Origin of the sequence: Microcoleus sp. PH2017_35_SFW_U_B (assembly GCF_020737865.1) — a bacterium.
Lineage (GTDB): Bacteria > Cyanobacteriota > Cyanobacteriia > Cyanobacteriales > Microcoleaceae > Microcoleus.
This window is the reverse complement of record NZ_JAEQDE010000053.1, coordinates 1-57,325: the sequence shown is the minus strand read 5'-3', so window position 1 is coordinate 57,325 and position 57,325 is coordinate 1. Positions and strand designations below refer to the sequence as shown.

The following is a 57,325-nucleotide window of genomic DNA, read 5'->3' as shown; positions in this document are numbered from 1 at the left end:
GATCGACTTCGCCTTGGGAAGAAGACGAAATTGCTCTCGTAGAGGCGATCGCCACCCAACTCGGAGCAGCCTTAATTCAAGCCGAAACCTACGCTCACTTAGAAGAACTCAACCAACAATTAGAAGCATTAGACCGCACTCGCAGCAATCTAATTGCCATCACAGGCCACGAACTCCGCACCCCACTTTCTACCATTCAAGTGTGTCTAGAAAGTTTGAACTCCGAGCCAGATATGCCCCAAGAATTGCGGCAAATCATGTTAGAAACAGCCCTCGGAGATGCCGATCGAATGCGGAAACTCGTCCAGGATTTCTTAACACTTTCTCACTTAGAAAGCGGGCGAGTTAAATGGAATGTAGAATCGCTGACGCTGCAAGAATGCGTTGACTTGGCCCTCAGCAGCGTGCGATCGCGCGGCGGAGTCGATCGACAGTTACCACAAATTATCGCCGAAGTGTCCGCAGAATTGCCCTTAGTGCAAGCAGACGGCGAATGGTTAGTGGAGGTACTGTCCAAACTCCTAGACAACGCCTGCAAATTCACCACACCCCAGGGAAGCGTCACCATAAGAGCGAAATGCAACGGTTCTCGCATGGTGGAAGTGCTTGTAGCCGATACAGGGCGGGGAATAGAGGCGAATAGTTTGAAAGTAGTGTTCGATCGATTTTATCAAGAAGAAGGAGCATTGCGGCGCAGCGCCGGCGGCACCGGTTTGGGATTAGCAATTTGCAAACAAATTGTTGCCGGCTGGGGCGGTAAAATTTGGGTAGATTCCCCAGGAAAAGACCGAGGAAGTGAATTTCACTTTACCATTCCAATTGTTTAGAAGACCGGGCGGTTTCAACCGCCGTCCGATGTTCAACCTGCGGAGGCAGGTTTCGTTTGTGTAGACGCGGTTTCAACCGCCGTCTGATCCCATGACGAATGACGAATGACGAATGACGAATGACGAATGACGAATAACGAATAACGAATGACGAATAACGAATAACGAATAACCAATAACGAATAACCAATAACCAATAACGAATAACCAATAACCAATAACCAATAACCAATAACCAATAACCAATAACCAATAACCAATAACCAATGCCCCATGCCCCATGCCCCATGCCCCATGCCCCATGCCCCATGCCCAATAACTCCCCTAAATCGGAAGACCAATCACAAACTCTGTTCCGCCTCCTACCGAAGACAAACATTCCAAAGTTCCCCCATGTATTTCAGTGACTATCTGATGGCAAATAGACAGTCCCAATCCCGTACCTTTACCTTCTGCTTTAGTTGTAAAAAATGGCGCAAACATTTTTTCTCTGACAGATTCCGGCATTCCCATTCCATTGTCAGCAATCTGAATCACAATTGTATCGATGATTTCCAGTTTTTGCTGGCAAACACCCACGGTAGAAATCATAATTATATTGGGATTTTGTTCAATTTCTGCGTAGGTTTTGCCCGCGTTAAATTCTTCCACAGCATCGATCGCATTAGCAATCAAATTCATAAATACTTGATTTATTTGCCCGGGATGGCATTTTAATGTTGGCAACTCACCGTAATGTTTAATGATTTTAATTGCCGGTCTGTTGTGCTTAGCCTTGAGGCGGTGAGATAAAATCATTAAAGTAGTTTCAATGCCTTCGTGGATGTCAACTGCTCTTTTTTCCTGACTGTCGCTACGGGAATAGTTCCGCAGAGATTGCATAATGTCGCGGATGCGATCGATTCCCATCTTCATGGACGCCGTAGTTTTGGGCAAGTCGGCTAATAGATATTGTAAATCGATCGATGCAATTTCCTGTTCAATTTCTGCTCCCGGTTCGGGAAAGTTTTCCTGATAAATATTCACCAAGTTAATTAAATCACCAATATATTCTTGAACGTGGTGCAAGTTCCCAGAAATAAAGCCAATAGGATTGTTCACTTCGTGGGCTACTCCAGCTACCAGTTGTCCGAGTTGAGAGATTTTTTCAGTTTGAACTAATTGTGCTTGAGTTTGTTGCAGTTCGATCAATATGGCTTCTAAATTTTCAGCTTTCTCTCTCAGTTGAGCTTCTGATGTTTGTAAAGCTTGTTCCGCTACTTTGCGCTGGCTGATATCGCGAATGATTGACAAAGCGTGGGGTTTCCCTCTGTATTCAAAAAACTTTGCTCTTACCTCAATATCGAATTCTGTACCGTCTTTTCGCAGCACGACAGCTTCACAATAAAATTCTTGGTGCAAGCTAACGGTTGTCATAAACTCATCGAATAAATGTAGGCACTTTGGGTGCAGGAGATCTAAAGGACTTAATCTCAAGAATTCCTCCATAGAATAACCGTACATTTCGCACATTACCGGGTTTGCTGCCGCAAATTTTCTAGTCTCCAAATCTATTAAGATAAGTCCGTCTGCTACACTTTCAAAAATACTGCGGTACTCCTCTTCTTTTTGAGCGAGTTCGGCTTGAGATTGTTGCAAGTTTTGTAGGGATTCAGTTAACTGGCGGGATTTATCTTGTTCGCTAGCGTAGGAACGCGCATTTGCAATAGCAATTGCTGCTTGTGCGGTCAACATTTCCAAAAGTGTCAAACCTTCGTCAGTGAAGGCTCCAGCGACCAAGTTATTTTCTAGATAAACTATACCGATTGACTTTCCTTGATAGACAATTGGCGCGCACAAAACTGACTTCGGTTGCTGATGCTGAATGTATGTATCGAATTGGTAAAGTGTTTCTTTAGTTGCATCGATTAGTACCAGAGGTTCCTGAGTTCTTGCTACATAATTGACGATAGAAAGAGGGAATTTGTAGTTATTTTTGACTGGGTGGAATTCTTCAAATATTGCATAATTATGCGGGTCGCTATCCGACACTTCAACGAACAAGTATCCGTCTCGTTCCAAAAGAATACACCCGGTTTGAGCGCCTGCATTTTCTAAAATAATATGCAGCAGTTTTTTTAACAATTTTTCTAAGACGATTTCGCTAGAAATAGCCTGAGAAGCTTTGATTACTGTTTTCAAATCAAAAATATTGGCATCAGTGGCGGTAGTCGCAGTTGTATTTATAGCGATCCGATCGTCGCTGATTTTGTTAAACCAATCTGGATGAGATTGTTCTAGTTGATGAACTTTGGCGGTTGCACCCCACTCGACATAGCAAAAACGGGCATCATTGAGATAAATTTTGGCGAGATTGGCACGATTTTGTGTTATATAAAATCTGGCAGCTAATTCATTGGCTAGGGCAGCATTTTGGACGAAGCCATTTTTGAGGGCGGAGGCGATCGCCCAATCATAATGTTGTGCTGCTGTATGGCTGTCTCCTGACAACCTCGCGATTTCTGCCTGAATTAATGAATATTTGTGCAGATAATTTGCAGGACAGTGTTCTGCCAAATCTCGAAAATTCTCCAGACTAATAGTGAGCTGTTTTCGGTATAGTTTGTACTCGGTATCATTGGCGTTTGTGCAACCAGCAGCTAGGGCGATCGCGTGATGGAACCGAAAAACCGGGTTGACAAAATGACCGGCACCGCCTTTCAAAAATTCCGCGCCGAAGAGAGCATATTCTAAGGCACGATCGACTTCGCCAAACCAATTAGCATGGGTGAGCTTGTAAAGATAGATGACAAAAGCAGTGGTAAGATCGGCTGAGGATTTGGCAAATTCTAAAAGCTGGTGTTCGTCGATGAAGGTTTCCGGCTCTGGGTAGGTTTCTGGTGAGCTAGTCAGTTGGGCGATCGCATTTTTGGTCAGCAAGTGATAAGCTAGCATATTGCGATCGACCTTTGAAAGCGCTGGAATAAATTGATCGGCAATTTCTGTAGCTTTGCTCAAAGACTCGTTGCCAAAAAAGCAGACCCATAGATAATTAATCGAAGCATATCCCGACCATTGATAAGCACCTGTTTCTAAACCGCTATTGAAAGCTTTGAGCATAAAAGGCTTGCATTCATCGATATATTTCATATAATGTAAAGTTAAAGCCCCCCACATATGAAAAATACAAGTACCTAACTCTTTATTGTCACAGCCTTCGTAGAGATTGAGCGAGAGTTCTCCGGCGGCGCAGCCCGCCTTGATTTCGCGATATTTATTGACCAAAGTAAAGGCGTACAAAGTGTAACCAAAGGCGGAAAATGGTGAATTCCCGTACAGAATGCTTGTTTGTACAAACTTCATCGCGCAGAGATATTGAGCGTTGGGACTGGTAAAATAGGCGATCGGGAAAAGTTCTTTCAAAATTCGATGAGCTGCTAGTTGTAGCGAATCGGTAAGTTTGGGTAAATCTGCTAATATATCGATCGATCGCCCGATCATCCTCTTCGTCTCTGCTAATTCTCGGGCTAGAAATTCATCATCCGGGTAAGGTTCAATCTCAACCCCCAAAGAATTTAACGTTTCAATCCCTAACTGATAAGCGGCAGATAAGTCATTCTTCATCCGCAGACAAGTTATTTGCAATTCTGCGATCGCACACTGTTCTAACAAAGTATGAGTTTTGGTCAGAATCCGGTCAAAAATTGCTAAAGCTGCATCATTGTTACTATTTAAATATTCTGCTTCACCCAGCTCTAAATTTAGCGCAAAACTCAAGCTATAATTATCTTGCCAACTTGAGACAGGCAAACAGTCGCACCCAGCTTGGAAAAAAGTAAGCGCATCTTCAAAAGCCGAAGCAGCTTTAGCAGTTTTACCTGCTTGTAAATTTAATTGTGCTAATTCATAAAGTTCTTCAGGATTAGCAATGAATTCGCGAGCAAAGTTCAAATGATTAACAATATCAAAAATCTGTTCTTGACGTTCAGCTTCATTGCTCCCCTCCAACAACAAACGTCCCAGCTTCCAGTGAACTGATTGTTTTTGGGACTCAGGAATCATCACATAAGCGGCTTGTTGAACCCGATCGTGCAAAAAATTGTAGCGCACTTTGCCAATTATTGGAGCCAACTTTTCTAATTCCCATTGCTCAAATACTTGTGGTACTAGATAGGCGTCATCTACAGGCAAAATCAACCCTAATTCTAGCGCTTCCCACAAATATTGTGCTGTTTTAGTCAAAGATTGTTCGCTCACTACTGATAATATATCCAGATTAAATTCGTTGTTTATACAAGCAGCTAATTGTAAAATTGTCTGACTTTGTTCAGATAAATATTGAATTTTATGAGCCATTAAATCAACTACATTTTCGGAAATATTTTGCTGTTTGATTTCTTGGGTGTCCCATTCCCATTCTGCAAGTTCTATATTAAATATCAGAAAATTTTCTTGAGACAGTGACTTCAATAACTGCTTTAAAAAGAAAGGATTTCCCTGAGTTTTTTCGAGCAGCAATTGTGCCAAGGATGCGACTTTTCTAGGAGAACAGTTTAAAGTGTCAGAAACTAATCGATTTACTTCATAAATTGCCAAGGGTTCCAGGTGAATATTGGCGATCGCAATTCCTGCGGCCCTCATTGCCTCATTTGCCAACATAAAGGGATGGCTCGGACTTACTTCGCTATTTCGATAAGCAAGAATAAGCAGGAAGTAAGGATTTTCTTCGGTGCAGTTGTGTTGATACAAATTAACGCTTCCAGCATCCATCCACTGACAGTCATCGAGAAACATTACCAAAGGATGTTCGGCTGTTGCAATTGCTTGGACAAACTTCTTCATCACTCCGTTGAAGCGGTTTTGAGATTCAATAGCACCGAGTTCGGGTACGGGAGGTTGTTCGCCCAAAATCAATTGTAACTCCGGGATAGCATCGATCGCAATTCGAGCATTTTTCTGCAAAGCGTTGAGTAGTCTTTGTCGCCATGCTACTAGCTGAGTTGGGCTTTCCATCAAAATTTGCTGCACGAAGTTACCCATAGCTTGAGTGAAACAAGCGTAGGGAACATTCCGCTTAAACTGGTCGCATTTACCAGATATAAAATAGCCACGTTGCCGCGTTATATCACGGACAATCTCATGAACTAATGCAGATTTGCCGATGCCGGAATAGCCACTGACTAGGACAATTTCACCGCTGCCTTTGCAGACACGATCGAACACTTCTAATAATTGTGCTATTTCTGTGTTTCGTCCGTAGAGTTTCTGAGGAATTGACAACTGACTCAGGGCATCTAGTTGTCCGGGAATAAAGTTAGAAATTGTCCCTGAATTCTTTATTTGATTTTGGCAGCGTTCTAAATCTGCTAATAATCCTGTGGCAGTTTGATATCTAAGTTCGGCATTTTTTGCCATGAGTTTTGCCACAATTTGGGTCAAAACTATGGGAATTTGTGGGTTGAGTTGTTGCAGGGGAACTGGTGGTTTGGCTATGTGACAGTGTACCATTTCTAACGGGTCACTGCTGGTAAATGGTAATTGTCCTGTCAGTAATTCGTAAAAGGTGACGCCGAGAGAGTAGAAATCGCTGCGGTAGTCGATGGAACGGTTCATGCGCCGGGTTTGTTCGGGGGACATATATGCCAGGGTTCCTTCTAGGCGATCGGAATTTTTTGAGTGTGTTTGTTCTTTTCTCAACCGCGAAGCGATGCTAAAATCAGCAAGTTTTACTTGCTTTGTTTGGGGATTTATGATAATATTATCCGGTTTAATGTCTTTATGTATGATTTGATTTTGATGCAGCAATACTAAAGCTTTTGCCAAGGATACGGCTATGTTTAAAAAATCGGCAATCGATAATTGGTAATGCGTGGCATTCGCCTCTAGATTGTCGGTTTCGGGCTCGGCTAATTCTGGTTGATGTTCTAAGTTTTCGATCCAATATTTCAGGGATACCCCTCCGATATCTTCTAATACTAACACTAAGCAAAAAGGATGGATTTCGAGTCGATAGACTTTGATGACATACTCTGAGTCGATATGTTTTGTGATTTGATATTCGTGTTTTAAACTGGCGCTCTGTTCTAGGGTCGGGCAGTCGGTGTTTAAGACTTTGAGAATGACTAATTGTTTTTCTGCTGTCGATATGGCTCGATAAATAACTGTGTTAGTTCCTTGGTGAATCAGCTCTTGTAAGTTGTAACCAGAAATTCCTGAAGCTGGCAGCATAGTAGATATTTCCCAGTTGATTTTATAATCAATGCCTAATTAGAGCATGGCACATACGAAACCCCGATGAATGGCGGGCGATCGCTACTTTACAAAGCCGCAGGTTGCAGCGATGTATCGAACGATCGCACAATTTTAAAATTACTTACGTATTTAGCAGGTGTTTGTTTTAATAGGTCTAGCGACCTAGAAATTGCAACTCTTAATTTTTTTATGGTGGAAGTGTTACAGCCTTTAAATGAAATCATACAGCATCCCACCATCATTGTAAATGACTTTATTAAATTTTAATAATAAAAGTTAGGGCGTAGATAAATAGCTGCTCGCGGGGCGTTGGGGAAAGCAATTGCAGGATTGGGAGATTTCTGGATATAACAAAGAATCACAGAAACACTTGGTTTTTACACTTGCACAATCAATATGATTGTAGGTACACATTGTGGACATTACCGAGGACTTTAATATCATTTGAGCGTACAAGCTGTGGATATTACTTAGCTATAAACTATTTTTGTAGGCAGTTAGTAATGTAGATCAAAAAAACTTGCGTAAAAACTCGGTTTTTAAAGAAAATATTGGTTCGCTGGCTGGAATAAAGTTAAGAAGTTTTCAAAGCAGAACTCGCCTCCGCTGCTATACCCCAATACCGTTTACTTAAGACCGCCCTGGGGGTAAAACCTATGAAAAATAGATACGGAGATTGCTTCGTTCCTATCGAAGGACCATCTTAAGTAAACCGTATTGTGCTATACCTCCTCTCACCCCGCGAGATAGCTTTTACAGGTGATGCGACCCGGCGGTGTTGGGCCTTAGGATCGAAAGTATCAAAGCAGATTCAGGACGTGCTTGCGTCTTAAACCCGGCTTTTAGGCAAAATAAAGGGTTGGGCGGCAGAGCACTACCGGGATATTGGGAGCGTTAAGTCGGAAGGGCCACAAGTCTGGAGAGGGCTTGCAGTCGATCGAATCTGTTGAGACACGGGCGGGCGTCAGTGTTGATTCGTGAAAAGTTGAGGATGCCCATATTTCGCCCGGAAAAACTTTTTTGCGATCGGAATACTCAAACCTAGAGGAAAATCAATATGTCATTTACAACCAAGATGAAATCTACCCAACAAGCTATTACTAAGCCACAACTGCAATTAGGTTCTCAAGGTCAAGCGGTATTGGAACTCGAACAAATGTTAACCAAGTTGCGGGTTTACCGGCAGCCTGTAAAAGGAATTTTTAACTCATCAGTTGAATTTGCTGTGAAACTGTTTCAGTATCGGGTTTTCTTGTCGCCGGACGGCATTGTCGGGCCGCTGACTTGGCAGGCCCTTTATACTGAAGCTCCTGTGAATATGCCGGTACTTAAATTCGGCAGTTCTGGGGAAGCAGTCACTACTGTTCAAGAAGTTCTGACCATTTCCCAGCACTATCGGGGCTCTATTGACGGTCAATTTGCCACTTTGACTGATCGGGCTGTTAGCGCATTTCAAAAAAGCTTTGGGATCGAGGCCGACGGGATTGTCAACCAAGAAACTTGGACTGCTTTGAGTCAAATTCCGCGCGGCTATGACCCTAATTGGTTCTTGACTTAGGGTTAGGTGCTGCTCGGTAATATATGGGCAGATTTGTGCGATCGCGTGTGAGGAATTGGGCAATGTGCGATGCTTTGGGTGCCCGACCAGTACCCGAAGCATTACATTTTTTTGAGATATTTTTTCGGGATTTGTGCAGAGAGAGTTCTGTTTTATAACTTTGGTAAAAATTACCAATTATCAATTATTAATGACTAATTCCTAATTATCAGAAAAGATCGATCGCCCAAAAACTGTTAACTTTCCTTACAATTTCGATAACAGGGTACAGTGGCGATGATAGGATGCCGTAAAAATCCTTTGGATATATCTATGGCAGAAGAACTGACTGGACAACCCCCCATCTTCGGCGGCAGCACCGGCGGCTTGCTGACCAAGGCGCTAGTTGAAGAGAAGTATGCTATCACTTGGACTAGCCCCAAGGAACAAGTGTTTGAAATGCCTACAGGTGGCGCTGCGATTATGCGTCAAGGCGACAACTTGCTGTATCTGCCCCGGAAGGAGCAGTGTATCGCTTTGGGCGGCCAGCAACTGCGGGCGAAATTCAAAATCTCGAACTACAAAATCTACCGCGTTTTTCCTGACGGTTCTACTGAGTACCTGCATCCCAAGGATGGCGTGTTCCCTGAGAAGGTGAACGAAGGTCGTGTTGCTAATGGTAGTGTCCCTCGCAATATTGGCAGCAATCCCAATCCGATCAAGGTGAAGTTCACAGGTAAGAAGACCTACGATCCTTAAGCGATCGATCTATTGCTGAGCAAAACATAAGTAATATTGCTTATTTGGGACTCAGTTAAGACTGATCCCCCTAGCCCCCCTGATAGTCGGTGGGGACATGAGCATTCTCTTTCGTCTCCTTCTTAAAAGGGGGGACAAGAGCATTCTCTTTCCTCCCCCGACTATCCGGGGGATTGAGGGGGATCTGGCCTCGGAGAAAAGCGAGATTTATCAAGGGTTTTAGGGTTAAGTTGACAGGAATGGGCAGCGCCCAGCTTCTACTGCAAATATCAAATCTAATTAATAGTTAATCCTTAAATTAAAAATGAATGTCGCAATCAGGCGATCGCAGATTTCTGATATCGATGTTTGCGCTCGCATTAATTATGAAGCTTTTAAAGATATTTCCGATCGCCACTGCTTCCCTCACACAGATTTTCTAACGGTAGAGTTGGCGGCCGAAATTACTCGGTTTTGGATCGAAAGTCCGTCATATTTTGGCGTTGTAGCCGAGAATGACGGTGCGGTTGTCGGCTGCGGTTTTATGGATGAACGCAACCCGATTCGCGGTATTGGGCCAGTCAGTGTCGATCGGGCTTTTCAAGGCCGCGGCGCAGGGCGACAAATCATGAAAGCCTTGCTGGAACGGGGACAGGATGCTGTAGGCATCCGTTTGGTGCAAGAATCTTTCAACATGGCCTCGCTGTCGCTGTACGCTTCTCTGGGTTTTGAGGTGAAGGAACCTTTCGTGTTAATGGAGGGGAAGTTTCGCAGCGTGCCGCAGTATGGGTTTGAGGTGCGGCCGATGGCTGGCGAGAATGTGGGCGAATGCGCGGCTTTGTGCGAAAAAGTCTGTGGGTGCGATCGAACTTCCGAGATTGAATACGCCCTAAATAATTATTGTCCGTTAGTTGCGTACCAGCAAGGTCGGATTGTGGCTTATACTTGTGCGATATCTGCTTTGGGTCACAGCGTCGCCGAAACCGAGGCAGATATGCAGGTTTTGCTCTTGGGGGCTGCTGCGTACAGTTCCGAAGATGTGCTAGCTTTTCACTTGCCGCTGAGGTATGGAAGTCTGTTTCGCTGGTGTTTGCAACAAGGGCTGCGCGCCGTCAAGCCGATGGCGGTGATGGCTGTTGGCGAGTACCAATCGCCGGAGGGCTGTTGGTTTCCGTCTTTTGTTTATTGATTGTAATTAAAGTTAGTATAGCAACCGCCATTCAAGGTATTGACATAAAGCACCTCATGAAGAGACCCCTGAGATCCCCAAGCGATCGCTCTCCAATTTGATTCCTGTCAACTGTCAACTGTCAACTGTCAACTGTCAACTGTCAACTGCTATATATGATATTTCCCGATTTCTCACAATTTTCGGAACTGGCGAAACAAGGCAATTTTGTACCCGTATATCAAGAATGGGTGGCTGATTTGGATACGCCTGTGTCTGCGTGGTATCGGGTTTGCGCCGGTCAACCTTACAGTTTTCTGCTGGAGTCGGTGGAAGGTGGGGAAAAACTCGGGCGTTATAGTTTGTTAGGGTGCGATCCGCTGTGGATTTTGGAGGCTAGGGGCGATCGCACAACTCAAGTTTACCGCGACGGTTCCGAAAAAGTATTTACGGGCGATCCGTTTGAGGCTTTAACCGAGTGTTTGCAGCCTTACAAACCAGTGAAATTGCCGCAGTTACCGCCGGGAATTGGCGGATTGTTTGGTTTTTGGGGTTACGAGTTAATTAAGTGGATTGAACCGCGAGTTCCAGTGCATCCGGCGGGCGAGAATGATTTGCCGGATGGGTTGTGGATGCAGGTGGATAATTTGCTGATTTTCGACCAGGTGAAACGGAAAATTTGGGCCGTCGCCTATGCGGATTTGCGCGAGACAGGCGTTGATTTGGCCGAGGCCTATGGGGCAGCGTGCGATCGGGTTTCTCAGTTAGTTGATAAACTGAAATCGCCACTTTCACAACAATCTACTCTCCTAGAATGGACTCCGCCGAGTTACGGGCAAGATGCAAGTTCCACAACTGAAAATACAGAATTAGCTTACAGCAGCAATACCACCCGCGACAAGTATTGTGAAAATGTATTGAAAGCCAAGGATTATATCAAAGCGGGAGATATTTTTCAGGTAGTGATTTCGCAGCGGCTGGAAGCAGAATACACGGGCGATCCTTTTGCACTTTACCGCTCTTTGCGCCTGATCAATCCTTCTCCGTACATGGCATATTTCAATTTTGGAGATTGGCAGATTATCGGTTCCAGTCCAGAAGTGATGGTGAAGGCAGAAAATACGGCTGACGGCAAAAAGATTGCAACTTTGCGGCCGATTGCCGGTACGCGCCGCCGGGGTCAAACTCCTCAACAAGACGATGCTTTGGCTGCTGAATTACTGCAAGATCCGAAGGAAATTGCGGAACACGTGATGTTAGTTGATTTGGGCAGAAACGATTTAGGCAGAGTTTGCCGCAGCGGTACTGTAAAAGTTGACGAATTAATGAAAATTGAGCGTTATTCTCATGTGATGCACATTGTGAGCAATGTAATCGGAGAATTGGCTGAAGATAAGACAGCTTGGGATTTGTTGAAAGCTGGTTTTCCTGCTGGTACGGTTAGCGGTGCTCCGAAGATTCGGGCGATGGAAATTGTGCACGAGTTGGAAGGTTGCCGTCGCGGCCCGTATTCTGGGGTTTACGGGTTTTATGATTTTGAGGGACAGTTGAATAGTGCGATTACAATTCGCACTATGGTTGTTCAATCGCAGGGCGGTGACAAACATTCGGTTTCTGTGCAAGCCGGTGCTGGTTTGGTGGCCGATTCTAACCCGGATATGGAGTATGAAGAAACTCTCAATAAAGCCCGGGGTATGTTGCAGGCTATTCGCTGTTTGAAGTAGCGAGTCTGGGTCAAAAATCTTGTCGATGTCGATAAGAGTCGGCGATTGAAATCGCGTCTACACAAACAATGTCCGCCTCCGCGGACAAAGAGAAGATAACGTAATTTTAACCGTCTGGTATTCAACCCGCGGAGGCGGGTTTTGTCTGTATAGACGCGATTTCAATCGCCCGGTCTTCTAATCTTAAAAGAGGGAAAGCGGAGGCGGGTTTTGTCTGTATAGACGCGATTTCAATCGCCCGGTCTTCTAATCTTAAAGGAGGGAAATATGAATTTTTATATCGTTGACGTGTTTGCCGAGTCAAAATATGCTGGCAATCAACTAGCTGTCTTTTGTGGCGCGGGAGTTGCGGAACTCTCAGAGGCCGAAATGCTGCTGATAGCGAAGGAAATCAATTATTCGGAAACCACGTTTATTCCATCAAACCAGCCGGAAAACGGCGGCTATGACGTGCGTATCTTCACGCCCAAGAAGGAATTACCGTTTGCCGGTCATCCGACGCTGGGGACGGCGTTTGTGCTACAACAACAGATAATTGGCCAAAAGGTCGATCGAGTAATTCTCAATTTAGCCGTGGGTCAAATTCCAGTCACCTTTAATTATCGCAACGAATCCGCAGATATTTTGTGGATGCGACAAAACCCACCAACATTCGGTCAAGTTTTGCCAACCGAAACTCTCGCCAGCGTCCTAAATTTACAACCCGATGAGATTGAGACAAACTTCCCAATTCAAGAAGTTTCTACCGGAGTACCGTTTATAATTGTCCCGTTAAAAACCCTCGCAGCCGTCAAAAAAGCTCAAGTCAACTTAGATAAATATTTTGAATTAATTAATACCACAGAAGCCAAAGAAATTTTGATATTCTGCCCAGAAACTTACAGCGACATTAATGATTTAAACGTCCGAGTTTTCGCCCATTCCTTAGGAATTCCCGAAGATCCGGCGACGGGGAGTGCCAATGGCTGTTTGGCTGGATATTTGGTAGAATATACTTATTGCGGGGAATCAAAGATTGATGTGAGAGTCGAACAGGGTTATGAAATTGGTAGACCTTCGTTGCTGTTGTTGAAAGCTCAAAAAAATCAGGAAGAAATAGAAGTTTTGGTGGGAGGTAAAGTGGTGATGGTGGCGAAAGGAGAATTTGTTTAAAACATTCAAATATAGCTTCCTATATAGGTTCGTAGTGAGGACTTTAGTCCTTATTTGTTGCGGACTAAAGTCCTCACTACAAACCTATTTTATTATAAACCCGCCCCGGTCTTCACTCTAGAAAACTTAATATTCCGCTCAAATTGTGAGATAGTACACATATAGAAGGATTGACTCACATGATGGTAAGTTCACTCATCGAATCCAGGGAAATTCAAGTTATTGAATCTCCCAGAATTTCCCTAGAAGAATGGATGGAAAACCCGCCTGACAGCACAGAATGGATCGATGGAGAATTAGTAGAAAAAAACGGCATGACAGCAAAAACTGGTCGGATTCAATCTCGGCTATCCCGCTACTGGGGAAATTACGCAATTTCCAGCGGACAAGGTGGAGAAGTTTACACAGAAACAGGTTGCCGTACAGTAGGGAGAGGTCGCTGTCCTGATGTTTCCTACTTGACACCAGAATTAGTCGCCCAATTTAATGATTTTACCATACTTCCTCAAAGTTTTCCGTTGATTGCTGAAATTATTTCTCCTACTGATAAAGCGGAAGAAGTATTTGCCAAAACCAATGAATACCTGCAATCGGGCTGTCAAGAAATATGGCTGGTACTTCCTGAGAGTCAGTGGATTGTTGTTGTCACTCAACAGCAGAGACTTTTATTTACCATAGGTGAAGTCGTCAGCACTCAAATAGTTTTGCCAGGTTTTAGTATTGCCGTCGATGAGTTGCTAGCGTAAAAAATGGGTTCAATTTAATTATTCCTAATCAAAATGGGTTAATATGAGGTAGCTCATATTCATTGCTCTGCGTTACTGGCATAGTGAAAGCATCATCTTTCTGAGAGACTTTCCAATGCTATCAACATTTTCGCGCACTTTAAATTTATCCTCTGATGCTTCCGAAGCCCTGCTTGCACTTCCATTAACCAGCTTGCTGGATTCACCGGAATTCAATCAAATCTTGGGAAGTCTGGATACTGCTTTGCTTAAAGAAAGTTTGCCTGCTGCTGGGGCTATATTATCCCAAAAACTCCCAGCTTTTTATGATTGGTTGCAAACTGAATTGGGAATTAAAAATGTCCCAGATAGTCCAGATCATGCTACAAAATGGGTAGTCGGTTTTCTGAAGAATCAAGAGAGTTTAACTGATTTAGTTGAGATGCACAAATCGATTCCAAGACTTGCATTAGATCGATCGATTCCTCGGTTAGTTAGCGCCTTTGATGGGGTTCAACCCACCGCCGTCAAGGAAGAGTGGGAAAAAGCGATCGCAGCGCTTTGTCTGGTACTCGCCGTCGCAGCGCGGGAAAATCAGTCACCGGGCGCATCGAAGGCTTTGGTAGGGGTTTAGGTGAAGCGGCTTTTTCGGAAAATTTGCAGTTGCGCGCGATCGATCTCAACGACTACCGGCTTTTTCTTGTTGAGGACGATCGCATTATGCCGATTTAACAACAGCCACTGAGCCAACATTACCACCAGGACTCGCCTTTTGCGAAACTTGCCTTCAAAACGGGCCATTCGGACGATCGCCTCTTCGATTTTATACCACCAGTTTTTCCCTTTTTGGGAAATCACAAAAATCGTTCCCGGTATGTAATCGCCTCCATTTGCCCAGAAAGCATACCTTTCGCCTAAAGTAAAGTAGTGAAAAACATTGTTAGCGGTGCAAGTTTCAGCTAACTTTTCCGCAACGCCCAAAGAATTAAACGTTACAGTCGATCGAATATAATCCGGGTATTTTGCTACAATTTGCTGAGCAACTTTGCCGCCCAAACTTTCTCCGATGACATCCGCCGGATTTCCGCTGCGAAATTGCTGTTTAAGCCAATCTATAGCGCCTACAGTTTCCGCCGCTTTTAACTGGCGTTGTACTTTGGCCATAAATACATCGGGTGTATCTTCCAAAACGCGATCGAAAGGATACCACGAACCGTATCCGCGAATCACGAGCACGGGCGGATTATTCCCAGAAACCGGAAGGCGACTTTCAGCATAAAAACCAGTGCGCGAGTCTTCAAACACTTTTTCTATGGTATAATTTCCATCAACAACTTGCCCCTCTGCGTGCCGAACATAAATTGACGGATTGCTGGGATCCTCAGTATCGTGGAGTTGGGGTTTGGCAAACTTTTCGTAGAGGGAATCTAGCAAGTGCCTTCCTGTAGGGCGATCGACAAAATCCAATTTTATTGATCCATACTAAATTAAAAACAATCTAAAAAAGGTTCGTAGTGAGGACTTTAGTCCTCAGGAAAAGAATGACTAAAGTCCTCACTACTAATACCAATTTAATGTGAAGTTGCACATATCTCGATCCCCCTAAATCCCCCTTAAGAAGGGGGACTTTGATCGGAATCTTGTCCCCCCCTTATTAAGGGGGGCTAGGGGGGATCGGATTCTATGCAACCTCATAAAAAATTGGTATAACCTTGTGCAATTCTTACAAAACTCGCAACGTGCTCGCAATACTATCGACTGCTTCCATCGCGCGAATTTCATCGAGTGCTTGTTGGAAATTACCTTCCCGAACATCGTGAGTCACGACAACAATTTCTGCTAAATCGCCGTGAATTCCCGTCTGCACAATGGACTCCAAACTAACTTGGTGGTTGCCGAAACAAGTGCCAAGTTTGCCAATTACCCCCGGAGTATCCCGCGTCAGAAAACGCGCGTAAAAGCGAGTCACAAGTTCCTGCATTTCTGCTATTTTGCAGTAGTGTTGGTGAGTGCAACTCAGCAAAGGATGGGGAATCGGCACAGTTTCGGTTTTCAGGATAGCAGCCACATTCAAAATGTCGGATACTACCGCGCTGGCTGTGGGCCCAGCCCCCGCACCGCGCCCGTAGAGCATCAATTGCCCGATCGCATCTCCTTCAACTAAAATTGCATTGTAAACGCCGTTCACACTAGCCAGCGGATGAGCTTTCGGCACAAAAGTAGGATGCACCCGAATCGAGAGGAGTTCCCCTTCTGCATCCCCATTATGTTCGGAAATTTTGCTAGTTTCTTGAGCAATAGCCAGCAATTTGATCGTAAATCCCAGCTTGTCGGCGTAGTCAATATCAGCCGCGCTAACTTGCCTGATACCTTCGCAGTGAATATCTGCTAAATTGATGCGTCCGCCAAAAGCTAACGAAGCTAAAATAGCAATTTTATCAGCAGCATCCCATCCATCCACATCTGCTGTAGGGTCAGCTTCAGCATAACCTAATTGCTGAGCGTCCGCGAGGACTTCGGCAAAGTCTGCACCTTCTGTCTGCATCCGCGTCAGGATGTAATTAGTTGTGCCGTTAACGATGCCGGTGACACTTTTGATGCGGTTTGCACCTAAAGATTGTTTGAGGGTTTGAATGACCGGAATGCCGCCGCCCACCGCAGCTTCTAGCATTACATAAACGCCTTTTGCATTAGCAGCGTCGAAGATTTCATTACCGTAGCGGGCGATAACTGCTTTGTTGGCGGTGACTACGTGCTTCCCGTTGTCGATCGCTTTCAGAATGAGCGATCGCGCCGGTTCCAATCCGCCAATCAGTTCTACTACAATATCAATTTCCGGGTCAGTCGCGATCGCCTCTAGGTCAGTTGTCAGCACATTTTCTGGCAATTGTAAAGACCGAGTTCGAGAAATATCGCGCACTCCCACCCGATAGATTTCCAATTCCTGCAACAGCGGATGGCGCCCATCTGGGGAGAGCAAAATCTCTGCTGTTCCCGCGCCAACCGTACCCAAACCTAGCAAACCAATTTTGAAAGCCACGACTTTGACCCGTAGAAAATCACTTAATCTACAATCATTGTATGATAACCAGGCATTCATAGAATACCCACAGGCTCGACTTCTTTAAAAAATCAGACTCTATATCAGATCGCGTCCAATCAATCATTCCTAATAAAAACGGTTCGTAGTGAGGAATTTAGTCCTTTAATTATGAGGACTAAAGTCCTCACTACGAACCAATATGATTGTGATTGCTATCTTCAGAAAAGAGCTGACCAATTAATCCAGACGTTACATCAGACTTTGCATTGCAATTTAAAGTGCTGTATCCAGGTCTACCTCCAATTCTCGAAGCCACTGTTTCAATCTTTCTACGTGCTGCCTTTCTGCATTAACTTGCTGTTCTAGTTGCTGATTTTGCTGTTCGAGTTGCTGTAGATGTGCTTCTTCTGCTCGAATTAAATCTTCTACTATAGCAATCTTTGCAGGAGTCGTAAATTTTTTACCCCACGCCAACCCTCAGAGCGAGTTCGGGGAGGGAGTAAGAAATTTACAAATGATTTAGGATTGCTATAGACCAATACGGTTTACTTAAGATGCTACTTCGAGAGGAACGAAGCAATCTCCGTATCTATTTTTCATAGGGTTTTACCCCCAGGGCGGTCTTAAGTAAACGGTATTGTGCTATTGACGAGATGGAATTAGTAGAAGAATTCAACTTTCATAGTAGGAATAAGAACCCAAGAACTTCTGAACCCAGGACAAGTCATGAAAGCAATGATTTTGAATAAATTAGGATTTTTAAGTGCACCATTATACATATTCGATAAATTTTTAGTAGGAAAAGCAACATCACATCTAATCGGAAAGAGAATATTGCCCGAACATCTAAGGAATGAAAATTTAATAACCTAGGCGACTATCCCCCCTTCGTCCTTACTGGAACAAAAATCGGGAAGCAAAGTTGCTTAAGTTATTCAGTTTTCATGCCCCAAACAGCGACGCACCAGACAATTCATAACGGGGATGAATAACCAGAATTTGGTATGAAACGATAGTTAAGCAAACAAGACAAACAGTTGTTTTGTTTACGAGTCTGCTCGCTATGGCTGGTGCGTCGCTGTCAGATTTTGGGTTTGTATTGAGGGATTTTTCTTTCTTCGACGCACCCTACGGCTATCTTCTACCTTCTACCTTCTACCTTCTACCTTCTACCTTCCATCCGTTACACAATCCGTTGCCGAACTTCCTTCATTAAAAAACCCGACACTGACAACATATTTAAACTTGTCAGTATCGGGTACAAAATCAACAAATTACCAACAAAAATTTAGGACTTTTTGCCAAAAACTTGTTCTTTCAAAGCTTGAATTTCTTGACCTAATTGTTGGCGGTTGGAAGAGCGGAGCAAATAGCGGTAGATAAACCAGGCGCTGTATCCGATACCAATTAGCTCGAATGTGGGTGCTAGCAGGGGGATGTCGTTGAGTTCGTCTACAATGCCCAAAAGCACTTTCAAAGAAACAATCGAGGCTAATATGACACCGACAACTGTCAAGGGACTTTTGTACTGCTCGTAAAAGCTGCCGATGTAAGCAGGAAACTCCGACAAAATTGAAATAATTTGTTCTTTGATCTGCTGTGTCTGATTTGGTTCTTCGGTAATGATGACTTTTGTGCTACCGCTCGAACTGTCTGCTTCATTTTCAGCAGGAATTTCGGTGATGATAACGGTTGTTTCTGGTTCGTTTGATGAAGTCATTTCTCCACTCGCAATAGTTTTTTGCTGATTGGCGGCAGGTATTTCAACTGCTGCTGCGGCTGTTTCAACTGCCGAAATATCGACTGCTGAAACCTCCGTTCCGACTGTTGAAACAGCCGGTGTTTCGACTGCTGTAACTTCCGCTGCTGGTTCAATAGTCGGCGTTTCGACTGCTGTAACTTCCGCTGCTGGTTCAATAGTCGGCGTTTCGACTGCTGTAACTTCCGCTGCTGGTTCCAGAGTCGGTGTTTCGACTGCTGTAACCTCTGCTGCTGGTTCTACCAAAGGCGTTTCGACTGTTTCAAGAGTCGGTGTTTCGACTGCTGTAACCTCTGCTGCTGATAGTTCAACCGCCTGTGTTTCGACTGTTGAAACCTCGACTGCTGGCTGTTCCCGCTCGGAAATTTCGGCGGGAGTTTCGGCTTTGGGTTGTTCTAGGCTAGGAGTTTCGGCCGCAACACCAACTGCCGGCAAATTCAAGTTGCTAATGGCATCAAGCAAGCGGGTTTTAGCCGTCCCCCGCTGGTGAAGGATTACCCAAGATTCTATCAGGTCGGGGCCGTGCATTGCACCTGTCAGAGCGGCTCTGAGCGATCGCATAATCAGCCCTTTGTTAAGATTTTTCTCTTTACTGAGCTTTTTAGTGATTTTCTGAGCTTCTGCTGCTATTAGGGTGGGATGACTTTCCAGAGCTTCTTGAACTGCTTGTAAAGCCTGTGCAGCGCCTGATTGCTGCAACTGTGCGAGTGCTTCTTCTTCGTATTCCAAAGTTGGCAAGAAGAACAACTTGCACATACCGACAGCATCGGTTAAGCGAACGAGACTCGGGCCGATTAAAGCAGCTATTTGTTCGAGCCAAGGGCGATCGGCCTTAGAATCAAACTCATAACCGGCTTTCTGCCAATAAGGTATCAGCAAATCTGTCAATTGCGGCACAGGCATCTTGTGCAGGTATTGACCGTTAAGCCAATTGAGTTTATCCCAATCAAATTTTGCACCGGCTTTGTTGACTCGATCGAATGTAAAGACTGCCGCAGCTTCGGACAATGTAAATATTTCTTGCGTAGAATCCGGCGCAGTCCAACCCAGCAAAGTCATGTAATTGACTAAAGCTTCGGGGATATAACCCATATCTTTGAAGTCAGAAATCGAGGTAACGCCGTCGCGTTTAGAAAGTTTTTGCCCTTGCGCGTTTAAAATCAGCGGTGTGTGGGCAAATTCTGGGATTGTCGCGCCCAAAGCTTCGTAAAGCAATATTTGTTTCGGAGTATTGCCGATGTGATCTTCGCCGCGGATGACGTGGGTGATGGCCATGTCGATGTCGTCGGCGACTACGGCGAGGTTGTAGAGGGGCTGGCCGATGAGGCCGCCGCTGGATGCGCGGGCGATTACCATATCGCCGCCGAGGTCGCTACCTTTCCAGGTTACGGTGTCGCGCACCATGTCGTTCCACGCGATCGTGCGATCGTCCTCAATGATAAACCGAATCACAGCTTGCCGCCCTTCTGCTTCAAAAGCTGCGCGCTGTTCCTCCGTCAGGTGGCGGTGGCGGTTGTCGTAGCGGGGGGCCTGTTTGTTGGCTTTTTGTGCTTCCCGCATCTCGTCAAGTTCTGCTGACGTGGTGTAGCAGCGGTAAGCGAGTCCTTTGTCGAGAAGGGTTTGGACTGTTTGGCGGTAGATTTCCAGACGCTGGGACTGAAAACTCGGGCCTTCGTCCCAGTTCATACCCAGCCAGGTGAGTCCTTCGAGGATGTTGTCGGTGTATTCGCTTTTAGAACGTTCTACGTCTGTGTCTTCTACCCGCAGGATGAATGTTCCGCCTTGGTTGCGGGCAAACAGCCAGTTAAATACGGCGGTTCTGGCGGTACCGATGTGGAGGTTTCCGGTGGGACTGGGGGCTAGACGGACTCTGACGTTCATTTATCTTTTTGCTTTTAGATTGGGGGCAATTTACTGGTTGGGGGATTTGCTGTGGCTGTGACTACAAATTTTATTATATTTTGTTGCCGCCTTAAAAATTGTGTTTGCCAGTTGGTTTGCCTGGAATTGCTCGATAAATAGGCTAATTAGCGATCGGGCGAAAGTCTCGGGCTTTTTGAGCAGACGGCATCTTGACGATATTAGCATTGTCGGCGCCCAAGACTGGATTGACCTTTGGGCCTATTTTTTAAAGCAGGAATAACTGCGGCAGGGATGCGGTCGGCGCGATCGATAATTATTAATTCTTTTGACACTCCCCACCGATGAATCGGGGGGATTCTTCTCTCAAAGGCACTTAGGAATGAAAATTTAATAACTTACACGCTCGATGATTGTTGTGGGATGGGCGTCCCGCCCGTCCTTTCTGCACGGGCTCTCCCGCCCATCCCACAAATTNNNNATATAGCCTTTCTCAAAAAGGTGAGGTATGACTGACAGGTTATATAACCACTGAAACCAAGAGGGCTCTCTTCCCAACAACGTCCGCGAATCTTTCGCTTGATCCGCTATACCCACATTCAGGGCAAGAATGAACCCTGACATCTAGGCTTTTCTTACCAGTCAAGGTTCCACAATTAGGGCAGGTTTGACTGGTATAGTTCTTGTCTACTTGGGCAAAATACACCCCACGCTTCCAGCACACATGAGACAGGATGGAAAAAAATTGACCATAAGCTGCATCTAAAGTATGTTTACCAAACAACCCCTTAGCCCAAGCCTTAAAATTGATATTTTCAACAAATATCATGGACGCTTGGTCGCACAGCCGATGAGCTAATTTATAATGCCAATCCTTTCGAGTATCGCTAATTCTTTGATAAATTTGAGAAATTTTTCTTTGAAGCTTTAGCCAGTTATTAGACCCTTTTCTCTTATGCTTTAATCTTCGTTGCAGTAATTTCAACTCGCGGTGAAGTGCATTAAAGAATCTCGGTCGATTTACCAATTCTCCATCAGAGGTTGCCAAGTATTTATCTAGTCCGATATCCACACCTAGATGATGTCCCGACGGGAGAATGTCCGGTATATTTACCGCTAACCGATAAGTCAGCATTACAAAATAACCAGAAGCCTTTTTAACTACTCTAATTTGCGCCAGGAGAAAACCCTCTGGTACAGGCCTAGACATCTTCAACCTGACCCAACCAATTTTTGGCAGATTAACCCGTCCATTCTCCACTGCTGCATCTTTGACAGCCGGAAACACAAACGAGCGCAGCCTTTTTTTAAAGCGTGGAAAACCATGTCCTCGATCCCACATTGCCACAAATGCCGATTCTAACACCTTTAATGTTTGCTGCAACACTTGCGAATGCGGAACCTTTAATTCGGAATAAATCTTCTTAGCTCTTGCTAGATTTTTACACTGACTAGCATAGGTAGGTCTAGGTGTGTCTGGTGAGATGATATATTCACCAACTATCGAACAAGCATTAACAGGAGACTTGCGAGAATTTACCCAATCCTTCCGTTCTCTCAAGGCATAGTTATATACCTGACGACAAACGTTTAACCAAGTCTCAAATATTTCGACTTGGTGTTTATTAGGTCGAAGTTTGTACTCGTGAGTTACTGTTAAGTAGGTAGGCGGGAAAAAACCAATCTATGTAACAAAACATTAAGTTACCTAATTGCAGTTAAACTTAAGACGTTGCGTAGTGTAATTTCCCTTTTGTCCTCTAACTTCTACTCCATGAATTACGGCGTAGGCGAGTTCTAACTCATCATCAAACAAATGTCGCAGCCAACTCATCTTTCTTAATGTGTTGCCACTCCAATTCTATCGGGTTCATTTCCGAACAATACTTGGGCAAAAAGAAGATATATAAACCTTGCTTTTCCCAATGCGGCCATAACTCTTGGACTTCTTTGCATCGGTGTATTGGGCCGTTGTCTTGTACGATTACTCTCGGGCGTCCAATCTCAGCAGCTTCTTGGGCTTCTCGCTCCATCATTTTGATATAAGCTTTTCGATCGACACCCCCAATTACCAAACCGTAGACAAAACTGATGTCAGGTTGAAGAAGTCCGACAATACTTAGTCTACGACCACGCCGTAAGGTTTGTTCTAACCGTTTTTGTTCACCTATTGGGTAATAAGTATAACCGGGTTCACTCCACATACAAAACCCTGATTCATCTAAATACTTTAAGTCAATTCCTCCCGCCGCCGCCTCTAATTGCAACATATCTAAGTCGGATTGCTTCGTTTCTTGTACTATGGGGTCTTGTTTTCCTTTATGACTTTTTCTGGCTCGTTTCCAAATAAACTTTTTTTTTTAGTATCCTTCTTAATCGATCTGCACTTAGTTTAACAGAACGTTCTTTTTCTAATTTCTGGACTAATTGAAGACTATTATATGTACGTGATTCCTTTTTGAGGCATTCTTTTAAAAACTCTATATCTGACTCTTTCCACGTTGGCTTTGCCCCTCGACCAGGCAACTCCCAAAGCCCTTCCATGCCTATATTCGACCATTTATGTAAAACCTCTCTCACTGTTTGTGGAGTCCAGTTAAAATGAGCAGCTATTTTTTCAACGTACCAGCCATGTGCATTTAATCTAATTACTTCTGCTCTATCTTTGACTTTTTGTGGAACATCCGCAGTTCTCAGTTTTAAGAGAGTTTTGTCTTGCTGTTGAGTCAGGAATACCCTTAATCTAGCGCCCATATATTGAGTTACCTCAGTAGATATATTCTCTTTGTTTACTTATCTTAACATAGTTCGGTTTTTTTGCGCCGACCTACTTAACATGAATCTATGATATCATTTTTTGATAAAATAAGCGTGCTAGTTTATAAATTTGACTGCGAGAAACAGCCTGGTAATCGTTTCTCTTGCGACTCAAGTCTGGGCCGCGTTCATCCCCATGCCTGAGCCTGAAGTCAGCGGCTTTCCGCTCGTCTTCAGGTAAAATGTTTGTGTGCGATCGCCATTAAAATAAATTTCCCTATGTCTACTGCTAAAACTGAATTTCCCGAATCTGTTGAAATTAAGCCATCTTGGCAGATTGAGCTTTTGTACGACGGTGAATGTCCGCTGTGCGTGCGGGAGGTCAATTTCTTGAAAAAGCGGGACGCGGGCCGAGGTTTGGTGTCGTTTGTGGATATTGCGGAGGATGACTACAACCCCCAAGCCCACGGCGGAATCGACTACGAAACGGCGATGGGCCGGATTCACGCGGTGTTACCCGACGGTACGGCAATTAAAAATGTTGAGGTATTTCGGCGGATCTACGAGATTTTGGGGATTGGTTGGGTCTATGCTGTGACTAAGTTGCCGATTGTTGGGGCGATCGCGAATTGGCTGTACGGAATTTGGGCTGATTGGCGGCTGCCTTTGACGGGAAGACCGGACTTAGCAAGTATTATGAGCGATCGAACTGCGCGGATCGAGTGCGAAATTGAAGGTCGCTGTCGGGCAAAGTTGGAATAGAGTTAAATTGAGTAAGTGCGATCGACCGATTTGCAGATTTCAACAGAAACAAACTGCAACTAAGATTAAAGATTGATTGCTACTAAAAGCAGGGGGAAAAATGGAAGACGCAGGATATACAGTCTTCATGGGCTTCGGTGGTCTTTGGGTACTCATGGGAATTGTCGCTGTGACTTTCCTGTTCAAATCGGACGGTCAAAAACTTAAGTTTGGTAAATGGGGACTGCTAGTGGCTATTCCGATCCTAGTGCCGATCGCCCTGGTTTTGACATATCAGATATTCCGACCCTTTATTATCTCACACCTTTGAGTCGATCGTCCGTGGGAGAAAGGAATTAGTTAAATTAAGTTAAGTATTATTCATTTTCGGGCGATCGCAACTGCTCCCTCACCCATACTCGCAAAGCGTCAATTATAGTCATATCATCCTCGGTCTCTGCCATCTGCAAAAATTGAGTGATTATTTCTGAAGAAACAATCGGAAAAGTGGCACTACATTCACAGATTACATATTCTCCGTTCTGAAATTGAAAAAATTGTACAGTCTCTCCGAGATATCTCCAAATTTCAGGAACTCCCAGGTTTTTGTAAATACTAAAGCGATTAGTAGATGGACTGGTAAGATCGACTTCAATGATTAAATCTGGTGGCGGGTCAATTGATAAGTTAATTTTTCTGCCACGAATGCGATCGACATTTTGGATATAAAAACAGGAATCTGGTTCGGCACCTTGTTTTAAATCTTCACGATTGAGAGTTGTCGAACCAAATCCCTTACGTTTCAACTTTAATTCATCGCTTAAAGTAGTCACAAACTGTTTTAGCAAACAATTAACAGTTTCATGCAAATCTGATGGCATGATAATTTCTAATACTTCTTGAAAATATGAAAACCGCGAAGACCTGTTGTCTCCAGCTTCTGCTAACAAGCTTTGGTAAGTCTGCCAACTGATACTAGATAGTACCACCCGTTGTGTGGTTTTTTCTGGAGAGGGATGAATGAGCGTCGCAGTCATGTTTGCCTCCTGCTTAATCCAGAAAAAAGTTTATTACAACCCTAAACTTTCGAGAGAACGGGACAGACGGGGCTCGAACCCGCAACTTCCGCCGTGACAGGGCGACACTTCCAGATCAAGTGTTCGCCTGCTTTCAACTGTCCCTGCACAACAAAAAATCTATCTCACTCTGACTGAAAAGTCAAGAGTCAAGAAAAAATATTTCAACGTCGTGCTTATTTGCTCCACCCAGTACCGCTGCATAGGGGTCATTCGGTGGTTCATGACGAATCGGCATCGGGGTACCCCACCACTCAGCATCCTCAAAAAGCTCAGGACGTTTGTCGTAGTAATCCCGCCAGCAATCTGGATACCATTCCCAAGCTTTCCAAAAGCCATGAGGAATGATCGATCGTTCTACCACATACCCATCTAGATCCGACCAGCTCCATTGAATTTCGCAAGGTGATGCCCAGCCGTGTTCCCACATGGTCAAGAAAGTATAGTCAAAATCGTAACCAGGGGCAACAGGGACTTCAACACGAACTCCATTAAAAGGTAAATCAATAGCGGGGGCAAAACCTTCTTCGTCTGATACACCAACCCTAATATATTTAACAATGCGATTCTCATTTCCATTGTCGTAAGAAAACATATCCAAGTACACAGGCAACTCAACTGCCTGAATTTGATCATCCCTACACCACCCAAAAACTCGATCCTCGTCTTGATAAAGGGAACCTTTTTGGAATCGCAATTTAAGCCATGCAGGCAACTCCTCAAATTCTTTCAGAATTCCAGGAACCAACATTAAATCTGTTGCAGACGCATCATTCAGCAATCTCATAATCATTGTTTTGGCTGAACTCCTTGAACCCCTCGTCGTGACCGGGTTCAAATATCTTTGGATACCCCATTTCAACTTTCGCTCAAACATAAAGAAACAAGGAGCGACCTTGCAATTACGCTGTTAATTTAAGTCAATATCTTCATCAAGCTCATCAAAATCTGGGTCATCCTTGGAATAAGCCCAAGCATGATCACAAGCATTACAGGTGTAAAATCCATAATCTTTGTCGAACTTAATATCCACCGATCCACATTGCGGGCATTGAATATCTTTTGTTAACGACTCTTCTTCCATTTGTTATTTACCTCCCTAAATAACTACGGATTGATAGTGATTTCTAGCAGACTCGTAGCGCTTATCGCTACCAGATTTAGCAACCCCCCATATCGCCAAAATAGCAGCATTCTGAGATAGCCCGCTACGCTTACAGGCAACCACCACCGCACGCACTTCGGGGGTCAACGACTGCATTGGCTCGGGAAACTCCCAATTTTCCGGAATCGGGTTAACTGCGTTGGGTTTCCGGTGCAGCAAAGGTTCCAGGTGGTGAATAGGTTGGTGGAGAGGCGGTGGAGAGGTGGTGGAGACTGGTGGAATCTCCACCACTGACTCGGTGGGATAATCTGTAGCAAATGATTCGAGAAATATTTCGCAATCCCCAAAATGATCCACATCGTCAATCAGCGATCGTGCATCAGGAATAGAAACATCAATTGGTACAGAATTGGGTGATTTAAGTTTGCCTTGCCCCGAAGGCTTCCACCCGTCTTCAGAGTCCTTATCTGGTACGGCGGTCAGCAACAAGGTAATAGCACCGGACTGTTTAAACAATTCCGACAAATTTTTCGCCTTGAACATTGCCTGAGTATCAGTCTGAGCTGTAACAAGAGGAAAAACCTTTCCCTTCCTGGCCGCTATAAAAAGCTTTAGCCAAAAAGTTTGCAAGATATTTTCAACCTCAGTAGGCGGCAAGATTAAAGCCAAAAGAGGCTGCCACTCACCTATCTCCTCAAGGAGTAAGGAGATAGGAAAATGATGGTAAGTTCCCTCATCATCATTCTGATATTCATCGTATCGCTTGGATAGAATCTCAAGAATTTTATTCAAGCCATCCAGCAAGCTTTTTGCCCGCTCCTTATCACCCAAACCAATACCGTAAATCTTCGTCCCTTTGATGAGGAATTTTTCAATTCCTCGGTACATTGATTTACGCTTGTGGGAGTTTATAACTATCAATCGATGGCCTCGACTGACGCGACAACGAACGATCGCGCTCGTCAGGGTAGTCTTTCCCGATCCAGGGGTTCCAATAAGTTTCAAAAATCCCGCAAAAACTGCGCTACTGATTTGGCTTTTCAGCAAAGATTGAGTCAGGGAATCACCGGGTTCGATCGCACTTTTAACTTGTTCTCCGACATCAATTTTGTCACCTGGATTTGTAATGTCATCCAGTGTTCCCGGCTTACCGTGAGGTAACGCTGGCTGGGATGGCACTGGAGTAAATCCGATCGCCTCCTTGAATTTTTGCTGAAGCTGCAAAGTAAAAAGATCGATATCTGCCTGCGCCTCAAGTTGTAATTTTTTGAGGCGAACCCCTGCACCGATTTCGGCCGTTGTCTGATTTTCTTTTTGCTGGATATCGTCGCTGGCAACCTGTCCAGCCCAAAATAGCCGCTGTTCGCGTTCGTCACTGCCAGCGAAGTGTAGAGCAGCCCCAAAGCTAGCGAAGCTAGCTAACCCACCAAGCAGCCGAATCAAGCCGGAAGCGCCCTCAGTTTTGACAATCTTGCTATCGGGCTGGACTAACCAGTGAGGATAAGTTCGCTTGCCAAGTTTGGTGCGAATCGTTAGTTGGGTGTCAACCGGAAGGCTTGCGCCGGCAAGAACAAAGCCAGCGCAACCAGCAAGCAGAGCAAGTGAAATCTTAAGTCGAGACATTGCGACCTCCCCACAGCCACGCCACAAGGACACACACCATCAACAACCCAACCACGATCGACCCCCCGTACAAAGAGAGGAAGTCACCAACAGCACCAAAGATTGCCAAAATTGCATCCCACTCACCGGCCGCAGAGCCGAGAGCGATCGCGGTGGCAGCCGCCTGATATCCAGGACGATCGTCGTCCGCGCCAAAAAGAGCCTCCTTGCCAACCACCGCGGTCGCAATTATTCGGATAGCAAAACTGCCAAACGACAACCAGGGAATCATTCTAAAAATAAGTACCGCGGATGCAGTGCCACTGGCTATCAAGCCAAAATGAGCTACTCTGTAAGCATTCCGAGAAAATGCGATCCGCTTTTCTCCCGGCTCGGCAACCTGTAGTTTCGGTTGCCGAGCCTCCCAGTCCTCGTAAGCTGCGTACCCTTCAAGAGTTCCGTCCATCATCTTGCTCCAATACTTTTTTAGCTAAATCCATGCCGTCGTTGCCACCGCACCACCGTCGGCGTTTAATGTGTCCAAAACAACTGACATTTGACCAGTTATTTGGGTCAGCGTAAGCTTCCAAGACTCTGCGATAAGCCTCAAGCTTTTCGCGATCGCGATCTCTAAAAAATGGAAACTTCATACTTTAAACCATCCAGCCAAAGATTTAGAAATCGAGCCAAACAAGCCGCCACTCAAAGTTTTTTGGCCTCCAGAAGTAGTGGTTTCGCCTTTCCAGTAAGCTTCTTGCTGCTGGCGGGCGATCGCCTCTTGATTTTTGGCATCCGCACTGGCTTTAAGCTGTGGTTCTAAGGCGGCCGACTGAGTTTTAAAGCCAGCTTGGAGAAACTTGATATCAATGCCGTAGCGATCGGCTATCAAGCCGATTTCTCCGCCTGTCTTCGCTTGCGCGAATCCCATGTCGGCAGCAAATTGAGCCTCGGTTTTGAGTACAGAAAGCCTTGCTTGCTCCTTGCGGTAAAGTACCGCAGCCTTATATTTGGCTCCCCCTTCAATGCCCTTGGCAACAAGCCCCGTTATTTTTTCATCTGTATCAAATCCGTATTCAAGAAGCTCCAGCGCAAGCTCTTCGATCCTTTTGATGCAATCCAAAATCGCCTTTTGATTCGCAACATAAATCTTTGAGCGTCGGGCTTGCTGCTGCCACTTCTTCTTATTAACCGAACTTTCGTGAACTTCTTCATCCGTGCAATTCGCTACCTTGGCGAGACCGATATCGCCTAAGTTTTGTCGGAGAACCGGCGACATAGGATTATGACCTACAACCCTTGAAAGCATTATTGTTCCTCCTCTTTTGCCAATTGAGCTCTTAAACCTTGAATTTGACTAACTACCTCGATCGCCCTAGCACACTGGCAGCGACCACACCGCAAACATTTGAAACTACATTTTTCGCATCGCAACTTAGCCCCTACTTATCCGAAGTGGATTCTTGTTTTGGCTGCTCGCTATTTGAGACCGTCCCAGCATCTGGCGACCAATAATTGACACTGTTGTTAATAATTTGAGTGCCGAAAATCACTGTTGGAGACTTTTGTTGCCGAAGCCCTTGCCCAAAACCGGCATCATATCCAATAGCAAAAATTGCAAGCCCGCTCACACAGACTGCACCGACGACCATACGTTCAATTTGGCTGTCATTTGGTTCTTTCATAACTACCCTCTCAAACTTTTTACTTGACCAATTACCTCGATCGCCCTAGCGTCCCAAATCCCATAATCTTCTCGGAGAGATTTGATGACATTAGCCTCGACTGCCGGCGCCGATTCGCCGTATGCAACCACCGTTCGATCGGGATTGTATTTGCGAGACACTTTGACCGTCCACTGAGGAGTTTTCATATTCAATCCACCTCGAAAACATCTTGGGCTTGCACACCCAATTCCCGCATCTCTGCATTGAACTCCTCGGCGAAACCCGCCTTAATTTCCTTGGCAACCTTCTTCGCCAAACTGCCACCAAGCATCCTCCAGTTAGCCATGCCACTGTTCAAGTTAGCCTTCGCGGACTTAAAGTTTTCATCCGCAGCCTTGTCGCACTGCTGAGCTAATTGATTGTTCTTACTGGCAATAGTTAGAGCACTGCTGGTTTCTCCGGAATCCGCAAAATTGAGCAAAGCTTCAAGAGATTTCTTGTCACCCGATCGCAAAGCCTTGACGAGAGAAACGGCAAATCCCGAGTATTCGGTTCTTCGCGCTTCCCCACGCCTTAAGAGATCGACGGGGCAATTGTATTTCCCGGTCAACTCAGAGATAGCTCTTTGGAAACCAGACTTATCTAACATCGCCTGATATTGAGCTTCGGAAGGCTTGAGCCAATCCCCTTCCTCTTGAATCGATTCAGTCCAACTCGGCATCTCGGACACAGCCTCAACGTCAACAATTTCAACACTTTCGGTAGTCATGCTTCCTGCCATAAATGCGAATCAATTCGCGAATCGATACGAATCAAATCAGAATCGATTTGAATCGATAATCCAACAATAGCGGCTGGCGAAACATCAAGGTACTAGGCAGAGCCTAATTATTGGGCACTGCCCAAAAACAACCCAAATCGATTCAATTTCACAAAAAAAAGACCCCCTCCAAGAAGGAGGAGGTCGGGAAATAAATCACGAACCAGGTGGTACAGGCAGGTGAGAATAAATCTCCCCTAGGAGCCTCTTTATGTAGGGTTTTGGCTCCCTGTACTTGGGGTCGGATTCGTCTTTCAGATAGCAGTACAAGCTTTGAAGGGGAATATCAGTTTCTCTGGCAATCTTGTAAAGTGACCACTTTGTCAAATCTCGGAAAGTTTTCGGATCAATGTGTCGGTGTGTTGTTATTATAGACATATCATCTTGCCCGCAAAAACTAAGGTGGTCGGCCCCTGGCTGTTGATATCAGCGCAGGGGCATTTTAATCTTTTAATCGGCTAATCTTTCTTTAGCGGCTAAAACTGAATAATCTTCGGCAATACCCTCGGTCAGCAGCGCCATAATACGCAACCCTTCATTGACATTCTCGAAATCAACCGAATCATCCATGTCAAGTAGAGAGACGGATTCGAGGGTTGAGTCGTCCATTGAACAAACAATTTCAAGTGCTGACGCGAAAGTCATATCAACCCTCAACGAGCAAGCGGTAGCTTCCAGTAATGACAGCTTATCTTCCAAACTCGCACCCTCTAATGATTTTCCGAAACGGGATTCCAGGATGTCGGTAACAGTGGATTGATGATCGTTATTTTCAGTGTTCATGGCTGAATAGATAGGGGGATTTACTCGTTGCTTCGGACTGGCTCATGTATGCGCCACTGCGTTAAAAAGGAATAGGATCAAAATCAGTCATCCTCCTCTATAGGTTCGTCACATTCCTCGTTGTCATTTTCAGTGTTGCCAGATTCCCCCGTTCCCGCCGATCGCAATTTCAGCCTTTCATCGAATTGCAAAACATTACTTCGGGGATTCACTCCGCAACCTTCAAGGAATTGAGCGAGCCGATCAAGTTGGGCGCGAGCTATCTTTAGCCGATCTTTAGTATCAGCTAGATTTCTTTCTAGTTTGCCAATGTTTTCACCGATCGCTTGGCTGTCTTCGATCAACAAAAATTGAGCATCTAGCCTCCGGAGCAAGGCGTTGACCTGTCGCTCGTCAATTTCACCGTCAAATTCAATTTCCAACGTTCCATCCGTTCTATACTTCTCCCATGAGGATGAGTTTGAAACTTCCTTGACTACTGGGATACTAACTTTGAGCTTCATAATTCTTGTGCCTCCCAACAATTTGATTTGTAGTTGTACCGCCAGCCGAAAAACTGGACTAGGCGAAATAGCTGATAAACGCGAATCCGGAAAGTAGAATGTAAAGGGCAAACAGCCAAAGCTCCCCGAATCTTGAGCTTGAGCGCTGGAGTCAATCTCCTCCCTTCCGTGAGCAAATTAGGTGGCAGCGACAAATCTTCAGAAGTCCGCCGATCGCCCCGAACGCAATTTAAGGGGTTCGATCGATAATCAGCAGAACAAATCAACCGCAGGTATCGCTTGGCGGCGGGCTCGCCGGAACCCAGATCGAGGTATTCGCTGTCGTCGTCGAAGAAGCGGGGGTGGTTGGGTAGGTCTGCCATGGCATCACTTCAGCAACCACTTACGATCGCTACCACTCCACCGATAACCGAGAGTCTTGAGATTGGCATAAAGGATTGATGGATCCGATCCAAGCCCTTGCATCCTGGGAGGAGAGCAAGAGCCTGCTCGTATTTTTTGAGCTTGATTTTAGGCATAGGGTATGATTGTCAGTAGCTGGGAAAGGAAGGGCGATCGCCGGATCTACCCAGAGCGATCGCCCGTGTGCTTGGTTAGAGCGTTAATCTTGCGGTGTCACCCGCAAGTCTGGAGAGGCGTGTAGCGAGCCTCAGTATCTAATTGTCAATAAGCTTGGTTATCAAAAATGTCCCATTTTTGGGACATTTTTGTATGAATCATTCTTTTCAGACAAGGCTAAAAAACTGGAGCAAGAGCTTGAAAAACAGAGCTTTTGCTATTTCAGCATCGAGGAAATGCCTGATTATTTTCGCCACGGCCGCAGTAAAAATCATTGCCGCCACCGAGAGAGCGAAACCTTGATTGAGAAAGGTTCACGAAAAATGTCCCACCTTTGGGACATTTTTCGTAAACCTGCGTTATTTGCGTGGTTGCGCGGTTCCGCTGGTGGCTGAAATCGCTATAAAATCCAGAAACTAATACCTGGGTTTTAATATGAACTTCAAGAGACGAATCGAATGGCGCAAATGGCTAGGGGTGGCGGGATGGGTAGCGTTGGGCTACTTCATCGGGCGGCCGGAACAGCTCAGCCGGATGGCGCGGAATCTAGAGAATCACTTGGCGGGAAGTCGGACGCAGTATCTTGTACCAACTACCACAGGGACAGCGCCTCGACTGGTTCAGATATACCAGCAACCCCGGCAGTCCTTCAGTTCCACTTCCGAGCCTGGGCAGCAGGGATGGAACGATTTTTATGACCAAAATGGGCGGTTTTCGATAATAGTGCCACCACACAAAGTTAAGCAAGTGACAGATGCTGACGGCGTGATGTACTCGATCGAGCAAAAAGACGAATTTTACACTTTTGGGTACAAGACAATTGAAAACTCCGAATTCATTAGCCCCGATCGCAAACAGGCTCTTATGACGGAAGTTGTCAGCAAGCAATGGAATTCAGGAACTACCTTTGGGGAACAGTTTTCGATCGTTTCACAAAGACACTTTGGTCTAAACGGAAACCCAGGAATAGAGGTTAACTTGCAACACAGGTCTAAACCGCTCAAGATGACGTTCCGAAAGGTGATGGTGAGAGATCGCCTGTACATGATGGGGGTTGTGAGTCCTTACAATCAGAACACGCAGACATTCCTGAACTCGTTTCGGTCGCACTAGACAACGGTGCTAGACAAAACAATAGACTGTGATCAAGCCTCCCCAGAAACTACCTGGGGAGGCTTAACTATTTAATTTTCAAGGTTCCGTTAGGCGGGTTTGCGACTTATATTACTGAACGCCTCAATCAGCTCTTCAAGAGTGCAATCATATGCCTGGCAATACCTAGGAATATCAGTCAGAGAGGGACTAGGCACGGTAATACCTCGCTCCCATTTACTGATAACAGACTCAGTAATACCTAACTCGACGGCTATTTGCCTTTGAGTTTTGTTGGCTCTTTTGCGAATCCACACAGGTGTTAGAAGATTTGCTTGATTTTTTAGTTGACTTACCATAGTATATAAGAACTAGCTTTTAAAAGCAAGTTTGAGAGAACAAGTTTTTTGAGGCTGGTGTTCGACCACAAAAAGTAAGCAGGCTGGTGATTAGCGTCTACGGCCTGCTTACTACAAATATAAGAGTTTCCAGCAAGCAAACCGTCTTTGGCAACTAGCTCTGTAAGACCTGATGAGCATGAGCGACAAGAAGCGGTCGGTTCCGGCAACTCCACAGCACAAACAAGTTAACCTACGTCTTTTCACGTAGACAAACTCTGCCTTTTAGAAAGGAATTCCGTGAAAATGCGGACTTTATCGATCGGGTCACGTGCCATTGCGGTATCAGTAGCCCTGATTTTCAGTGGGCGATTAGCGACGAACACCCCCGACACACCGCCACCACCGGGAAGCGGTCGCAGGGATTCCACAAAAGCAGAGGTGATGCCTATGACCTAATACCTGGACTGCCTATAAACTTCCTTCCTATCATTCGCCGGCGATCGCGCGGCAGGACGTGCGATCGCCTTTCCTTCCCCATTATTCAGGAACAAATAATGACCACACCCACATTCGAGACAGTCAAGACAACTCTCCACATCAAGCTCCAAATGAGAGACTTATCAATAAAACGTGTAACTATAGCCGTCCGCAGACCTCCGCGAATCATCCAGTGGAAAGACCATTACTTCTATCAAATTTGCGATACCTACTACGAAGAAGTAAGCGGGGAAGATTTAGACAATATCAAAGTCTAGCAACCGACAAAGTTAGCGATCGTGCGGCAGGACGTGCGATTGCCTTTTTTATCAACGAGCTAACCCATGGAAACAGCAACAAACACGACTAACTGGAATTGGTACGGAATGTGGTTTTGGGACTATCTAAATCTTGACAGAGGCGATTTCCGTACTGAGGCTTGGGAGGCTTTTGACATCTGGAAGCAAGCCTACACAAAAGATCACCCCGACCTGGCAGATCTTGCCGACTTGGACTTAGTAGAAAGCTACATGAACGCCATGAAACCCGTATTCGACTCATGGCTTTTCAAGGCGTGGGGCCTTTTTTACCTTCCAAGCAAAACGTTTCGGGCGATCGTCTGGAGACTCAAAGTACACCTGGTTTTACACATCCCCACTATCGAAAACCCATGAACACAGGACGAAGCATCGCCAACCACATAGCAATCAACGAAATCAGAAGAAAGGACATCTTAGAAATCCTCAAAGACGGCCCTAAAACAGCCTACAAAATCTCTCTCAAGATGCCCGGATTCTACTCCACAGGAACAACCATGTGCCGCCTACGCGAGTTACAGGCAGCAGGAAAAGTAACAAATTTCGGAGACGTATGGGAAATCAAATGAGTCAAGTCAACCCACTAGACACTTTCAAAAGCACCTACGACATAGACGACGAATTGGTCAAGATCCTTGTGCGAGATAGAACCACTCTCGGCTTACTTTTTCTCACGCTAGAAAAGCTCGCCTGGAACGAAAGAATGGCAGTGGGCTTAGCCGCCTATCACAGCATCGACCAAACCTCCGCGCAATTGATAGAAATCAAGCCGCGTCACGGCGAATTTGCGACACCTGTCGCGGAAGCAATGGAATTATTGAAAGCCCTTTCCCCGTCGGCACTGGCCGAATTAGCCGGGGATATTCTGCAAGATGACTTTGAACTTGAAGCGTAGTGCCAAACAGCATGGCGTGCGATCGCGCTCTAGTCGGTGCGATCGCCTTTCCTAATTACTAATAACCAACAACCCATAACCAATGGAACAACTAGAAGAAGATATCTACTATTTGTACAAAATCAAGATCGACTAACAGCAACAGAGGACGATCCGATTCACAAGAGGAAGTATGACGACTGGAACAGTATTTGCCGTCGGCGAATCAGTATCAATGCTGGTCAATAAAACAAAAAAGATAGGATTTATAGAGGAAATTTGTGGGGATTTCCTATTTGTCAGATGGGTTATATCAGGGACAAGAAAAATACGTTCATGGGGCTGGATATCAAGTCGCTGGGCATTAAAGAGGCATCCTTTAATCGTCCAGACAGATGAATTATCGATAAAATGGAGGCTTTAACATGACAATTACAACTGTCGATCGACCAGCACGCATCACCGAAATGGGGAGAGCAGAGGCAGATTCAATCACGCAGGATATCAAGGGTAACTTTGACAGCCTGGGTTCAATGCTCATAGAAGCAAGAGATCGAAAAGCCTACAAAGCCCTCGGGTACAGAACCTTTGAAAGCTACTGCAAAACTGAATTTGGCAAGTCAAGTTCCAGTGCTTACAGATTGATTGAGGACGCGAAAGTAGTAGCACGATTAGAGGCTGAAATTGCCAAACAATACGACGAACCGATCACCTTAAATATCCCCAGCGCTTGCCTTCGCCCCCTAAAAGAAATTCCAGATATCGGCAATAAACTTAAAGCGATCGAATATGCAAAAAATTTAGCGGCAGCGGAAGGTAAAAAGGCTACTAAAAAACATTTAGAAATAGCAGTATTTGAGATATCCGGTAAGCGCAGTCAGGATTACAAAGCCGCAATTCAAAGCTTAGGCTTTACGAAGGGCGTGCCAGTCGAGATAGTCGAGACAAAAGACGTAAAAAGCGACAGAGGATTAGTCAAAAAAGTAGACAAATTAGGCAAGATTCACGTCGCACTTTACAGCGGAGGAGTCTACCCAAAACCACTTGGCGCCAGTGACCTGAGAATACTAACGAAAGCGGAAAAGCCTACCACTCCACTGAACGAAATCACTGCCAGCAAGGGCGATAGAGTGTTGATTTTTGCCAAGGGGCTAGAAGGCAAAAAAGGAATTATTCACAAATGGAAAGATGAATGCCAAGCACTTGTCACAGTGGACGGGGAAGATGAGCTATTTACTATCGCCTATGCAGAGATGGAGTTGATTCGACGCGAACAAGAAGAGGCTAACTGGGAATCGGAATTGGTGTGGGAAGCCGGGAAAAACAGATATTATTATTTCCCGCAAGAAGACACAATATACAGCGATACATGGCCACAGGGCTTAGCTCTAAAACCTCACTCCCACGAACAAAGCCCAACTGAATTCATGAGGGAATGGGAAGATAAATTCGCGGGCGATTTACTCGAAAGCCTTACAAATCCGGCACGATTGAAGACACTAGCACTCGCGCAGGCGATCGAGCTCCCAGAGGATGAAGGTAAGGAATTCGCTGCTGATTTGATAGCCAGTCTGAATCAATTATTTCCCCAAGCGTCCAAGCCCAAGGCCATGGGAATAAGCTTTGCCTTGACAATAAACGAGTTGACTTCCGGCAAAAAAACGCAAACTCGGCGTGCGTGGCAAGATGATTACGCCAAAAACTTCATTAGATATTTCGACAAAAATATTGCCATCCCAGCACTAAATAAGGGCCGCCACCGTGGGGGGTACGAACTGGGATTTATTAAGCTTACTCAGCGCCCATACCAACAGTATCTGTCAGAAATGTCACCCATCGACCTGCAAGAAGAAGGTGGCATGGTTGCGACAGCACAAGAATTTATTGACACATATTTCGAGGGGCAGGACAAGTTAGTCTGGGTGCTGCACTTCGAGTTTCTGTCCACACCTGCCGGCGGTAACACATCTTTATTAACAGAGGAAAACCAGCGGCTGCGGGAACAATTGGCAGAGGCAGAATTAACAATTCAGACAATGAGAAATGTGGAAGCTGCATTTCTCGCGGACACCGCAGCGCACACCAAATTCTTAGTAGAAAATGCAGCTTCCACAGATTCAGTCGCGGACACCGCAGCGCACACCGAATTCTTAGTAGAAAATGCAGCTTCCACAGATTCAGTCTCGGACACCGCAACGCACACCGAATTCTTAGTAGAAAATACGACCGACAACTTAGCGCCAGGGGACACAGCAGACGCCGATTGGAAATCAATATTAACCTCAAACAACTTCACCCCCAATTATCACTACACTGACAACTGCACAGAAGAGTATCGAGGCTGGAAAATCTACCTCGATCCAAATGGAGGATTTAGTTATGTGGATTTAAATCATCCCGAAAAAGGTGCTTTCTGTTGCGACACACACTCCTTGAACATCGAGTCAGAAAACGAAGACGAAATCATCAAGTGGGCGAAGGAAGTTATCAATCAAGTCGAAACATTTTGTCCCGGTCAACTTTCACTAGATTTGAATCTAGAAGTCGAATCATTCCCACAGGCACTTTTGATTGCTATTTCGGCTGAGGAGGAGAAGATTTACAACATTATCGACAGAAAGGAATACCAACATCACAGCGCAAAGCTCACGAAAAGAGAGATAGCCGCTATTACGAAGAACAATTTACAAAGGTTGAGAAACTCGCTTCAAGAATTGATAGATTTTCGAGATTTGAGAATAGGACAACTTGTAACAAAGCGATTTCACCCAGAGTCAAAAGGAACAATTACAGGATTCGAGTTATCGGCAGGCGGGATGCCCTTAGTTTGGGTGAATTGGTTCCGGGATGAAGGGGAAGAGAAACGATCAACCGAACATTATCCACTAAAAAGCCTCATAGTGGAATCATAGTCAATGCTCCAAGTTTTACCAACACTACTATCACTCCCCGAACATTGGCCACTCGTACCAGTTCAAGGCAAACGCCCCTATCAAAAAGGGTGGACTTCCAGTCAACTTAACCGCCTAGAAATCCTCACCGAACTGCAAGCTGGCAAAGCTACAGGTGTCGGATTAAAACTAGGGCATGGACTCCTGGCAATCGATATCGACGGCGAATCAGCAGATAAATTACTAAAAAAACTAGCCGGAGAAAACAGCCTCGCAGATTTCTCTCGGACGACGGCATGGACAAGTGGCCGCCCTGGTAGAAAACAGTGCTTATTTTTAGTACCCGAAGCTGACTGGGACCGCATCAAGTATCGAAAAATACTAACCGGAGTGTCGGGCGATGATGGTAAAGAGGAATGTTTGGAATTTCGCTGGGGTGGTGGACATCAAAGCGTTCTGCCACCAAGCATTCACCCATCAACAGGTAAACCCTATGAATGGATCAACAGCCCGCTGCAATCGCCCCCGGTGCAAGCCCCGGAATGGTTGATCGAACTTTGTGAAAACTGGCATAGCGAGTATGTCAGCGACAAGGAGCTAGATTTGGTGCGCTTCCCGGCACGATTATTCCCGCATTTTGGCCGCAAACTAAGCGTCTGGCTGCTCGCGCGTCGCTTCGATATTTCGCGTTGGAGCCACGGCGGAAAATCCAAAGGATCGGGAATCGGGAAATTTTCGCTGGCAGCGGCGAGTAAAATTTTGGATCGCAGCCAGGGACATATCAGGAAGTTACTGTGCGTCGCGAAAAGATCGGGATTGATTCGTGACTATTCGCAGTCGGGGAACTGGGTCACAGTTTATTATGCAAGCTTGGAAAAAGCGATCGCTCTCACCGGGATAGAGAAACTCGGCCCGATCGCCGCCATAAATATTGATGATTTGGCTAACATCCACATACTCGCTACAGAAGTGGAAGCCCAGAATTTGCAACGAGCATCTCTCCACCGTCAGTGGCAGGAAGAGATCGAGCAAATAAAAGCTCAGGGTTTAGATCCTGGGCAAATTCCGAGTCAAATCCTGAAACCGATCGACCTGCACACCTGCGATTATCCGGCGCGGGTACTGGGAAAGGGCGATCGGTTCATTTATTGCAATTCGGATTTTCGATTCTATGGTGGGAGTCAGGAGGCGATCGCTAATTTTCGAGGAATTAGTCAATCGACTGTTAGTCGCCACCTTTCAAATAGTTACCGATTGGTAGCAGCACCGGTGCGAGGATATCGCCAGGAATTACCACCAATCGTGAAAAAGCAACTGGTAGAGAAGCTGCCACATCTCAAAAAGATGCCGTCGGCGTTGTGCATGGAAGATGGCTTATTTTCCATGCATGGCGACTGGTGGAAACCTCATTGCAATGTTTATCTATTGGATCATCGCCTGGTATCGGCCAGACGGCGGCGAGCCCAAATTCAAGGGCAAATAGATAAGGGTGACTTATTGTTTGAAAAAATTTCGCAGGACTTTTTAGAGGATAAGTTTCCTTTATGTATTTGTCTAAGAGCTAAGAAACAGCAAAGTTTATCCGGGGAAGAGCAAAGTCGGCTGCGCGAAAAAACTCAACAAAAAAACCGGAACAAGGAAAAGCAAAAATGATCATGGCTCAACAGTAAGCAAAAAACGTCCCATTTTTGGGACACTTTCCCTTGTCCAATTAGCACCCCTCGATCGGCGGAACGAAGCATTTTACTGTCTCAGCAACCCCATTCGTGCCGAGCTGTGCGATCGCAGCGCGAACACAGCGCACCGATCGAACTGCCGGATTTAGTTTGACCGCGCCGCCTTTTGTTATCCGCAGCTTACCTTCGGAAACAGACAAACCATCTATCAAATCTAGAATCCTTTCCGCCTCTTCCTCTGTCTCGGCACGCACACCAGATTTGATTTTGGAAGAGCCCCAAAGTAGTCGGCCGTAGACATTCCCCTTTGTGTAAATCAAGTTGTCGAAATCGCGGCACCATTCCAAATCCTCGCGGGGATTCGGGATTTGAGTGTGCCACAAACTGCCGGTTTGCTTGGGATAATTTTGCCCCCAAGTGAGCACCAATTGCCTCGGTACGTCAAACTCTGCGAATTCATCCCCGGGCTGGACTGGGTAGCAAGTCGGAGGCTCGCAGGCTTTGGCGTAAGACAATTTTTGCAGCTCGGTAAACGCTGAAATTTGGCTCGACAAGCCGGCAATCCCATCGCCGTTATAAAGCAAAACCTGTGTACCGCCATTGCAATCCACAAAATCAATTTCGCCAGCAATGTCAATATCGTCGCCGCAAACCTCCGCCAGTATTTTTTTATTTAGCGCCGTCAACTCTTCAACTTGGTCGCTCAATCCAAGCAAGCCAGCGCCGGAATAATCATAATTAAAAACAGTGCTACCACAGGCGTAAGTTCCGCCACCAAAAATATCAGGAAACGACGCCGAATATTCTATATCGCAAATTTTCTTGAGTGCCATCTTATTGACACCTAGAATCACATCTAACTGTTTGTGCAGCCCTACCAAACCCGGGCCAGAATAACTGTAAGGAATCGTCACGCCGTCGCATTCGATGGAACCCGAGTTTTTGAATTCTGGGAACCTGTCATCATCTTCTTTTTTCTTCTTCTTCAACTTGTCGGCAATATCTTTGCAGCATTTTTCTAATTCTTTCTTAGTCTCCTCCGCCGTTTTCTGAAGCTTCTTCAACTTAGTTTCAATGTCCGGATTAGGTAAGTCTGTCGCCACAGTCAAAGTCTGCGGAACTTCCACTTGCATCGCTAAGCCTTGGGGAACTTCTACTTGCATCGCCAAGCCTTGGGGAACTTCTACTTGCATCGCCAAGCCTTGAGGAACCTCCATTTGCATCGCCAAGCCTTGAGGAACCTCCATTTGCATCGCCAGCCCCTGCGGAACTTCCATTTGCATCGCCAGCCCCTGCGGAACCTCCACTTGCATTGCTAAGCCCTGCGGAATTTCTACCTGCATTTTTAGGTTTAACCCCTTAATAGTGTCTGTCAGATTTTCAAAAAGCGATTCTAGAATCAGAAGACCTAAAAGCAGGGGAGCTATTGTCTCAATCATAGCATCAGCATTCAACTGAGGAATTTTGATTACTCCTTCTAACGTGGTAGTAATCAAGCCGACAATAGGATTAAGCAGTTCGGTGATTCCAGACAAAATAGTTTTAGGTAGTTCCTTTACCTGTTCTGATATTGGATTAATCATTTGCTGGATTTGTTCCAACAATGGGCTAAAATCTGGATTTTTTAATTCTTGGATATCTAAATCTAATCCCTTCAGAAAGTCAACAATTGGAGTCAATAAATTAATCCCACCTTTCTCGACCTGATCGAGAGATGTAGGTGTAGACAGTCCTTGCCTAGAAGAGTCGATCGCACCTAAGTTTATCCGGCCTCCTGCTTTGCCACCGGGAATACTCAGCGCTCCTGCGGGTGTTGTATCGAGGCCCTTGATGGGAGACATTTTCGGCGATCGCGACCCAATCGTAGGCTCATCAAACTCAGGGGCGATCGGCGCGAAAGGATCTGCCCTTCCAATAGTTTGAGGCTGGGGTTGAGTTCGATTCGCTTGTCTGGGGTCGCTGATCGGCGATCGCGTTTGAGGCTGAGTTTGAGTTCGATTTGCTTGCCTGGGGTCGCCGATCGGTGCGCGCGTGGCAACTTTAGGTTTCTGATCTCCCTTCAAAGCTTGGTCTACTTGAACCGCCGCGACGCCTTTTAAGGCAGCGATGCCGAGCACCTGTCCAATTTTTCCACTACCAAGTCCAGCGGACACTTTGGCCGTCATGCCTGTTACAGCCGCACTTTTCAAGCCAAGCGGTACAGCACCGGTGACAACAGATACTTTGGCAGCGGCCGCCCCCGTGGCGACAACTTTCGCTACAGGGACGATCGGTGCCGCCGTCAGCGGGAGCACCCCAAGGCCGACTTTCGCTCCCACACCGGCGGCAGTCGCCACCTTAGTTGCAGTAGCCGCCTTAGCAGCACCGACACCGAGCTTAATTGCTAGCGGAATGAAAGCGAGTGGTGCTGGCATTTATACTCCATTAATTCCATTCCAAAGGTTTTTCTCAACCCGTTTAACTTCGTCAATTACGGGCTGCAAATCGAGATCCATATCAATATCTTGAAGCATTTTATTAATATGTTGCAATTGCTCGACAGCTCGGCTATCAATGTGCCCTTTAATAGCGTCAAGCAGTCTTTGCTTTTCTGCCATGTGTTCGGCAATTATCGAAGCAATAGTGTTACAGTCGCATCCGCACATTTTTCTAGGAGGGGGGGAGGGGGTGAAGCAGTACCGCGGAGAATAAGAGAAGGAGGGGGGGTAGGAGCGGAAGGGGAAAAACAGCGAATTCTAGTATCAGGGTCGATCGTGAAATAATCGTCGGTAGAGCTTGCCCAATCTTGGTAGGCCCGCTGACATTCACCCAAGCTCGTGTAGCTATCGCCCTCATGGACTCGTTCTATGTAGCCAAACTCCCATCCCCATTCTATTTTGCCAGTGGGGAAATCAAACACAGTTCCATCAGGACGAAACCTAACTTCGTCGACGGGACGACCGTAGTAACACATAGGCTCTACCCTGCCTTGGACGCCGTCATAAGGATCGTTATAATGCCAGTTTACACAAAATCCGTTAGGGCAGGGATTTACCATAAAGCCATAACCGAATCAACGTCGGAGCCGTCGAAATATTTAGGTGGCAAAGTCGAAGGGGGAACGGAAGAGATCTGGGGAAAACACAGCAATCTAGTATTTGTATCTACAATGAAATAATCTTCAGGCATTCCAGTGCTGTTCCAGTAGAAAGATCCGTACCACGAATTTAAGGTGTCGTGTCTGACTCCATCATTCCAAGTGTCAGATACCCAGCCAGAAGAGTTCCAGCAAATACGCTGAGTAGACCATTGCCCCTCCCAGAGATTGTACAAAGTAACGCAAAAATCTCCACAAGATCTAAACTCCATTGCCCTATCAATTTGAGTTGCAGTTAGGCTTCCTAGTGGCAGGGAAGGAAAAGAAGTCAGACTAGAAGGAGAAGGAGAAGGAGAAGGAGAGGGATTAAGCAAAGGGGTGAGATCGGCAATATTTCCGCCCCATCCCTGACGAATCATTCCCTCGAAATCCTTACTAATATTATTGATTCTATTTATCAGGTCAAGGCCGACTTGACTAGACCGCTGCACACTCCCTTCGTTAGGGTCTATCAATACCTGAGTAATGCCCAGTTCCCTACCTGACTGGATATTGTTGAGTCTACTCATTAAATCAAGATCGACCTGTGTAGACCGCCGAATACTATCCCCCCCAGTTGGGGGCGCATAAACCCCAAGATTTCTATTTCCCTGCCTCCTCATACTCTCTCCGCTGAACTTACCCTCAACTGCGCCGTACCAGCCGAGCAAATAGCAGAAATTGCATTTGCAGCCTGACCAGAATCAACAATCAGTAAATTCTTAAAAAGTAAAGGATGCGAAGAATCAAGCAATGTCGCACCAGTTCCATATCTGATCCAAACCTCAGCCGAAGGGACTGTCAAAGACAAGCAATAAATCTTAATTATCCTTCTGTTAGGATTTGCAGTCAAAAGAGTTGTTGAGGATGTCGAAACAGTAACTGTCGTAGGAAAATCATCCGTCAAGCGTTCTATTGGACGCTCGCCAACAGAAACAGACGGGACACCAACACCTCGGTTAAGATTATTACAACAATTCATACAACATAGTTATAAACAATATTGTTGTGGTCTTGCAAAAAACTCGACTTCTCTACGACGTATCCGGTAATCGATACCCAGTCATTCTGCTGTCCGCCGGTATTATTTTGGAGCAATCCATGCCCTCGATCGACTACCATTGCATGGATTCTCCAACCGAACCTAATACCGTAGAATTCTAAATCAGTGAAAAATTCGTTAATCCCAGTAAGAAAAATTGGCTTCACATTGTAGAGGTCAATCATTCCCACTTCAAAGTTTTGACCGCTTGGATTTTGTAAGGAAACAAGCAGCCCTTTTTTGGGATTTGCACGAAACATCTGATTCTTTTGCTCTTTCTGTGCCAGCGTATCGGTAGCAAGGATCATCGGCGCAAAAGTTGGAGGTACTGAATCGAGATAGCAGGCTACTCGAATCACCGCCATATGCCCTTGGTAATTGATGTTTGTTCCGAGTACAGATGCGTTGCTTGGGGTATATAAAATCGCTTCCTGATTGCTAGTTGCCGGAGTGATTCTGGCTGCAATTTGAGAAAGGCGATCGGGCATATCGATCGCCATTTAATTCCTCCTAGCTCCGCTAGTAAATACCGGCCCAGTCCCGCCAGTAAGTGCCCGTTCAGGAGCCTTGGAAACAAGTGCCGAAGTCATCCCACCGCCACTGCCACTATTAAACTTTGCCTGAGGCGTCCCGCCACCAAAAGATGCGGAAACTTGTCCTGCAAGTTGCTGGCCACTTTTCAGGGCTTGTCCTGCAAGTTGTTGACCGGACTGAATTGCCTGGCTTCCAATTTTCGTCGCACCTCCAGCTAACTGAGCGGCGCCGCCACCTAGCAAGTTACTGACAGCTTTCCCGGGGTCTTTGCCAAATTGAGAACCTAGATTCTGAACAGCTTGTCCATACTGATCTACTCCTTTTTCAAGCTGTCCCACGAGCTTTTCTTCTAGAGGGCGAACTGCGGACTCAATAGCCGATCGAGTAAATTCCTGTAATCGAGCAACCTGCAATTTTTTAGCCTCAGCAAGAGAAGAACCTGGAGTCCACATCTCATGAGTTCCCGGAGCTTGTTCATCGGGGACATAATTCGGAGGATATGGTTTTCCTGTTTTTGGATCTGTAATAATCGGAGGTCCTGCGGTAACTGTGCCGATAACCTGATATGACTGCAATTGAGGTCCACCAATTGCCGTGTAGCCACCGCTAGCAGAGTCAAATTGACCGTAAACTGGTTGAGAGCCTGCTGCCATAATTTTCACCTGTCATTCACTTAAACTAAATAGAGTTCGGATTCGGCATTGCCACGCCTCGCGGCACTAAAATCCGAACTTGAAAAACGTACTGCTCGAAAGGCTTCGCGACGCCATCTGAGACAACTTCCACCAGCGAAACCTCTGGTCCAAATATTGACAGTTGAGAATCCTGGCTAGTATCTTGCTCTTCCCATGAGCGCAACAAGATGGCTGTAACCAAACTCTCGCCGGTGTTAATCAAGAGAGGTGCTAGGGCGGTAAAAGCTGGCGGAGTCCGCAAGCTTCGCAAGTCAGCCTTGGTGAAGGTTACAGTCGTCGCTGTTTGAGTCGCCGTAGCGCCGAAGAATGAAGTAAGAGGTTTATCGATCGCCATACTAAATTAAATTGGGATTAGGGAATGTGGAAACAGTATCATCCTGGAATACCTCAATCTCACTAACATACCTTCGCTGCCATTTGTTGAATCGAAATTCTAGGGTTTGTTCAAATGGCTTAATAACAAATTGAGAATCCGTACTTTGGTCTTGATTTCGCAGCCACCGCAGAATCAACGTGAGAGCTAATTGTTCACTGCGGTTGCTTACAGTAGGAGTAAAATCATAGCTAGGGGTCAGCCCGACTGGTGCAACTAAATCATTTTTTAGGATAATGACTTGGGTGGCGGTTTGGGTTGCGCCGGCGCCGAAAAAGTTTGTGAATAAAGGTTCAGAAGGCATGATTATTCATACCAAATAATAACTCTTACTGGTATCTTCAGGATCGACGCAGAATCAGTCGTTGTGCGAACAAGAAGAAAAGTATTCGATACTGACAGGAAGTAACTATGCCCTGGCAAACCAATGCCTCCAGGAAAAACACGGAGAGGCCCCGTAGTAGCGACTGCACTTACAGCCCTGATTCTCGAATAATCGAAGCCAGCGCCAAAAATCGGACTGAGATCGACACCCGTCTGACCCGACGCCGTAGCAGGAATAGTTGTATTTACAACTTTAAATTGAAGACCTGCTACACCACTATTTAAGTTAGTAATTGTCCCCATTAAACAGTGGCCTCGCTCATCATCACACTTGCCGTCCCAGACGCCGTAACCAAGCTCACAGCCCCCGTATAGCGAAAAGCACTTGGCTCACTATCATAGTGATACCCGGCAGGCACTGGCTGTTCGTGAAGGAGGGGAGTTACGGTCGATCCTTCGCGCATGAAGACCGTGGCGGGGCCTGCGTTATAAAAGGAGAAATTAGCTCTGCTAGCGTTAGCGGCAAGCGCAACCGATGCCGTTGTAGTCACACTGACAGTAACGGGGGTTTTTGCATTTCGAGACAGCGGTGGCTGTTGTTGAGACTGTGTGGGGTTAAGGTTGTAAAGTGCTCCCATTATTTCTTATTCCTCCGGTAGTTGGTCAACGATAAAAAGCTTTTTTTTGAAACTTACGGCGCACAACTCTTTTTTCTTGAGCAATCGCAAAACCTGAGGCTTGCTCAAAAAATACTTGGCGCAATAATTCCGAAGCGAAATACAAGAGGGCGGATTTGCTTGCGCCCCGGCACCCGCATAAAAAGTGCTGGGATAAGTTCGAGCGCGCCTTTTGTTTTCTTTTTGCATCTATACACGATAAAAAAAATACCTGCCGATCAACCGACAGGTAACATAAATTGATATTTATAAAAATATTTATGTATTTAAATATTTATTTAAAGCGTCTGCCACGACTTCCCACATCTTCTTTTTTTCGTTCAGAGCTCGCTGTTTGAGCTTGAGCAGAAGGTCGCTCGTTATCTTTACCGTCATCAAGGTTGACTGCATAAGGGCTGCCTACAATAAATAAATATTTAAATAATTATGGCATGTTGTCCTATTACATATCAACGTCTGAAGCTAGCATCGCGAACTGGTCGTCGAGTGTTTTTACCTTTAAACCCGACGAGTCGTTTTTGCTTCAGAAAACGGACATAAACGGCGCTTTTCGCTAGGCTTAAAGAGTCAACAGATCACTTCGACTTTCGATTTATGCAAATTGCACCGAACGAGATTTTCGCTGGATATACATTCGACACGGCCGCTGGCGAAATCCGTATTCCTCTCACATCTCTCCCCGGCCTCTCAGAGGCTGAGGCAAATGCCACTACAGGTAACGGGATGGAGGTGATTCGGCAAATTGTCGATCGCACTCACTCAGCATTAACGGCTCTAGCACCAACAGCGCGGCCTACCAAAGCGACGGTTACAAAGCCTAATCCGTCGATCGCTTCCGGGCTTAATGTAGCCCCTGGCACGTTAAGGCAGTCGTACAATCTGGCCTTCGATCTGATGCCAGTTGCACTTGAATTAGCAAGTGAGGTCTAACGATGGCAAGGCCTGAAGGCATTACCTTCCGGGGAAACAATTATCTTCCTGACTGGGGTACGGCGACTCAAACTTTTAATTACAAATACACGTTCAAGATACCGGACGGCACCACTGATGCAATGATTAATGCGATCATTGCCGCCGTCGGCGGAACCGTGATCAATACCAGGGGGGTGCCCTGCGAAGACGAAGAGGGATACTCGTGGAGCCCGAGAAAACTTAAGTTTTGGTTTGAAGCGGGGAAAACAGTGAGTATCCCTGTTCCCAGCAAAACTAACTTAGTAGCAGCGTCGGCTACTATTGCAGGCCAATTAAATCAAATTGCTCGGGTTATTTGCGTATCACTTGAAGGCGAGACTTGGCGGAATATCATCGATTTAATAGATCCCACATCAAGCTTGTTGCCTCCTGTGCCACTACCCATAACGGACACCGCAGCAGGCGAGAAGGAAACGTCGTATGTGGGTAGTATGAACTACGAAACAGACGGCTCGTTTGAAATGGCTTCAAAAGCCTTCAAGATGGCTACCAACTTGGCAGGAAATATCCCTTATGCCCAGTACGCAACAGCAATCAACAACTGCTTAATTGCAGGTGGTCCAATCAACACGTCAGACGCCAGATGCCCTGGATTCAGGCAAGTGACTTTTGATCACAGGCGATTCAGGGTAGTGATGCTACAGAACCGCAGAGTTATCGAGAAAGCTGATGGGGCTACCCCAGGTGCGGATTCAGAGGTCAAGTCCGCAAAATCTGAAATGCTCGTTCCCATGAGCAGTCGCGATCCTGAATTGATTAGGGCTTGTGGATTAGCGCTGCGAGCCGTGCCACACACAATGTGCCTGGGATACAGAGGGGAGTGGGACAAGCGATTTTCCTCTAAAAATCCCGCTGCTCTCCCTGCTGCTACTCCGTAATGCTGTACCGGGCAAATTACGTCACGGACACGGGCAAAACTTATTTTTTCGCATCGTTATCGGTACTCGCGAAAGAGGCTTTTTTGCCCGAAATATTCAAAAGCAACTCTTCACAAAGCGCAGGATTTTGCGCTTTGCCACGAACAGTTCGACCAAGGGAAGCGCTACTCTGGGATGCTTCGGGGGAGGGACACAAAATCCAATATCCATTTCAACCCGGAACCCCGGAATGGCTTGATTTCTGGAATGAGATAAACCAAAATCCAGAAATTGTCACCAATAAAAATATTGGAGAACGCATTCAATTAAACTTGAGGGACTTATGAGATTTATCATACTCAAAACCGAATGCAATTCGGATGGTATCATTTCCTTTTTTGGGGCGAATCAATCCGTCCGGCGCGCGTCGGGCAATTCTATTAACTGGATAGATTTGCGTGAAGCTAAAACTAACACTATTGAGCCGGATTTGTGCGATTTGCTGTCGTTTGACGATGCCGAATCCGCCGTCGATTTCTTGGATGATACTGAGATGTCCGGCGTGGAAAACGTCTGTATCGTAGGTGTTGAGACTGAGTGAGTAGCGCCAGCAAGATTAAGACGCGCAGAACGGTCAGGGGTAGAGATTTAAAGATTAGATACACTCAGGACAACTTAGAGGACGCTTTAATTAACCAAAGGCAATACTACGATGAGAATGGCGACGAATTAACTCCCGTAACACCGTCACTCTTAGCCCGTCAAGTGGCAACCAACAACCCAACGATTGACCGTCTTAGCAATGCGGAACCGCGTCATATCTCCGCGTGTTTCGGCTCACCTGACAACAAGACTGGCGAGAGTAACTTTAAGATTGTCGTCCCTTACGCGCCAGGGGACAACAATCAAATCGAACAAATAAAAGAGGTGTACGATTATACTTCTACTAGCACATTCTTATCACCAAAATCCCCTTTGAGCTTGACCTATCACGGCGAAAACTATGGCTAAATGCCTGCACTTACTGTTATTATAGACACGCAAATCATCACCGCTACTCCGGTTTACACGGACTGGTTTCCGCCGAACACATTGTTCTTGGTGTTCCAGTCCGATGACACGGGTGAATATGTGGAAACAGGGGAATTCGTCGAGGTAGCGGTAGCTTTATTTTCTCGAATACAAGAAGCACCATTGATTGAAAGACTGTGTGCTTTTCAGGGCTCTATAAACACAATCGACTTCATTCGGATTCCAAGTTTTCGATATCGGAACGACCTGTTTTCGATGCGCCTATTGATAAACCCTTCGACAGGATTCCACTGTCGAATCATCGCTGTAAGTGACGATAGCAGCCCAGGCTTTGATGATATTATTGGGCAGTTAGAAGACATCACCGAACAACTTGAAAACCTAGTGGACAATCCACAACAAATACCTTAAAATAAACGAAGCTAGTCAACGTCAAAGATACGTTTGATAGCCAGTCAAGCAAACAATCAAACCCAGTTAAACCAATGGAACCAAGATTCGCACGGGTAATTTTAGCCGCAATTTCTGCCAACTTCAATTACACGAAACAAGTGGACGAAAGAACCGGGGGTTCTGGGCCAAACGAAGCCTCGCTTAACGAAGCCATCATGGCTTTAGAAAACCTAGTCAATCAGGTCGGCGAGCAGATTGACGCTCCAGTACAAACAGGACAGACCGAACAACCAGTCGCGTAGCACTTCCCAATTCAAGAATGGCGAAATCCGTATTTCGCCATCATTGAATCAATATGGTCAGCAAGAAAAATGAAACCAATTGTAGTTGCAGAAACAGAGAAAGGGCGGGTAAAACTAACATACCCACACCTCCCAGACTTCGAGCTAAAGATGGACTTCAATCCAATAATTGACAAGTTCCACCTCGCAGGCAGTTTTTGCTTGGTGCACTGGCAAGCCAAGCCGTTTGGATTAAGAAGATGGGGGGTATATGACGGCGGGAAAGACAAATACTACCCATTTACATGGAATGGAGCTCTTTGCTCAACACCTCCGAGATTTCTTCAGATAGATGAAGAACTGGTGAAGTCAGTACCTACAGCGGCCCTATATTTCTTCAACACAACAGTGGTTGCAAAAGAATATCTAACCCTTCAAAATGCAGAAGCTCGTTGACCTAATCAAGGCAGATATTGCTACCACCGTAATTGCTTCCCTTGGGCTAATCGTCGCTTTTCTTGGGTTGTCGATAAGTTTCTGGCAAGCCAGAAAACAGCAAAGAAAAGAACACTTAGAAGAAATTCGATTAAGGGAAATAGAGATAAAGGAAGCAGTCAAGCAACGGGAACACATGGCGCAGCAAATGAAATTGCAAGCTCAACAGGTGAAATTCCAAGGGGAACAAATAGCTCAAATTCTCGATTGGGTCTCCAAAATTACATTCCAGAACAGGAAAGACTAATGGACAAAATCTCACTACGTATTGCATTGTTTTGTATATGTCTTTGCGCTTTCGTTTCTTGCCTAGGACTGATAATTGTAATATTAGAGGCGCAGCCAATTCCACCAAGCTTAATTGAATTAATAATTACAATAATTGCCGTCATAGGAGCTTTCTTGGCTCCGTCACCCCTGCAAAAATAACGGAGTTATATGAAGCGCCATTCACTCGCCTTTACGATGCCTTTAGCGGCATCTAACGACTTAATCTATGGAAGCCTGAAATTAACTTATCCCGACAAGGAATATATTGAATATTCAGCCACCTCAGGATGCACTCAGTGGCAACAACCAGGCGATGAATGGGCGAGAGGAAAAGGCCCGATTCCTAGTGGTTTCGAGTACCAAATCCCAACGGTGCCTTATTGGCTCCCCACACGAGGAATTGAAGGATTTTTCTTTCACATAACACCTGACCCGGTATCAGAGTCCGGTCATGTCAGAAGCGAGCTAGGCATCCACTTTGATGCTAACGTGCCGGGAAGTGCAGGGTGCATCGTACTGAAAAATTTCCCGGGATGGCAGAGATTTTGCGATCGCATGGGGGCGATCGCAAAATCCGGCATCAAGTCAATTCCACTCTCGGTTAACTATAACTAAGGCAATTGTGGCTGATTTATAACGTGGCCGTAGTGCTGAAGGATCATTTTACCGTCGCGATGCCCAGCAATTTGAGCAACTTGTGGCACCGACAAGCCACTTTCAAGGGCTTGACTCAGAAGAGTGTGTCGCGTAGCGTAGGGCTTTCTGTAAGGAATATCCAAAAACAATAATGTGGGCATCCAACATTGAGAACGAAAATTGCCATGATCTATAATTTGCCCCTTGGGGCTTTTAAAAATTAGACCACAAGCATTCTCGGTAATTATTGAGCTAAAAAGAACAAAGACACGATCGGACATCTTCAAAGTGCGGACAGATTCTTTGGTCTTGGGAGATTTACAAATTTTCTGGTATTTCCCCCGCTGCCGAGACACCGACTGCCTGATAAAAATCAGGCGCTTTTCTAAATCAACACTGTCCCAAGTTAACCCGACAGCTTCCCCAGTCCTCACTCCCGAAAAAAGTAAAAATCGCACAAACGGTGCGTAAGTGATATAGACCCGATCGACGTAATTTAATATTTTTTCGATTTCAGCGTCTGACAATGGCGCTTTTTTCTTGTCCGATTGCTGTCGCTCATCTTCTGTTGCCGTGCGAGAGCGAACCCTTTTCAAAGGATTATCCGCTGGCTTAATCAAGCCCTCTTCTACGGCCCACAACAAGCACGATCGCAACATAGACAATCTGCGATTAAACGTGCTCGCAGCCAACTCACTAATTTGCAGCCATTCAGTATTATCAAGCGAAGGATTTCCCGATTTTACAAGCATGGCTCGGACACAAGCATAATGATCTGCTGCGGTTGAAATTGGCAAGTCAAGAGAAACAACCCAAGCATCCCAAAGTTCAAGCCAGCAAATCTTGGGATTAGCTTTTACCCGAAGCGGAGTTTGAGCGGCAGATAACTTGTGGCGATACCTTCCTAGGGATGGATCAAAATTTCCAGCAAGAATATCATTTTCGATTTTTGTGGCGATCGCTGCGACCAATTGCCGATCGCGCTTATTCTCCCATTTTCCACCGGGCAAAGGCGAGAACGAAAACCTAGCGCCCTCAACAGTAAATTGAAGCCGGATCGCTTTCCTATCTTTTGACGGATTAATATTCATTTTGAGCGGATTTTGAGCGCAAACTACGTTAGCGGTAGATCCGACAAATCTATCAAAACTTTAAAAGCTTTGCTACGAGAGAACGGGACAGACGGGGCTCGAACCCGCAACTTCCGCCGTGACAGGGCGGTGCTCTAACCAATTGAACTACTGTCCCTCGTTTTGCCTTTGTTTCAGGCACAATTTCTATTATGCAGATAACTGCACCGTTTGTCAAGAGGTTTTTTGAACTTTTATTTGGAAGCCCAAAATTTGAGTCTCTTGCAGGGGACTGAAGTTGTTGTCGCTTACCAAAATCAGGCCTCTGGTACCATCGGCTAAATCGGGGCCAAATGTCAAGCCCTCAATGTTGTCTAGGGGAATTTTCAGAGTTTCCAAATCCAGCAGCAGCCGTTTTTGGGCGGGGGAAACCTCGCTGATACGGGTTTTGAGGCTTGGGAGTGCTTCAATGCGATCGGCTTTTTCCAAAGAAATCTCAAAAATTCTGATCGTCGTGCCGGTTTCCAGGGAGAAAGCGCGCTCTAAACTGATCAAGCGCTTGTCGTCGATCGCCAATAAATCCACTAAACCGTTGCTAGTTAATTTTCCCACAGGATTGGCACCAGGGGGTAGCGGTTCCGTGATGTAGGCAAAGGAGGCATCTGGATTGCCACTCGCAGCATCGTACCGCAAAATCCGGCACGGGCTGCCTTTTTCCAGGGAAGTTACGGCGCCATCTTGAACTGTAGCGTTTTCGGTGGCGGTGAATAGGTATTTGCGATCGGCAGTTAAAGTCAAGCTTTCAAAGGCGAGATTGTTGCGGATGCCTTTGGTGCCTTTGGCATCGGGCAAAAATAGGTCAGGAATTAAAAGCGTTTTCAGCAGTTTACCATCCAGGGAGAATTCTTTGATGAAAGGAGCGATTTGGCGATCGACATCTCCCTCAGAAGAAACAAACACGCTTTTGCCAGTAAAAGTTATCCCTTCGGGATCTAAACTGAATTCGGGAAAACTTTTACCGTTTTCATCTAATAAAGTCGTCACACCAGTAAATTCAATATTGTCTTTCTCCAGCTTACCAGATGCCAAGTTAATTTTCAGAGAATAGAAGCGCGCCGGAGCCTTGCTGCTGCGGTCATCAGAAATAGCATAATAAACTTGTTTCTCCGCATCATAGGTAATTCCCGAAAGTCCGCCAATTTCTGTCCCCCCAAAGGGAGAACCTGTTGGAAATATTGCCCTACCGATAAAATCTATTTTGGTAACAGCGAAAGATTGGGCCGAAAGATTGACAAAAATAGCAACAGTTGCTGCCATCAAAAAACAGGCAATAAATATAAGTATTTTCCCTAAATTGTGCATCTTACTATCTTCTTATCTTTCTTGCTTCGCGGCCTTTGCGTCTTCGCGGTTCGTTCAATCAGAAAATTACTGTTTCTGACTCAACAAAAAATTAGTCAACCAATCTTTAACGATGTAAGTAGCGCGACAGTCGTCCTCATTGTAGCGGACGATCGCCTCCAAGAGATCGCGATCGCCCGTTTTGAGCCAATCATCGTACCAACAGACACACTGAGCACCGTTAGCCTTAGCATCGCGCCAGTCAAAACCCAACCAGCGCGCAATGGGTTTGAGTGCGTAACTTTCCACCGGCATAATCGCTTGCTGCGTCACTTGCTTGTGAATATCCACAAACCTTTTCAGCACAGGCTTCCACAAGTAAGCTGGAGTGTTGTAAAGTTTAGCCAGTCGCTTAAAAGTCTTGACTTCGTAGTCACAAAAGTGGAAAATCGGAGCAATGGGATAAGCCCACATTAGTTCTAAAAATTGCTCCCAGATTGCACCTTCCTCAGCCGGTGATTCTGCCAGGAAGCCGTGGAATTTTTCAGTGTTGTTGTACCTGTCAACAACTAATACTCCGTGGAGATAATCTAAATTTAACTCCGGTTCGGCTTCGATGTCAAAGTAGAGTTCGATTGGGGCGATCGGCAAAAAGACAGATTGTGAATAAGGAATTGGTTTTTTGCGGAGAATCGGCGCAGGTATAGAAGGTGCAGCAGATTTATTTTCTGTAATCTTTACGGACTCAATTTTAGCTATTACTAAACTATTCCCTGCAACTTCTGGTATTCTGATAAACTGATTAACCGCTGTCGTTGCCGAACCTCTATCTTTAACATCCGTTAAATCCGTTACATAATCCGCTGCCGAACTTCCTTCTTTGACATCCGTTAAATCCGTTACAAAATCCGTTGCCGAACTTCCTGCTTCTCGCACAAACGGTTGATTTAACAAAGTCGATCGCGCTTGTTGCACCACATCGACAGCCACTCCCGCCACAAACTCAGGATAACTCGCTAATAAATCGGAATTAGCATTAGCCAAAGATGCTAAATCAGTCAATCCTAGAACTTTTAATATAGCATATCGCTTAGCCGTAACTCCCGGCAATAGCGAAAGATGTTTAATCGATTCGGCTTCCTCGTGACAAGCCGTATACCAACCGCAAAGAGTACACTTTTGCCGAGAAATGAAAACCTCCGGTTTCTGCCGATTTTCTAACATCTCAATGCACTCATCCAAAATCTGGAACATTTGAGGCATTCGCTGGTAGAGATTCACCGCCCAAAGCCCTTTTGTCCGCAGCATCAGCCACGCAGTTTCGGGCATTGTTCCCTGCATGGAAGCTAAGACTTTCGCATGAAAAGCAGCAATAATTTGATAGTCTAGTTTTGGTTTTTTACTTAACCACATATCGGCTGTCGCATAACTCCAATTACCAAAATTGGAATCTCCAGGCTGTTTGATTAATAAGTGCGGGCGACTGACGAGAGTGATTTCGGAAGAGTGCAGGATTGAGGAGGAAAGATGCACTGAAGTTTCGGGAATCTCGCCAATGTCTGGCAAATATTGACCGTCAATCCCTGATATAGAAGCTGTTTCACCATTGGTTTTACCTAATTCATCTTGGCAAAGGACTCCTCGATAAATGCGATCGACTCCTTGCTGCATTAAACTCAAAGTAGCCGCCGCACCAGCCGCCCAATCCCCTCTAGGATAATATGGTTGTTCGTAGGTTTCGGATTCTAAAGTTTGCTGCTGGTATGTCGAGCTATCTCGCATCAATTTTAGCAAAAAGTCACTTGGTGGATCTTGTTGTTTCCAATCTCCCAATATATCTAAAAATGCTCGGAGATTACATCGTTGATAGGAAAGTAGTAGTTTGTCAGTTATTAACATTTAGTGTTTGCAGAAGGTTCGTCAACGGATTGTGTAACGGATGTCACGGATGTAAAAGATAGAAGGTTCGGCAATGGATTATATAACGGATGTAACAGATGTCATGGATATAAAAGATAGAAGTAAGAAGGCTTTTTGAGAGAGGTTTTTGACATTAATATTTATTCGATCTGTCATCCGTGCAGATAGTCCATATATAGTATTTTGTAGAGGCAATCCCCGTAGTTGCCTATTCCTAGGGTTATTGTGTAAGTTCTATCAATGTTAACGCTATCGATATTCCTCAGAAAAAATGACAAAGGACAAATACCGGCAACAATTTCCAGCTTTGGCCAATAAAGCTTATTTTAACTACGGCGGACAAGGGCCGTTGCCTGAACCAGCTTTAGAGGCGATTTATGCAGCCTACAAGCGGGTGCAGATTGGGGGGCCGTTTTCGGGGGAAATCGGTGCTTGGGTGGCTCAGGAGGCGATGCTGACGCGACGTGCGATCGCAAACGAGTTAGCTGTCCCTCCGGAAACGATCGCCCTGACTGAAGATGTCACCGTCGGCTGCAATATTGCTCTGTGGGGCATTGATTGGCGATCGGGCGATCATTTATTGCTCTCTGACTGCGAACATCCGGGCATTATAGCTAGTGTAATGGAATTGCAGCGCCGTTTCAACATTGAGGTTTCGGTTTGTCCGTTGGCGGCTACTTTGAATGAGGGCGATGCGGTGGCGGTAATTGCTGATTATTTGCAGTCGAATACTCGGTTGTTGGTAATCAGTCACATCTTGTGGAATACTGGCCAAGTTTTGCCTCTGGCTGAGATTGTGAAAGTGTGTCATGAAGGCTATGAACCCCCCCTAACCCCCCCTTGCCAAGGGGGGGGGAAAGAAGATTTGCCTGTGCAGAATCACAAAGTCAGAGTATTAGTTGATGCGGCTCAATCTGTGGGAGTTTTGCCTTTGAATTTGATTGAGTCGGGAGTTGATTTTTATGCTTTCACGGGTCATAAATGGTGGTGTGGCCCGGAAGGTTTGGGTGGACTTTATGTGAGTGCAGAAGCTTTGGCAGATTTGCAGCCGGTGTTTATCGGTTGGCGGGGAATTGTGACGGATGCTAATGCTAAACCGATTGGCTTTAAACCGGGAGCTCAACGTTACGAAATTGCGACTTCGGCTTATCCTTTGTACAGGGGGAACGCATCTTATTGAACACTCTTCGCTAGTGGTGAGTATATTTTGAGATAAATTCACCATTCTTAGAAGCTATAGATACGCTTTGTAATGAC

Annotated in this window: 60 protein-coding genes, 2 tRNA genes and 3 pseudogenes (1 of these 65 cut by a window edge); 29 read left to right on the top strand and 36 right to left on the bottom strand. The window is 45.6% G+C overall.

Annotation, left to right across the window (positions count from 1 at the left end; all coding sequences use genetic code 11):
* Positions 1-827 carry the 3' end of a DICT sensory domain-containing protein gene (locus JGK36_RS15920; RefSeq protein ID WP_293197317.1) on the top strand. 1,168 nt of this gene lie to the left of the window's left edge, so only the last 827 of its 1,995 coding nucleotides appear in the window; its start codon lies off the left edge, out of view; the stop codon is at positions 825-827.
* Here the strand turns inward: JGK36_RS15920 and JGK36_RS15915 are convergent.
* Together JGK36_RS15915 and JGK36_RS15910 are read right to left on the bottom strand one after the other, a co-directional pair.
* A complete protein-coding gene (locus JGK36_RS15915) occupies positions 808-1,137 on the bottom strand; it encodes a hypothetical protein (protein WP_293182847.1) in 330 nt (109 codons plus the stop codon). The two genes, JGK36_RS15920 and JGK36_RS15915, sit on opposite strands and share 20 nt — an antisense overlap.
* Before the next feature lie 14 nt (positions 1,138-1,151).
* Positions 1,152-7,034, bottom strand: coding sequence for an AAA family ATPase (locus tag JGK36_RS15910; protein WP_293197316.1), 5,883 nt, complete (start codon positions 7,032-7,034; stop codon positions 1,152-1,154).
* A gap of 1,081 nt (positions 7,035-8,115) precedes the next feature.
* On the opposite strand from JGK36_RS15910, the gene JGK36_RS15905 reads away from it, so the two are divergent.
* The 7 genes from JGK36_RS15905 to JGK36_RS15875 all read left to right on the top strand — a co-directional run bounded on the left by JGK36_RS15905 (position 8,116) and on the right by JGK36_RS15875 (position 14,736).
* Positions 8,116-8,616: a peptidoglycan-binding protein gene (locus JGK36_RS15905; protein WP_293182851.1), complete on the top strand. Its 501-nt coding sequence runs from the start codon at positions 8,116-8,118 to the stop codon at positions 8,614-8,616.
* A gap of 312 nt (positions 8,617-8,928) precedes the next feature.
* Entirely contained in the window at positions 8,929-9,354 is a 426-nt protein-coding gene (locus JGK36_RS15900; protein ID WP_293182871.1) for a photosystem I reaction center subunit II PsaD, read from the top strand.
* A 304-nt stretch (positions 9,355-9,658) separates the two neighbouring features.
* On the top strand, positions 9,659-10,522 hold the full coding sequence (locus JGK36_RS15895) for a GNAT family N-acetyltransferase (RefSeq protein ID WP_293191324.1): 864 nt from the start codon (positions 9,659-9,661) through the stop codon (positions 10,520-10,522).
* A gap of 155 nt (positions 10,523-10,677) precedes the next feature.
* Entirely contained in the window at positions 10,678-12,225 is a 1,548-nt protein-coding gene (gene trpE, locus JGK36_RS15890; RefSeq protein WP_293197315.1) for an anthranilate synthase component I, read from the top strand.
* A 267-nt stretch (positions 12,226-12,492) separates the two neighbouring features.
* A complete protein-coding gene (locus tag JGK36_RS15885; protein ID WP_293182857.1) occupies positions 12,493-13,377 on the top strand; it encodes a PhzF family phenazine biosynthesis protein in 885 nt (294 codons plus the stop codon).
* A 179-nt stretch (positions 13,378-13,556) separates the two neighbouring features.
* Positions 13,557-14,123: a Uma2 family endonuclease gene (locus JGK36_RS15880; protein ID WP_293197313.1), complete on the top strand. Its 567-nt coding sequence runs from the start codon at positions 13,557-13,559 to the stop codon at positions 14,121-14,123.
* Positions 14,124-14,238: 115 nt separating this feature from the next.
* The gene (locus tag JGK36_RS15875; protein WP_293197311.1) at positions 14,239-14,736 is read left to right on the top strand and encodes a hypothetical protein; all 498 of its coding nucleotides are present in this window, start codon (positions 14,239-14,241) and stop codon (positions 14,734-14,736) included.
* Here the strand turns inward: JGK36_RS15875 and JGK36_RS15870 are convergent.
* From JGK36_RS15870 to JGK36_RS15860, 3 genes are all read right to left on the bottom strand, one after another.
* A complete protein-coding gene (locus JGK36_RS15870) occupies positions 14,733-15,569 on the bottom strand; it encodes a hypothetical protein (protein WP_293182863.1) in 837 nt (278 codons plus the stop codon). The two genes, JGK36_RS15875 and JGK36_RS15870, sit on opposite strands and share 4 nt — an antisense overlap.
* Positions 15,570-15,825: 256 nt before the next feature.
* Positions 15,826-17,142: a homoserine dehydrogenase gene (locus JGK36_RS15865; RefSeq protein WP_293191318.1), complete on the bottom strand. Its 1,317-nt coding sequence runs from the start codon at positions 17,140-17,142 to the stop codon at positions 15,826-15,828.
* Between the two features lie 276 nt (positions 17,143-17,418).
* A complete protein-coding gene (locus JGK36_RS15860) occupies positions 17,419-17,619 on the bottom strand; it encodes a hypothetical protein (RefSeq protein WP_293182867.1) in 201 nt (66 codons plus the stop codon).
* Between the two features lie 179 nt (positions 17,620-17,798).
* Here JGK36_RS15860 and JGK36_RS15855 point away from each other — a divergent pair.
* Positions 17,799-18,009 (top strand): annotated as a pseudogene (locus JGK36_RS15855) (DUF4277 domain-containing protein); the annotation flags it as partial.
* A gap of 424 nt (positions 18,010-18,433) precedes the next feature.
* On the opposite strand, the gene JGK36_RS15850 reads toward JGK36_RS15855, so the two are convergent.
* From JGK36_RS15850 to JGK36_RS15835, 4 genes and pseudogenes are all read right to left on the bottom strand, one after another.
* Positions 18,434-18,865: a CAAD domain-containing protein gene (locus JGK36_RS15850; protein WP_293182875.1), complete on the bottom strand. Its 432-nt coding sequence runs from the start codon at positions 18,863-18,865 to the stop codon at positions 18,434-18,436.
* A gap of 486 nt (positions 18,866-19,351) precedes the next feature.
* Positions 19,352-20,785, bottom strand: a pseudogene (gltX, locus tag JGK36_RS15845) (glutamate--tRNA ligase); the annotation flags it as partial.
* A gap of 499 nt (positions 20,786-21,284) precedes the next feature.
* Positions 21,285-22,448 carry a transposase gene (locus tag JGK36_RS15840; RefSeq protein ID WP_293182877.1) on the bottom strand — a complete coding sequence of 388 codons (1,164 nt, stop codon included), beginning with the start codon at positions 22,446-22,448 and terminating at the stop codon, positions 21,285-21,287.
* A gap of 124 nt (positions 22,449-22,572) precedes the next feature.
* Positions 22,573-23,518 (bottom strand): IS630 family transposase gene (locus tag JGK36_RS15835; RefSeq protein WP_293197309.1). Its coding sequence is split into 2 segments (ribosomal slippage): positions 22,573-23,112 and positions 23,114-23,518, totalling 945 coding nucleotides; the frame shifts between segments, so codons are not numbered across the junction.
* A 282-nt stretch (positions 23,519-23,800) separates the two neighbouring features.
* On the opposite strand from JGK36_RS15835, the gene JGK36_RS15830 reads away from it, so the two are divergent.
* Complete coding sequence (locus JGK36_RS15830) at positions 23,801-24,283, top strand: thiol-disulfide oxidoreductase DCC family protein (protein ID WP_293179508.1); 483 nt, start codon at positions 23,801-23,803, stop codon at positions 24,281-24,283.
* Positions 24,284-24,383: 100 nt separating this feature from the next.
* Positions 24,384-24,593: a hypothetical protein gene (locus JGK36_RS15825; RefSeq protein ID WP_293179505.1), complete on the top strand. Its 210-nt coding sequence runs from the start codon at positions 24,384-24,386 to the stop codon at positions 24,591-24,593.
* 46 nt (positions 24,594-24,639) lie between these two features.
* On the opposite strand, the gene JGK36_RS15820 is transcribed toward JGK36_RS15825, so the two are convergent.
* The 14 genes from JGK36_RS15820 to JGK36_RS15755 all read right to left on the bottom strand — a co-directional run bounded on the left by JGK36_RS15820 (position 24,640) and on the right by JGK36_RS15755 (position 32,177).
* On the bottom strand, positions 24,640-25,299 hold the full coding sequence (locus JGK36_RS15820; protein WP_293179502.1) for a Uma2 family endonuclease: 660 nt from the start codon (positions 25,297-25,299) through the stop codon (positions 24,640-24,642).
* Positions 25,300-25,357: 58 nt separating this feature from the next.
* Positions 25,358-25,443: transfer RNA gene (locus JGK36_RS15815), tRNA-OTHER, on the bottom strand.
* A gap of 37 nt (positions 25,444-25,480) precedes the next feature.
* Complete coding sequence (locus tag JGK36_RS15810) at positions 25,481-26,125, bottom strand: hypothetical protein (RefSeq protein ID WP_293179499.1); 645 nt, start codon at positions 26,123-26,125, stop codon at positions 25,481-25,483.
* A gap of 123 nt (positions 26,126-26,248) precedes the next feature.
* A complete protein-coding gene (locus JGK36_RS15805; RefSeq protein WP_293179496.1) occupies positions 26,249-26,422 on the bottom strand; it encodes a hypothetical protein in 174 nt (57 codons plus the stop codon).
* Positions 26,423-26,437: 15 nt separating this feature from the next.
* Complete coding sequence (locus tag JGK36_RS15800) at positions 26,438-28,066, bottom strand: hypothetical protein (RefSeq protein WP_293179493.1); 1,629 nt, start codon at positions 28,064-28,066, stop codon at positions 26,438-26,440.
* Entirely contained in the window at positions 28,053-28,283 is a 231-nt protein-coding gene (locus JGK36_RS15795) for a hypothetical protein (RefSeq protein ID WP_293197307.1), read from the bottom strand. Before JGK36_RS15795 ends, JGK36_RS15800 begins: the two co-directional genes overlap by 14 nt.
* Positions 28,284-28,494: 211 nt before the next feature.
* A complete protein-coding gene (locus tag JGK36_RS15790; protein ID WP_293179486.1) occupies positions 28,495-28,695 on the bottom strand; it encodes a hypothetical protein in 201 nt (66 codons plus the stop codon).
* A complete protein-coding gene (locus JGK36_RS15785; RefSeq protein WP_293179483.1) occupies positions 28,692-29,321 on the bottom strand; it encodes a hypothetical protein in 630 nt (209 codons plus the stop codon). Before JGK36_RS15785 ends, JGK36_RS15790 begins: the two co-directional genes overlap by 4 nt.
* 163 nt (positions 29,322-29,484) lie before the next feature.
* Positions 29,485-29,727 carry a hypothetical protein gene (locus tag JGK36_RS15780; protein ID WP_293179480.1) on the bottom strand — a complete coding sequence of 81 codons (243 nt, stop codon included), beginning with the start codon at positions 29,725-29,727 and terminating at the stop codon, positions 29,485-29,487.
* A 2-nt stretch (positions 29,728-29,729) separates the two neighbouring features.
* Entirely contained in the window at positions 29,730-29,915 is a 186-nt protein-coding gene (locus JGK36_RS15775; protein WP_293179477.1) for a hypothetical protein, read from the bottom strand.
* Between the two features lie 2 nt (positions 29,916-29,917).
* The gene (locus JGK36_RS15770; protein ID WP_293179474.1) at positions 29,918-30,478 is read right to left on the bottom strand and encodes a hypothetical protein; all 561 of its coding nucleotides are present in this window, start codon (positions 30,476-30,478) and stop codon (positions 29,918-29,920) included.
* 501 nt (positions 30,479-30,979) lie between these two features.
* Complete coding sequence (locus JGK36_RS15765; protein ID WP_293179471.1) at positions 30,980-31,312, bottom strand: hypothetical protein; 333 nt, start codon at positions 31,310-31,312, stop codon at positions 30,980-30,982.
* 83 nt (positions 31,313-31,395) lie between these two features.
* The gene (locus JGK36_RS15760) at positions 31,396-31,815 is read right to left on the bottom strand and encodes a hypothetical protein (protein WP_293179468.1); all 420 of its coding nucleotides are present in this window, start codon (positions 31,813-31,815) and stop codon (positions 31,396-31,398) included.
* Positions 31,812-32,177, bottom strand: a complete 366-nt coding sequence (locus JGK36_RS15755) for a hypothetical protein (RefSeq protein ID WP_293179465.1) — start codon at positions 32,175-32,177, stop codon at positions 31,812-31,814. The genes JGK36_RS15760 and JGK36_RS15755 overlap by 4 nt, the downstream gene beginning before the upstream one ends.
* Positions 32,178-32,522: 345 nt before the next feature.
* On the opposite strand from JGK36_RS15755, the gene JGK36_RS15750 reads away from it, so the two are divergent.
* Together JGK36_RS15750 and JGK36_RS15745 are read left to right on the top strand one after the other, a co-directional pair.
* Entirely contained in the window at positions 32,523-32,768 is a 246-nt protein-coding gene (locus JGK36_RS15750; protein ID WP_293179462.1) for a hypothetical protein, read from the top strand.
* 40 nt (positions 32,769-32,808) lie between these two features.
* Entirely contained in the window at positions 32,809-33,486 is a 678-nt protein-coding gene (locus tag JGK36_RS15745; RefSeq protein ID WP_293179459.1) for a hypothetical protein, read from the top strand.
* A gap of 89 nt (positions 33,487-33,575) precedes the next feature.
* On the opposite strand, the gene JGK36_RS33880 is transcribed toward JGK36_RS15745, so the two are convergent.
* A complete protein-coding gene (locus JGK36_RS33880) occupies positions 33,576-33,824 on the bottom strand; it encodes a helix-turn-helix transcriptional regulator (protein WP_366026233.1) in 249 nt (82 codons plus the stop codon).
* A 536-nt stretch (positions 33,825-34,360) separates the two neighbouring features.
* Here JGK36_RS33880 and JGK36_RS15740 point away from each other — a divergent pair.
* The 6 genes from JGK36_RS15740 (at position 34,361) to JGK36_RS15715 (ending at position 40,018) form a co-directional block, all read left to right on the top strand.
* Entirely contained in the window at positions 34,361-34,561 is a 201-nt protein-coding gene (locus JGK36_RS15740; protein WP_293179456.1) for a hypothetical protein, read from the top strand.
* Positions 34,562-34,627: 66 nt separating this feature from the next.
* Entirely contained in the window at positions 34,628-34,957 is a 330-nt protein-coding gene (locus JGK36_RS15735) for a hypothetical protein (protein ID WP_293179453.1), read from the top strand.
* Positions 34,954-35,169, top strand: coding sequence for a hypothetical protein (locus tag JGK36_RS15730; RefSeq protein ID WP_293179450.1), 216 nt, complete (start codon positions 34,954-34,956; stop codon positions 35,167-35,169). Before JGK36_RS15735 ends, JGK36_RS15730 begins: the two co-directional genes overlap by 4 nt.
* Positions 35,166-35,495, top strand: coding sequence for a hypothetical protein (locus tag JGK36_RS15725; RefSeq protein ID WP_293179447.1), 330 nt, complete (start codon positions 35,166-35,168; stop codon positions 35,493-35,495). Before JGK36_RS15730 ends, JGK36_RS15725 begins: the two co-directional genes overlap by 4 nt.
* A 404-nt stretch (positions 35,496-35,899) precedes the next feature.
* Positions 35,900-38,386: a hypothetical protein gene (locus JGK36_RS15720; protein ID WP_293179444.1), complete on the top strand. Its 2,487-nt coding sequence runs from the start codon at positions 35,900-35,902 to the stop codon at positions 38,384-38,386.
* Between the two features lie 3 nt (positions 38,387-38,389).
* Positions 38,390-40,018 carry a bifunctional DNA primase/polymerase gene (locus tag JGK36_RS15715; protein WP_293179441.1) on the top strand — a complete coding sequence of 543 codons (1,629 nt, stop codon included), beginning with the start codon at positions 38,390-38,392 and terminating at the stop codon, positions 40,016-40,018.
* Positions 40,019-40,076: 58 nt separating this feature from the next.
* Here JGK36_RS15715 and JGK36_RS15710 read toward each other — a convergent pair whose 3' ends face one another.
* From JGK36_RS15710 to JGK36_RS15675, 8 genes are all read right to left on the bottom strand, one after another.
* Positions 40,077-42,455: a hypothetical protein gene (locus JGK36_RS15710; RefSeq protein ID WP_293179438.1), complete on the bottom strand. Its 2,379-nt coding sequence runs from the start codon at positions 42,453-42,455 to the stop codon at positions 40,077-40,079.
* The gene (locus tag JGK36_RS15705) at positions 42,456-42,638 is read right to left on the bottom strand and encodes a hypothetical protein (RefSeq protein ID WP_293179435.1); all 183 of its coding nucleotides are present in this window, start codon (positions 42,636-42,638) and stop codon (positions 42,456-42,458) included.
* 11 nt (positions 42,639-42,649) lie between these two features.
* Positions 42,650-43,078, bottom strand: a complete 429-nt coding sequence (locus JGK36_RS15700; protein WP_293179432.1) for a hypothetical protein — start codon at positions 43,076-43,078, stop codon at positions 42,650-42,652.
* Positions 43,072-43,686, bottom strand: coding sequence for a hypothetical protein (locus tag JGK36_RS15695; protein ID WP_293179429.1), 615 nt, complete (start codon positions 43,684-43,686; stop codon positions 43,072-43,074). Before JGK36_RS15695 ends, JGK36_RS15700 begins: the two co-directional genes overlap by 7 nt.
* A gap of 448 nt (positions 43,687-44,134) precedes the next feature.
* On the bottom strand, positions 44,135-44,698 hold the full coding sequence (locus JGK36_RS15690) for a hypothetical protein (protein ID WP_293179426.1): 564 nt from the start codon (positions 44,696-44,698) through the stop codon (positions 44,135-44,137).
* The gene (locus JGK36_RS15685; RefSeq protein ID WP_293179423.1) at positions 44,699-45,385 is read right to left on the bottom strand and encodes a hypothetical protein; all 687 of its coding nucleotides are present in this window, start codon (positions 45,383-45,385) and stop codon (positions 44,699-44,701) included.
* Positions 45,386-45,410: 25 nt separating this feature from the next.
* Positions 45,411-45,761 carry a hypothetical protein gene (locus JGK36_RS15680; RefSeq protein WP_293179420.1) on the bottom strand — a complete coding sequence of 117 codons (351 nt, stop codon included), beginning with the start codon at positions 45,759-45,761 and terminating at the stop codon, positions 45,411-45,413.
* 1 nt (position 45,762) lies between these two features.
* Positions 45,763-46,104, bottom strand: coding sequence for a hypothetical protein (locus JGK36_RS15675; protein ID WP_293179417.1), 342 nt, complete (start codon positions 46,102-46,104; stop codon positions 45,763-45,765).
* Between the two features lie 1,291 nt (positions 46,105-47,395).
* Here JGK36_RS15675 and JGK36_RS15670 point away from each other — a divergent pair.
* From JGK36_RS15670 to JGK36_RS15630, 9 genes are all read left to right on the top strand, one after another.
* Positions 47,396-47,731, top strand: coding sequence for a hypothetical protein (locus tag JGK36_RS15670; protein WP_293197305.1), 336 nt, complete (start codon positions 47,396-47,398; stop codon positions 47,729-47,731).
* A gap of 2 nt (positions 47,732-47,733) precedes the next feature.
* Positions 47,734-48,651 (top strand): hypothetical protein, encoded by a 918-nt coding sequence (locus tag JGK36_RS15665; RefSeq protein ID WP_293197303.1) that lies wholly within the window; start codon positions 47,734-47,736, stop codon positions 48,649-48,651.
* A 322-nt stretch (positions 48,652-48,973) separates the two neighbouring features.
* Positions 48,974-49,231, top strand: a complete 258-nt coding sequence (locus JGK36_RS15660; RefSeq protein ID WP_293179407.1) for a hypothetical protein — start codon at positions 48,974-48,976, stop codon at positions 49,229-49,231.
* Positions 49,228-49,641, top strand: a complete 414-nt coding sequence (locus JGK36_RS15655) for a hypothetical protein (protein WP_293179404.1) — start codon at positions 49,228-49,230, stop codon at positions 49,639-49,641. The genes JGK36_RS15660 and JGK36_RS15655 overlap by 4 nt, the downstream gene beginning before the upstream one ends.
* Complete coding sequence (locus JGK36_RS15650; protein WP_293179401.1) at positions 49,642-50,073, top strand: hypothetical protein; 432 nt, start codon at positions 49,642-49,644, stop codon at positions 50,071-50,073.
* Positions 50,074-50,147: 74 nt separating this feature from the next.
* A complete protein-coding gene (locus tag JGK36_RS15645) occupies positions 50,148-50,357 on the top strand; it encodes a hypothetical protein (protein WP_293179398.1) in 210 nt (69 codons plus the stop codon).
* 69 nt (positions 50,358-50,426) lie between these two features.
* Positions 50,427-50,792 (top strand): hypothetical protein, encoded by a 366-nt coding sequence (locus JGK36_RS15640; RefSeq protein WP_293179395.1) that lies wholly within the window; start codon positions 50,427-50,429, stop codon positions 50,790-50,792.
* Complete coding sequence (locus JGK36_RS15635) at positions 50,776-51,078, top strand: hypothetical protein (RefSeq protein WP_293179392.1); 303 nt, start codon at positions 50,776-50,778, stop codon at positions 51,076-51,078. The genes JGK36_RS15640 and JGK36_RS15635 overlap by 17 nt, the downstream gene beginning before the upstream one ends.
* 191 nt (positions 51,079-51,269) lie before the next feature.
* Positions 51,270-51,716 (top strand): L,D-transpeptidase, encoded by a 447-nt coding sequence (locus JGK36_RS15630; protein ID WP_293197301.1) that lies wholly within the window; start codon positions 51,270-51,272, stop codon positions 51,714-51,716.
* Here the strand turns inward: JGK36_RS15630 and JGK36_RS15625 are convergent.
* From JGK36_RS15625 to JGK36_RS15610, 4 genes are all read right to left on the bottom strand, one after another.
* On the bottom strand, positions 51,713-52,828 hold the full coding sequence (locus JGK36_RS15625) for a site-specific integrase (RefSeq protein WP_293197299.1): 1,116 nt from the start codon (positions 52,826-52,828) through the stop codon (positions 51,713-51,715). The two genes, JGK36_RS15630 and JGK36_RS15625, sit on opposite strands and share 4 nt — an antisense overlap.
* Before the next feature lie 83 nt (positions 52,829-52,911).
* A tRNA-Asp gene (locus JGK36_RS15620) sits at positions 52,912-52,985 on the bottom strand.
* Between the two features lie 56 nt (positions 52,986-53,041).
* Positions 53,042-54,169 carry an esterase-like activity of phytase family protein gene (locus tag JGK36_RS15615; RefSeq protein ID WP_293197297.1) on the bottom strand — a complete coding sequence of 376 codons (1,128 nt, stop codon included), beginning with the start codon at positions 54,167-54,169 and terminating at the stop codon, positions 53,042-53,044.
* Between the two features lie 66 nt (positions 54,170-54,235).
* Positions 54,236-56,047, bottom strand: coding sequence for a TM0106 family RecB-like putative nuclease (locus tag JGK36_RS15610; protein WP_293197295.1), 1,812 nt, complete (start codon positions 56,045-56,047; stop codon positions 54,236-54,238).
* Positions 56,048-56,339: 292 nt separating this feature from the next.
* Between JGK36_RS15610 and JGK36_RS15605 the strand changes: the two are divergent.
* Positions 56,340-57,227: pseudogene (locus JGK36_RS15605) on the top strand (aminotransferase class V-fold PLP-dependent enzyme); the annotation flags it as partial.
* Between the last annotated feature and the right edge of the window lie 98 nt (positions 57,228-57,325).

Coding starts and splice junctions, on each gene's coding strand:
- JGK36_RS15915 (WP_293182847.1), bottom strand. CDS start 1,137: ATGGGGCATGGGGCATGGGGCATGGGGCATGGGGCATGGGGCATTGGT.
- JGK36_RS15910 (WP_293197316.1), bottom strand. CDS start 7,034: ATGCTGCCAGCTTCAGGAATTTCTGGTTACAACTTACAAGAGCTGATT.
- JGK36_RS15905 (WP_293182851.1), top strand. CDS start 8,116: ATGTCATTTACAACCAAGATGAAATCTACCCAACAAGCTATTACTAAG.
- JGK36_RS15900 (WP_293182871.1), top strand. CDS start 8,929: ATGGCAGAAGAACTGACTGGACAACCCCCCATCTTCGGCGGCAGCACC.
- JGK36_RS15895 (WP_293191324.1), top strand. CDS start 9,659: ATGAATGTCGCAATCAGGCGATCGCAGATTTCTGATATCGATGTTTGC.
- trpE (WP_293197315.1), top strand. CDS start 10,678: ATGATATTTCCCGATTTCTCACAATTTTCGGAACTGGCGAAACAAGGC.
- JGK36_RS15885 (WP_293182857.1), top strand. CDS start 12,493: ATGAATTTTTATATCGTTGACGTGTTTGCCGAGTCAAAATATGCTGGC.
- JGK36_RS15880 (WP_293197313.1), top strand. CDS start 13,557: ATGATGGTAAGTTCACTCATCGAATCCAGGGAAATTCAAGTTATTGAA.
- JGK36_RS15875 (WP_293197311.1), top strand. CDS start 14,239: ATGCTATCAACATTTTCGCGCACTTTAAATTTATCCTCTGATGCTTCC.
- JGK36_RS15850 (WP_293182875.1), bottom strand. CDS start 18,865: ATGACTTCATCAAACGAACCAGAAACAACCGTTATCATCACCGAAATT.
- JGK36_RS15830 (WP_293179508.1), top strand. CDS start 23,801: ATGTCTACTGCTAAAACTGAATTTCCCGAATCTGTTGAAATTAAGCCA.
- JGK36_RS15825 (WP_293179505.1), top strand. CDS start 24,384: ATGGAAGACGCAGGATATACAGTCTTCATGGGCTTCGGTGGTCTTTGG.
- JGK36_RS15820 (WP_293179502.1), bottom strand. CDS start 25,299: ATGACTGCGACGCTCATTCATCCCTCTCCAGAAAAAACCACACAACGG.
- JGK36_RS15810 (WP_293179499.1), bottom strand. CDS start 26,125: ATGAGATTGCTGAATGATGCGTCTGCAACAGATTTAATGTTGGTTCCT.
- JGK36_RS15805 (WP_293179496.1), bottom strand. CDS start 26,422: ATGGAAGAAGAGTCGTTAACAAAAGATATTCAATGCCCGCAATGTGGA.
- JGK36_RS15800 (WP_293179493.1), bottom strand. CDS start 28,066: ATGTCTCGACTTAAGATTTCACTTGCTCTGCTTGCTGGTTGCGCTGGC.
- JGK36_RS15790 (WP_293179486.1), bottom strand. CDS start 28,695: ATGAAGTTTCCATTTTTTAGAGATCGCGATCGCGAAAAGCTTGAGGCT.
- JGK36_RS15785 (WP_293179483.1), bottom strand. CDS start 29,321: ATGTCGCCGGTTCTCCGACAAAACTTAGGCGATATCGGTCTCGCCAAG.
- JGK36_RS15780 (WP_293179480.1), bottom strand. CDS start 29,727: ATGAAAGAACCAAATGACAGCCAAATTGAACGTATGGTCGTCGGTGCA.
- JGK36_RS15775 (WP_293179477.1), bottom strand. CDS start 29,915: ATGAAAACTCCTCAGTGGACGGTCAAAGTGTCTCGCAAATACAATCCC.
- JGK36_RS15770 (WP_293179474.1), bottom strand. CDS start 30,478: ATGACTACCGAAAGTGTTGAAATTGTTGACGTTGAGGCTGTGTCCGAG.
- JGK36_RS15765 (WP_293179471.1), bottom strand. CDS start 31,312: ATGAACACTGAAAATAACGATCATCAATCCACTGTTACCGACATCCTG.
- JGK36_RS15760 (WP_293179468.1), bottom strand. CDS start 31,815: ATGAAGCTCAAAGTTAGTATCCCAGTAGTCAAGGAAGTTTCAAACTCA.
- JGK36_RS15755 (WP_293179465.1), bottom strand. CDS start 32,177: ATGGCAGACCTACCCAACCACCCCCGCTTCTTCGACGACGACAGCGAA.
- JGK36_RS15745 (WP_293179459.1), top strand. CDS start 32,809: ATGAACTTCAAGAGACGAATCGAATGGCGCAAATGGCTAGGGGTGGCG.
- JGK36_RS33880 (WP_366026233.1), bottom strand. CDS start 33,824: ATGGTAAGTCAACTAAAAAATCAAGCAAATCTTCTAACACCTGTGTGG.
- JGK36_RS15740 (WP_293179456.1), top strand. CDS start 34,361: ATGACCACACCCACATTCGAGACAGTCAAGACAACTCTCCACATCAAG.
- JGK36_RS15735 (WP_293179453.1), top strand. CDS start 34,628: ATGGAAACAGCAACAAACACGACTAACTGGAATTGGTACGGAATGTGG.
- JGK36_RS15730 (WP_293179450.1), top strand. CDS start 34,954: ATGAACACAGGACGAAGCATCGCCAACCACATAGCAATCAACGAAATC.
- JGK36_RS15725 (WP_293179447.1), top strand. CDS start 35,166: ATGAGTCAAGTCAACCCACTAGACACTTTCAAAAGCACCTACGACATA.
- JGK36_RS15720 (WP_293179444.1), top strand. CDS start 35,900: ATGACAATTACAACTGTCGATCGACCAGCACGCATCACCGAAATGGGG.
- JGK36_RS15715 (WP_293179441.1), top strand. CDS start 38,390: ATGCTCCAAGTTTTACCAACACTACTATCACTCCCCGAACATTGGCCA.
- JGK36_RS15710 (WP_293179438.1), bottom strand. CDS start 42,455: ATGCCAGCACCACTCGCTTTCATTCCGCTAGCAATTAAGCTCGGTGTC.
- JGK36_RS15705 (WP_293179435.1), bottom strand. CDS start 42,638: ATGGCAGAAAAGCAAAGACTGCTTGACGCTATTAAAGGGCACATTGAT.
- JGK36_RS15700 (WP_293179432.1), bottom strand. CDS start 43,078: ATGGTAAATCCCTGCCCTAACGGATTTTGTGTAAACTGGCATTATAAC.
- JGK36_RS15695 (WP_293179429.1), bottom strand. CDS start 43,686: ATGAGTAGACTCAACAATATCCAGTCAGGTAGGGAACTGGGCATTACT.
- JGK36_RS15690 (WP_293179426.1), bottom strand. CDS start 44,698: ATGGCGATCGATATGCCCGATCGCCTTTCTCAAATTGCAGCCAGAATC.
- JGK36_RS15685 (WP_293179423.1), bottom strand. CDS start 45,385: ATGGCAGCAGGCTCTCAACCAGTTTACGGTCAATTTGACTCTGCTAGC.
- JGK36_RS15680 (WP_293179420.1), bottom strand. CDS start 45,761: ATGGCGATCGATAAACCTCTTACTTCATTCTTCGGCGCTACGGCGACT.
- JGK36_RS15675 (WP_293179417.1), bottom strand. CDS start 46,104: ATGCCTTCTGAACCTTTATTCACAAACTTTTTCGGCGCCGGCGCAACC.
- JGK36_RS15670 (WP_293197305.1), top strand. CDS start 47,396: ATGCAAATTGCACCGAACGAGATTTTCGCTGGATATACATTCGACACG.
- JGK36_RS15665 (WP_293197303.1), top strand. CDS start 47,734: ATGGCAAGGCCTGAAGGCATTACCTTCCGGGGAAACAATTATCTTCCT.
- JGK36_RS15660 (WP_293179407.1), top strand. CDS start 48,974: ATGAGATTTATCATACTCAAAACCGAATGCAATTCGGATGGTATCATT.
- JGK36_RS15650 (WP_293179401.1), top strand. CDS start 49,642: ATGCCTGCACTTACTGTTATTATAGACACGCAAATCATCACCGCTACT.
- JGK36_RS15645 (WP_293179398.1), top strand. CDS start 50,148: ATGGAACCAAGATTCGCACGGGTAATTTTAGCCGCAATTTCTGCCAAC.
- JGK36_RS15640 (WP_293179395.1), top strand. CDS start 50,427: ATGAAACCAATTGTAGTTGCAGAAACAGAGAAAGGGCGGGTAAAACTA.
- JGK36_RS15635 (WP_293179392.1), top strand. CDS start 50,776: ATGCAGAAGCTCGTTGACCTAATCAAGGCAGATATTGCTACCACCGTA.
- JGK36_RS15630 (WP_293197301.1), top strand. CDS start 51,270: ATGAAGCGCCATTCACTCGCCTTTACGATGCCTTTAGCGGCATCTAAC.
- JGK36_RS15625 (WP_293197299.1), bottom strand. CDS start 52,828: ATGAATATTAATCCGTCAAAAGATAGGAAAGCGATCCGGCTTCAATTT.
- JGK36_RS15615 (WP_293197297.1), bottom strand. CDS start 54,169: ATGCACAATTTAGGGAAAATACTTATATTTATTGCCTGTTTTTTGATG.
- JGK36_RS15610 (WP_293197295.1), bottom strand. CDS start 56,047: ATGTTAATAACTGACAAACTACTACTTTCCTATCAACGATGTAATCTC.